42 protein-coding genes (1 of these 42 running past the window's edge) are annotated in these 57,671 nt (G+C 32.9%); 11 read left to right on the top strand and 31 right to left on the bottom strand.

All coding sequences use genetic code 11. The annotated features are described in order from the left end of the window. Positions 1-6,268 (bottom strand): choice-of-anchor L domain-containing protein (locus SHI72_RS20375; RefSeq protein ID WP_323491208.1); only part of this gene is annotated, 6,268 nt, incomplete at its 3' end. Between the two features lie 381 nt (positions 6,269-6,649). On the opposite strand from SHI72_RS20375, the gene SHI72_RS20380 reads away from it, so the two are divergent. Beyond that, entirely contained in the window at positions 6,650-9,598 is a 2,949-nt protein-coding gene (locus SHI72_RS20380; RefSeq protein WP_323491209.1) for a ligand-binding sensor domain-containing protein, read from the top strand. 2 nt (positions 9,599-9,600) lie between these two features. Here SHI72_RS20380 and SHI72_RS20385 read toward each other — a convergent pair whose 3' ends face one another. The 4 genes from SHI72_RS20385 to SHI72_RS20400 all read right to left on the bottom strand — a co-directional run bounded on the left by SHI72_RS20385 (position 9,601) and on the right by SHI72_RS20400 (position 12,172). Beyond that, positions 9,601-10,233, bottom strand: coding sequence for a response regulator transcription factor (locus SHI72_RS20385; protein WP_086895904.1), 633 nt, complete (start codon positions 10,231-10,233; stop codon positions 9,601-9,603). A gap of 129 nt (positions 10,234-10,362) precedes the next feature. Beyond that, positions 10,363-11,466, bottom strand: coding sequence for a lipase family protein (locus tag SHI72_RS20390; protein ID WP_039115589.1), 1,104 nt, complete (start codon positions 11,464-11,466; stop codon positions 10,363-10,365). Between the two features lie 305 nt (positions 11,467-11,771). Continuing rightward, entirely contained in the window at positions 11,772-11,948 is a 177-nt protein-coding gene (locus SHI72_RS20395; protein WP_165572124.1) for a hypothetical protein, read from the bottom strand. An 8-nt stretch (positions 11,949-11,956) separates the two neighbouring features. Beyond that, complete coding sequence (locus tag SHI72_RS20400) at positions 11,957-12,172, bottom strand: hypothetical protein (protein WP_039115590.1); 216 nt, start codon at positions 12,170-12,172, stop codon at positions 11,957-11,959. A gap of 177 nt (positions 12,173-12,349) precedes the next feature. Between SHI72_RS20400 and SHI72_RS20405 the strand changes: the two genes are divergently transcribed. Beyond that, a complete protein-coding gene (locus SHI72_RS20405; protein WP_323491210.1) occupies positions 12,350-12,856 on the top strand; it encodes a GNAT family N-acetyltransferase in 507 nt (168 codons plus the stop codon). 20 nt (positions 12,857-12,876) lie between these two features. Here SHI72_RS20405 and SHI72_RS20410 read toward each other — a convergent pair whose 3' ends face one another. Then, on the bottom strand, positions 12,877-13,266 hold the full coding sequence (locus SHI72_RS20410; RefSeq protein ID WP_039115592.1) for a hypothetical protein: 390 nt from the start codon (positions 13,264-13,266) through the stop codon (positions 12,877-12,879). Between the two features lie 215 nt (positions 13,267-13,481). After that, the gene (locus SHI72_RS20415; protein ID WP_039115593.1) at positions 13,482-13,829 is read right to left on the bottom strand and encodes a winged helix-turn-helix transcriptional regulator; all 348 of its coding nucleotides are present in this window, start codon (positions 13,827-13,829) and stop codon (positions 13,482-13,484) included. Between the two features lie 152 nt (positions 13,830-13,981). Between SHI72_RS20415 and SHI72_RS20420 the strand changes: the two genes are divergently transcribed. The 3 genes from SHI72_RS20420 to SHI72_RS20430 all read left to right on the top strand — a co-directional run bounded on the left by SHI72_RS20420 (position 13,982) and on the right by SHI72_RS20430 (position 16,020). Continuing rightward, a complete protein-coding gene (locus SHI72_RS20420) occupies positions 13,982-14,785 on the top strand; it encodes a DNA alkylation repair protein (RefSeq protein ID WP_323491211.1) in 804 nt (267 codons plus the stop codon). A gap of 218 nt (positions 14,786-15,003) precedes the next feature. After that, positions 15,004-15,384 carry a hypothetical protein gene (locus SHI72_RS20425; RefSeq protein WP_052250127.1) on the top strand — a complete coding sequence of 127 codons (381 nt, stop codon included), beginning with the start codon at positions 15,004-15,006 and terminating at the stop codon, positions 15,382-15,384. Between the two features lie 33 nt (positions 15,385-15,417). After that, positions 15,418-16,020: a hypothetical protein gene (locus tag SHI72_RS20430; protein ID WP_323491212.1), complete on the top strand. Its 603-nt coding sequence runs from the start codon at positions 15,418-15,420 to the stop codon at positions 16,018-16,020. A gap of 642 nt (positions 16,021-16,662) precedes the next feature. Here the strand turns inward: SHI72_RS20430 and SHI72_RS20435 are convergent. Then, the gene (locus SHI72_RS20435) at positions 16,663-17,418 is read right to left on the bottom strand and encodes a 4-hydroxy-tetrahydrodipicolinate reductase (protein ID WP_039115599.1); all 756 of its coding nucleotides are present in this window, start codon (positions 17,416-17,418) and stop codon (positions 16,663-16,665) included. 229 nt (positions 17,419-17,647) lie between these two features. On the opposite strand from SHI72_RS20435, the gene SHI72_RS20440 reads away from it, so the two are divergent. Beyond that, positions 17,648-18,025 (top strand): hypothetical protein, encoded by a 378-nt coding sequence (locus SHI72_RS20440; protein ID WP_323491213.1) that lies wholly within the window; start codon positions 17,648-17,650, stop codon positions 18,023-18,025. Between the two features lie 78 nt (positions 18,026-18,103). Here the strand turns inward: SHI72_RS20440 and gldM are convergent, their stop codons facing one another. Then, positions 18,104-19,642 (bottom strand): gliding motility protein GldM, encoded by a 1,539-nt coding sequence (gene gldM / locus SHI72_RS20445; RefSeq protein ID WP_323491214.1) that lies wholly within the window; start codon positions 19,640-19,642, stop codon positions 18,104-18,106. A 48-nt stretch (positions 19,643-19,690) separates the two neighbouring features. Then, on the bottom strand, positions 19,691-20,344 hold the full coding sequence (gene gldL / locus SHI72_RS20450; protein ID WP_039115604.1) for a gliding motility protein GldL: 654 nt from the start codon (positions 20,342-20,344) through the stop codon (positions 19,691-19,693). Positions 20,345-20,720: 376 nt separating this feature from the next. Between gldL and SHI72_RS20455 the strand changes: the two genes are divergently transcribed. Continuing rightward, entirely contained in the window at positions 20,721-20,858 is a 138-nt protein-coding gene (locus tag SHI72_RS20455) for a hypothetical protein (protein ID WP_323491215.1), read from the top strand. A gap of 217 nt (positions 20,859-21,075) precedes the next feature. Here the strand turns inward: SHI72_RS20455 and SHI72_RS20460 are convergent, their stop codons facing one another. From SHI72_RS20460 to SHI72_RS20470, 3 genes are all read right to left on the bottom strand, one after another. After that, positions 21,076-22,128, bottom strand: a complete 1,053-nt coding sequence (locus SHI72_RS20460; RefSeq protein WP_039119541.1) for a UDP-glucose--hexose-1-phosphate uridylyltransferase — start codon at positions 22,126-22,128, stop codon at positions 21,076-21,078. 6 nt (positions 22,129-22,134) lie between these two features. Next, positions 22,135-23,301: a galactokinase gene (gene galK / locus SHI72_RS20465; RefSeq protein ID WP_323491216.1), complete on the bottom strand. Its 1,167-nt coding sequence runs from the start codon at positions 23,299-23,301 to the stop codon at positions 22,135-22,137. Between the two features lie 406 nt (positions 23,302-23,707). Continuing rightward, the gene (locus SHI72_RS20470) at positions 23,708-24,184 is read right to left on the bottom strand and encodes an MEKHLA domain-containing protein (RefSeq protein WP_086896419.1); all 477 of its coding nucleotides are present in this window, start codon (positions 24,182-24,184) and stop codon (positions 23,708-23,710) included. 446 nt (positions 24,185-24,630) lie between these two features. Between SHI72_RS20470 and SHI72_RS20475 the strand changes: the two genes are divergently transcribed. After that, on the top strand, positions 24,631-26,409 hold the full coding sequence (locus SHI72_RS20475; protein ID WP_323491217.1) for an ABC transporter ATP-binding protein: 1,779 nt from the start codon (positions 24,631-24,633) through the stop codon (positions 26,407-26,409). A 95-nt stretch (positions 26,410-26,504) separates the two neighbouring features. Here the strand turns inward: SHI72_RS20475 and SHI72_RS20480 are convergent, their stop codons facing one another. Then, positions 26,505-26,900, bottom strand: coding sequence for a DoxX family protein (locus tag SHI72_RS20480; RefSeq protein ID WP_039115611.1), 396 nt, complete (start codon positions 26,898-26,900; stop codon positions 26,505-26,507). A 248-nt stretch (positions 26,901-27,148) separates the two neighbouring features. Further along, positions 27,149-27,601, bottom strand: coding sequence for an Hsp20/alpha crystallin family protein (locus SHI72_RS20485; RefSeq protein WP_039115613.1), 453 nt, complete (start codon positions 27,599-27,601; stop codon positions 27,149-27,151). A gap of 319 nt (positions 27,602-27,920) precedes the next feature. Between SHI72_RS20485 and SHI72_RS20490 the strand changes: the two genes are divergently transcribed. Beyond that, positions 27,921-28,325 carry a hypothetical protein gene (locus SHI72_RS20490; RefSeq protein ID WP_323491218.1) on the top strand — a complete coding sequence of 135 codons (405 nt, stop codon included), beginning with the start codon at positions 27,921-27,923 and terminating at the stop codon, positions 28,323-28,325. Between the two features lie 5 nt (positions 28,326-28,330). Next, positions 28,331-29,017: a VIT family protein gene (locus SHI72_RS20495; RefSeq protein ID WP_323491219.1), complete on the top strand. Its 687-nt coding sequence runs from the start codon at positions 28,331-28,333 to the stop codon at positions 29,015-29,017. Here the strand turns inward: SHI72_RS20495 and SHI72_RS20500 are convergent. The 13 genes from SHI72_RS20500 to SHI72_RS20560 form a co-directional block, all read right to left on the bottom strand. Then, positions 29,014-29,760, bottom strand: coding sequence for a rhamnogalacturonan acetylesterase (locus SHI72_RS20500; protein ID WP_323491220.1), 747 nt, complete (start codon positions 29,758-29,760; stop codon positions 29,014-29,016). The two genes, SHI72_RS20495 and SHI72_RS20500, sit on opposite strands and share 4 nt — an antisense overlap. A gap of 456 nt (positions 29,761-30,216) precedes the next feature. Continuing rightward, entirely contained in the window at positions 30,217-31,590 is a 1,374-nt protein-coding gene (locus tag SHI72_RS20505; protein ID WP_323491221.1) for a glycoside hydrolase family 28 protein, read from the bottom strand. Between the two features lie 176 nt (positions 31,591-31,766). Then, positions 31,767-33,767, bottom strand: a complete 2,001-nt coding sequence (gene pelA / locus SHI72_RS20510; protein WP_323491222.1) for a pectate lyase — start codon at positions 33,765-33,767, stop codon at positions 31,767-31,769. 6 nt (positions 33,768-33,773) lie between these two features. Then, entirely contained in the window at positions 33,774-34,997 is a 1,224-nt protein-coding gene (locus tag SHI72_RS20515) for a glycoside hydrolase family 88 protein (RefSeq protein ID WP_323491223.1), read from the bottom strand. A gap of 21 nt (positions 34,998-35,018) precedes the next feature. Next, positions 35,019-36,203, bottom strand: coding sequence for a glycoside hydrolase family 88 protein (locus tag SHI72_RS20520; RefSeq protein ID WP_323491224.1), 1,185 nt, complete (start codon positions 36,201-36,203; stop codon positions 35,019-35,021). 257 nt (positions 36,204-36,460) lie between these two features. Beyond that, positions 36,461-37,429, bottom strand: coding sequence for a DUF4861 family protein (locus tag SHI72_RS20525; RefSeq protein WP_323491225.1), 969 nt, complete (start codon positions 37,427-37,429; stop codon positions 36,461-36,463). An 11-nt stretch (positions 37,430-37,440) separates the two neighbouring features. Further along, positions 37,441-38,376: an alpha/beta hydrolase gene (locus SHI72_RS20530; protein WP_323491226.1), complete on the bottom strand. Its 936-nt coding sequence runs from the start codon at positions 38,374-38,376 to the stop codon at positions 37,441-37,443. Between the two features lie 118 nt (positions 38,377-38,494). After that, a complete protein-coding gene (locus SHI72_RS20535) occupies positions 38,495-40,198 on the bottom strand; it encodes a RagB/SusD family nutrient uptake outer membrane protein (protein WP_323491227.1) in 1,704 nt (567 codons plus the stop codon). 11 nt (positions 40,199-40,209) lie between these two features. After that, positions 40,210-43,383: a SusC/RagA family TonB-linked outer membrane protein gene (locus tag SHI72_RS20540; protein ID WP_323491228.1), complete on the bottom strand. Its 3,174-nt coding sequence runs from the start codon at positions 43,381-43,383 to the stop codon at positions 40,210-40,212. Between the two features lie 949 nt (positions 43,384-44,332). Continuing rightward, the gene (locus SHI72_RS20545) at positions 44,333-45,889 is read right to left on the bottom strand and encodes a DUF4957 domain-containing protein (RefSeq protein WP_323491229.1); all 1,557 of its coding nucleotides are present in this window, start codon (positions 45,887-45,889) and stop codon (positions 44,333-44,335) included. 242 nt (positions 45,890-46,131) lie between these two features. Beyond that, a complete protein-coding gene (locus tag SHI72_RS20550; protein ID WP_323491230.1) occupies positions 46,132-47,943 on the bottom strand; it encodes a RagB/SusD family nutrient uptake outer membrane protein in 1,812 nt (603 codons plus the stop codon). A gap of 18 nt (positions 47,944-47,961) precedes the next feature. Then, positions 47,962-51,171 carry a TonB-dependent receptor gene (locus SHI72_RS20555; protein WP_323491231.1) on the bottom strand — a complete coding sequence of 1,070 codons (3,210 nt, stop codon included), beginning with the start codon at positions 51,169-51,171 and terminating at the stop codon, positions 47,962-47,964. Between the two features lie 41 nt (positions 51,172-51,212). After that, a complete protein-coding gene (locus SHI72_RS20560; protein WP_039119509.1) occupies positions 51,213-52,646 on the bottom strand; it encodes a glycoside hydrolase family 28 protein in 1,434 nt (477 codons plus the stop codon). A gap of 291 nt (positions 52,647-52,937) precedes the next feature. On the opposite strand from SHI72_RS20560, the gene SHI72_RS20565 reads away from it, so the two are divergent. Then, positions 52,938-53,966, top strand: coding sequence for a LacI family DNA-binding transcriptional regulator (locus tag SHI72_RS20565; RefSeq protein ID WP_086894317.1), 1,029 nt, complete (start codon positions 52,938-52,940; stop codon positions 53,964-53,966). A 99-nt stretch (positions 53,967-54,065) separates the two neighbouring features. Here SHI72_RS20565 and SHI72_RS20570 read toward each other — a convergent pair whose 3' ends face one another. The 3 genes from SHI72_RS20570 to SHI72_RS20580 form a co-directional block, all read right to left on the bottom strand. Continuing rightward, positions 54,066-55,688 (bottom strand): altronate dehydratase family protein, encoded by a 1,623-nt coding sequence (locus SHI72_RS20570; protein WP_323491232.1) that lies wholly within the window; start codon positions 55,686-55,688, stop codon positions 54,066-54,068. A 2-nt stretch (positions 55,689-55,690) separates the two neighbouring features. Further along, complete coding sequence (locus tag SHI72_RS20575) at positions 55,691-57,157, bottom strand: tagaturonate reductase (protein ID WP_086894319.1); 1,467 nt, start codon at positions 57,155-57,157, stop codon at positions 55,691-55,693. A 196-nt stretch (positions 57,158-57,353) separates the two neighbouring features. After that, positions 57,354-57,671, bottom strand: the 3' portion of a protein-coding gene (locus tag SHI72_RS20580; protein WP_323491233.1) for a bifunctional 4-hydroxy-2-oxoglutarate aldolase/2-dehydro-3-deoxy-phosphogluconate aldolase. It continues 351 nt past the right edge of the window; only the last 318 of its 669 coding nucleotides appear in the window; the start codon falls outside the window, past its right edge — the gene reads right to left on this strand; the stop codon is at positions 57,354-57,356.

A 57,671-nucleotide genomic window follows, 5' to 3' on the forward strand; every position in this document is an offset into this window, starting at 1 on the left:
TGGCACTGGTTCCAAATGCGGTGGCCTGGTTGCTTATTTTTCCTGCATTGATGTCGGATTGTTTGATTACATATACGCCTATAAAAGTGTGTTCATCGGTTTCATTTACGCCTAATGTGATTGGGCTTCCTGTCATAACTAGTCCTGGAAGTGGGTCGCTAACTGTTACGTTTGTCAGCGGGGTGTTTCCGGTATTGGTTATCTTGAAGGTATAGGTTATAGTTTCTCCTGCATTGGCATAACCGCTTTTGTTTTCGTCATTGAATGTAGCTGTTTTTATTACGGCTATCGATGGTACGGCTACAAAAATGGTCACTTTGGCACTTACGCAATTTGTTTTGTTTATCACATCACAAATTTGGTAGTTTAGGGTATAGGTACCTCCTGGTGTATTTGGCGCTACATCTATTGTTCCGTCTTCGTTTAATGTAATTCCTGATAATACGGTTAGGCTTTTTATAGTTACAACGGCTGGGTTGTTTATTCTGCTTCCGTTTAATTTATCATTGTCTAATACATTGATTGCTTCTAGTGTTCCGTTTATTCCGTCTGCAAAGAGTACGTTATCATCTGTTGCATCTATCACCGCTGCTCCTACTACAACTACTGAAGTTACTTCATCACAGTTTGTCGGATTGGTCACTTCGCATATTTTGTAGGTTACATCATAGTTTCCTGCTGGTGTATTTGGAGATACGGTTACTGTTCCATCTGGATTTAGTGTGAGTCCTGTTGGTACAGTTACTGGCGTTAGTTTTACTTCGCCTGGATTGGTTCCAATTACTACATCTACTCCGTTTAATTTATCGTTTAATGTTAATGGTGGCGTTTTTCCTCCTGTGTTTCCATTGATTGGAGAAGTCGTTTCTGTAATTGCTTCGATTAATGGCTGACTTACTACAATTACTGAAGTTACTTCATCACAATTTGTCGGATTGGTTACTTCACATATTTTGTAGGTTACATCATAGTTTCCTGCTGGTGTATTTGGAGATACGGTTACTGTTCCATCTGGATTTAGTGTGAGTCCTGTTGGTACAGTTACTGGCGTTAGTTTTACTTCGCCTGGATTGGTTCCAATTACTACATCTACTCCGTTTAATTTATCGTTTAATGTTAATGGTGGCGTTTTTCCTCCTGTGTTTCCATTGATTGGAGAAGTCGTTTCTGTAATTGCTTCGATTAATGGCTGACTTACTACAATTACTGAAGTTACTTCATCACAATTTGTCGGATTGGTTACTTCACATATTTTGTACGTTACATCGTAGTTTCCTGCTGGTGTATTTGGAGATACGGTTACAGTTCCGTCAGGATTTAATGTGAGTCCTGTTGGTACTATTACTGGCGTTAATTTTACTTCGCCTGGGTTGGTTCCGATAACTACATCTACTCCATTTAATTTATCATTAACTGTTAATGGTGGCGTTTTGCCTCCTGTATTTCCGTTAATTGGTGAAGTCGTTTCTGTAATAGCTTCGATTAATGGTGGACTTACCACAACTACTGAAGTTACTTCATCACAATTTGTCGGATTAGTTACTTCGCATATTTTGTACGTTACATCATAGTTTCCTGCTGGTGTATTTGGAGATACGGTTACAGTTCCGTCAGGATTTAATGTGAGTCCTGTTGGCACAGTTACTGGCGTTAGTTTTACTTCGCCTGCGTTGGTTCCGATAACTACATCTACTCCGTTTAATTTATCGTTTGATGTTAATGGTGGTGTTTTTCCTCCTGTGTTTCCGTTGATTGGAGAAGTCGTTTCTGTAATTGCTTCGATTAATGGTTGACTTACTACAACTACTGAGGTTACTTCTGCACAGTTTGTCGGATTGGTTACTTCGCATATTTTGTACGTTACATCATAGTTTCCTGCTGGTGTATTTGGAGATACGGTTACAGTTCCGTCAGGATTTAGTGTGAGTCCTGTTGGTACTGTTACTGGCGTTAGTTTTACTTCGCCTGGATTGGTTCCGATAACTACATCTACTCCATTTAATTTATCATTAGCTGTTAATGGTGGCGTTTTGCCTCCTGTATTTCCGTTAATTGGTGAAGTCGTTTCTGTAATAGCTTCGATTAATGGTGGACTTACCACAACTACTGAAGTTACTTCATCACAATTTGTCGGATTGGTCACTTCGCATATTTTGTACGTTACATCGTAGTTTCCTGCTGGTGTATTTGGAGATACGGTTACGGTTCCGTCAGGATTTAATGTAAGTCCTGTTGGCACAGTTACTGGCGTTAGTTTTACTTCACCTGGGTTGGTTCCGATAACTACATCTACTCCATTTAATTTATCGTTAGCTGTTAATGGTGGCGTTTTTCCTCCTGTATTTCCGTTAATTGGAGAAGTTGTTTCTGTGATAGCTTCGATTAATGGCTGACTTACTACAACTACTGAAGTTACTTCATCACAATTTGTCGGATTGGTTACTTCGCATATTTTGTACGTTACATCATAGTTTCCTGCTGGTGTATTTGGCGCTATTGTTACAGTTCCGTCAGGATTTAATGTTAATCCTGTTGGTACAGTTACTGGCGTTAGTTTTACTTCGCCTGGGTTGGTTCCAATTACTACATCTACTCCATTTAATTTATCGTTTGATGTTAATGGTGGCGTTTTTCCTCCTGTGTTTCCGTTAATTGGAGAAGTCGTTTCAGTCATCGCACAAATAACATAATCAATAGTAATATTACTAGATGGAAGAGAAATACATCCTGCATCACTTGTTACGGTGAAACTATAACTACTTCCTTGTACTAAACCTGTTACAGTCGTAGTTGTTGTATTTCCAGAAATATTTCCAGGATTTATAGTCCAATTACCTGATGGTAAGCCATTCAAAACTATACTACCTGTTGAAATTGAACAAGTTGGTTTTGTTAAAGTTCCTAATCTTGGCTGTGCTGGAGTGGTGTTTACATTTACCACTACAGCAGTTCTTGCACTTTCGCAGCCATCAATTGTTTGACTTGCATAATACGTTCCTGATGCTAAAACATCTGTTACTGAATATAATGTTCCGTTTGTGCTTGCCGAATACCATTGAATAGCCGTTCCTGTAGCTTGTAAATCGCCTACTTTTTTAGCTTCTGCTGAACAAAATGTTTGCGTTGTTGCTGTTGGTTCTGCTGGTGTAGGACTTATTTTTACCACTACGGCAGTTCTTGCACTTTCACATCCGTCAATGGTTTGGCTTGCATAATACGTTCCTGATGCTAAAACATCTGTTACTGAATATAACGTTCCGTTTGTTGCTGCGGAATACCATTCGATAGCTGTTCCTGTAGCTTGTAAATCGCCTACTTTTTTAGCTTCTGCTGAACAAAATGTTTGCGTTGTTGCTGTTGGTTTCGCTGGTGTAGGAGTTATTTTTACCACTACGGCAGTTCTTGCACTTTCGCATCCATCAATTGTCTGACTTGCATAATACGTTCCTGATGCTAAAACATCTGTTACTGAATATAATGTTCCGTTTGTTGCTGCGGAATACCATTGAATAGCTGTTCCTGTAGCTTGTAAATCGCCTACTTTTTTAGCTTCTGCAGAACAAAATGTTTGCGTTGTAGCTGCTGGTTCTGCTGGTGTAGGAGTAATTTTTACTACTACGGCAGTTCTGGCACTTTCGCATCCGTCAATGGTTTGGCTTGCATAATAAGTTCCTGATGCTAAAACATCTGTTACTGAATATAATGTTCCGTTTGTTGCTGCAGAATACCATTGAATAGCTGTTCCTGTAGCTTGTAAATCGCCTACTTTTTTAGCTTCTGCTGAACAAAATGTTTGCGTTGTAGCTGTTGGCTCTGCTGGTGTAGGAGTTATTTTTACCACTACAGCAGTTCTTGCGCTTTCGCATCCGTCAATTGTTTGGCTTGCATAATACGTTCCTGATACTAAAACATCTGTTACTGAATATAAAGTTCCGTTTGTTGCTGCGGAATACCATTGAATAGCTGTTCCTGTAGCTTGTAAATCGCCTACTTTTTTAGCTTCTGCTGAACAAAATGTTTGCGTTGTAGCTGTTGGTTCTGCTGGTGTAGGAGTTATTTTTACCACTACGGCAATTCTTGCACTTTCACATCCGTCAATTGTCTGGCTTGCATAATATGTTCCTGATGCTAAAACATCTGTTACTGAATATAATGTTCCGTTTGTTGCTGCGGAATACCATTGAATTGCTGTTCCTGTAGCTTGTAAATCGCCTACTTTTTTAGCTTCTGCTGAACAGAAAGTTTGCGTTGTAGCGACTGGTTCTGCTGGTGCTGTTTTTGGAGCAGCAATTCCACTACCCGAATTGGTACATCCATTTACAGTAGTCGTAACAGTATAAGTTCCTGCTGTACTTACTATAATACTAGATGTTGTTTCGCCATTACTCCACAATAAAGTACCAGCAGCCGTAGTCGATAATTTTGATGTACCATCACAATTATCTTCAACTTTTACAACTGGTGCTACTGGAGCAGAATTAATCGTTACAGTCACCGCTGTTCTCGTACTTTCATTTCCGTTTATAGTCTGACTTGCATAATAGGTTCTTGTTCCTAATACATGAGTTGCATCATATAGAATCCCACCTGTTAAACTATCGTACCATTTTATTTCACTACCTGTAGCAGGTAAATCAGTTATTTTTTTTAGGTCAGCAGAACAAAATGTTTGTGCACTAGCTGTTGGTGGTTTCGTTTTTACAGTAACAGTAATTGTAGCTTCATTAGATGTAAAACCATCATTATCATTTACAACATAATTCAAACTAGCTACTCCACTAAAAGTTGTCAAAGGTGTAAATGTTACAATTCCTGAAGCATCAACTGTATATGTTCCTTCATCTGCTACTGTAAACGTGGCCTGAATACCTGGCGTAAGAGGATCCAGATCTACTGTTGCAACATTTATAGTTCCATCAGGATCAGTATCATTTGTTGTTACGGCAATAGTAACTGCTGTGCCACCAATAGTATTTCCTGAATCATTATTAGCTACTGGTGGTTTTACTGGCTCACTAGAGCTTTCGTTATTTAAAGGATCTGGATCTTCTTCATTTCCTGTAATTTTAGCAATATTATTATAATCTCCCTTGGCTTTAAGAATTCCCTTTACGGTAAGTGTAGCATTTCCTCTATTGGCAAGTACACCAATATTCCAAATTCCAGTAACTGGATCATAAGTTCCTGCCGATGGAGTTGCGCTTACAAAAGTATATCCCGAAGGCAATAAATCGTTTACCTTAACTCCTGTTGCACCATATGGTCCCGCATTACTAGCTGTAATAAGAAAAGTAGCTTCATCGCCTACTTTTTTAGGAGTACCTACTACTTCTTTTTTTACCGATAAATCGGCACCATAACTAGCCGTAATTACATCCACAAATACACCTGAATCATATTGAGAATCTCCAACATCTGCAATTGCTATTTTAAAATTATAGGTTGCTCCTGGAGTTAGTTGTGTAAGATCATAAGATATTCTTTTTGTCAATCCATTATATTCTACAAATACGGGCCTAGGTCCAATTCCATTATTAAGAGCGCCAGTATTACTATGTCCATTATTTATGTAATAATCAGTCTGAAATCTATCGGTTATAGGTGTGCCTGTATTATCCTTAGAAGCTCCAAGTACTCCTCCATTTACCGAATTAACAGAAATTTCTCTGTTGCTCGATGGCAGTTTTGCGATATTTTGTGTCCCTGTAACTCCAGGTCCTGAAATAAAAAATCCAAAAACATCATTATATCTACTTCCAACATAATCAGGATACTCTTCTGATCCGAACTGAAAAAAGATACGAATAGCAGTCATTTTAGGATCTAGAGTTACCTTGAAGGTATATACAACTGCATCATTATTTGCTGAGGCATCAAGAGTTGCTAAATCCGGATCAATCGTTGAAGATCCCATTGCATTATTACTCACCCCTAAAGCTGTATTTCTAGTACTTAAATCCGCAGTAGCAAGTCCTGTAGAAAATAAAATACCTTTATCAATTCCTAAACCAGCAGGTGTACCTCCCGAGAAAATAGCAATTTGCTTAGCTCTATCTCCTTTTACTAATGTGGGAACGCTCAAAATAACACCACTACCATTTAATCTGTTTAATATTGTTGTATCATTAGGGCCTGCACTATGTGTGGTCTGGACTTGTGAGTAGCCTGTGTTTCCAAATATAAACAGAAACAAGAAACAGACTAGAAATCGATTCAGAGCCCCCTCTTTATTTGGCATTAATAATTTAAAATAAGTAAAGTTCCTCATATAATAATTGTTATTAAAATTCTAAAAAATAGTATTCAGAGATATTTATTAATCTCTAAATATTGTAACTATTGAAATCAAACTATTTGGTATTCTATTCTGGTGGTTGCTTTAATCGAAATTTGCAGTTTTTAATCAATGCTTTTAATTGATAAACAACTACTTCCATATTAGAGTAATCCAGATGCGAATTTCTTTCTAATCATTAAGAAGCCATGTAGAGAATACAGAATTGTACTGTAGAATTAATTCTACAGATAAAGGCTCCTGCTTTTTCGTAATATTGAACGGTAAATTTTCAAGGTATTTAAATGCCTTTCTCTAAGAAATATCCCAATAATCATTAAAGATTTTAATAATTTAATAGCATTATTTCTGACATTGTTTTTTGTCAATTTTCTTTATTCTCAGATAGATAATAAAGACTATACTCTTATTTGGTATTCTGCAGACAATAATATACTTCCTCAAAACAGTGTAAAATCCATAATAAAAGATAATAATGGTTTTATATGGATGGCTACCGAAAATGGATTAGTAAGATATGATGGAAATCAATTTAAGACATTTAATACCGAAAATGTAGCAGGAATGACTACTAACAGGATGAGTCTTTTTCGAGGAAATGCACTTAAAGACAATATCTATTTACTCAATGATCTTGCCGACTATATCCGGATAAAAAACAATACTGCTTCTATAATTCCTAAAAATAAAATTCCTAAGCAATTTAAAATCAGTAATGCTCTTTATAAAAAAAGACGGTTTTATAACAACAAAATTCATAGAACTGATAACAAATATTTTACACTCTCAAAAAAGTATATTGGTCTGTATCAAGATGAAAACAAACTATTGTGGCAGGTTAAATATGCTTATGATGAGTATCAAAACTTTTTCATACTAAACAATATTATTTACAACTATGATGGAGAAAAATTCATAAAATTCGAGAATGGAAAAATTGATCCTATAAAGATAGATGGGCTAAAAACAAATAATTTTTCTATTATCATAAACAATGTTTCTCAACAAACATTTTTTATCGTTGAAGGTAATTTTTACATCCTTGAAAAAAAACATAAAAAACTTGTACTTCGTTTGTTGTTAAAGAATTATGACCTTTCAAAAAGAAATATAGTATCTGCATATTATGACCTAGATGATCGAATTTTATATATCGGAAGTAGTACTGATGGATTGCTTGTAGTTAAGGAAAAACTTTTTTTGGCCATTCCTGGAAAAAATAAGGATGGAGTATATTACGCGCAGGTTCCATATCAGGATAATCAATTCTTAGCCACATCGGGAGAAATTTTCACAACAGATGGGCAATCATTAAGTAATCCTTTATTTAAAGTTCTAAATGATAATTATAGCCTGATGTTTGATAAAATGGGAAATATCTGGACTAAGGCAAATAATATTGTATACTGTTTTCATAAAAAAAGCAATTTTATTACCTATAACAAATGGAGTTTTGAGGATAGGGTTACACAAATTTTCCAGATGAATAATGGGGAAATAATAGTAGGAATGAGCGTTGGAGGTTCTCCAAATGGAAAATTATACACATTAGGAGGTACAAAAGATAAACCTCATTTTAATTTTTATATGAATGTTCCTTTTAATGTAACCTATATGCTTCAGATAAAAGATAATATTATCTGGACAGGATCACATTTGGGATTTCATCAAATTCATTTTAAAGAGAAAAAAATTGAAAATGTAAAGGAGACAGAAAACAATTATGTGAGAAGTGTATATATTGGTAAACCCGATGAAATATGGATAACAACTTATGGAAATGGTTTTTATCTATACAATCAATTTACTAAAAAAACCACTTCTTTTCCGGTAGATAAAAACAAGTATCTACTCACTTCTCATTGCATTATAGAAGATAAAAACGGATATTTTTGGATTACTACCAATAAAGGATTGTTTCAGGTTTCTAAAAAAAATCTACTGGATTATTCCAACAAAAAAATAAAAAATATTTATTATCAATATTATGATAAGTCCGATGGATTTGCAACCAATGAATTTAATGGCGGATGCCAGCCATGCGGATTATTATTAAAGAATAATTACGTGACATTCCCATCAATGAAAGGAAATGTGGTATTTGATTCTAAAAAAGTAAAAAGACTTTTACCTAAAGGAGATATTTATTTTGAGCAAGCAGAAGTCAACAACTCAAATGTTACTATTAAAAATGATACTCTTAACTTAAATCATGATTTTGAACGACTTAGACTTTTTATAAATAGTCCTTATTATGGAAATTCAAATAACTTAAATATAGAAACCAAAGTTGAAGGTCCGATATCTCAAAAATGGGAATCGATAATCGATAATAATATTTACTTTACGACTTTACCACACGGAACTTATCATCTGACAGCCAGAAAAATGACTGGACATGATTCTGAATACCGATACAAAACACTAACTATAATAATCGCTCCGGCATTTTATCAAACCATTTGGTTTAACGTATTGATTTTTATTTTAGCATTTACTACTCTATATTATGTTGTAAAATTAAGACTGAAATATGTTCGATTGAAAAACATTCATTTAGAAAAAAAAATAGCCGAACAAACTTTTCAACTCCGTAATACAATTACAACATTAAAAGATACAACCGAAAATTTGCGTGAACAAATCACAAATCACAAAAAACTTATAGGAACAATTACACACGATATAAAAAGCCCATTGCGTTTTTTGGCAATGACTGCAAAACACGTTTATCAAAACCCAAACGATTCAGAAGCAGTTCAGGATGGTATAAAATCATTACATACTTCATCTTTCCAACTCTATAATTTTGTAAATAATATATTAGAATATACCAAAGTATCTAAACAAGAAAATTTATCCACTACATATTGTTTATATGATCTGATCGAAGAAAAAATAAAAATTTTCCTGACCATTGCCTCTTCCAAAAAAATCGTAATTGAAAACCTTATTGATGCGAACCAAACCATCAGCAATAATCGATTATTATTTTCAATCGTTGTACATAATCTTCTAGACAATGCTATAAAAAATACTCCATCAGGAAAAATTACTTTAGTCTCAGGAATAATGGATAACAAGCTATTCTTTGCTATTAAAGATACTGGAAGCGGAATGTCTGGCGATATTGTAAACCTTTACAATAAACAGGATATAAAATTAACGCAAACCCAAGAAAAACCTGGAATGGGGCTACAAATTGTGACCGAACTTTTGGAGATTATGAAAGCTAAAATGAAGATTGAGAGTACTATAAATATCGGTACAAAAATTACAATTCTGTTTTTAAATACCAAATAAATCTAGTTTTTATAGATTTTTAGAATTTCGACTAGTCTAACAACATTGTTGATCCCTAGTTTTTCAAAGATTCTATTTTTAAAAGTACTTACAGTTGTCATCTGGATATTCAACTTATTCGATATCTCGAGATTCCCTTCTCCATTAACAAGAAGTTCGGCAACTTCAATCTCTCTATCCGAAAGGATTTCTAATGGATTTATTGGAGTTTTATTTAGGGCGTTTTGAAGAATTTTCTCTTTTACAACATCACTAATATATTTTCCGGTTTCGATAACAGAGCGAACAGCTTTAATAATTTCCTCGTCACTGCTGTCTTTATTTAAAAAACCATTGGCACCAGCATGAATATAACGTAAAGCATATTGCGTTTCATCATATGCAGAAAACATCAAGATCAATAAATTAGGGTGATTTTGCTTAATTTTTTCAACCATTTTGGTACTATTCCCTCCAGGAAGGTTAATATCTAAAAAAATCAAGTCTTGTTTCTGGCGTAGTTTGCTTATAACTTCTTCAAAACTATCTGCATGAGTAATGTTAATACTTCGGAAAGCTTCTTTTAATAACAAAGAAATTCCGTGCCGTACTACACTATGGTCATCTGCTAATAATATATTGAAGTCTTTTTTCATAGAAAATTTTACAGCTCAAAATTACAATTATTTGCCTGAACTAAAAACATTTATGATAAATCAATGCTGTTAAATCACAATTTTAACACCTATAAAAGTTATTTTTATAATAAGATAAGACCAAATACTCTATTCCAACTGATCCAGAAGGTATAAGTAAGGCGGAAAAGAATGATGAATCATTAAATCCTTACTATTATTTGGGAATTTTTCATAATACACCGCATCATCTTGTTTAGGATAAAGTACAATAGTAGTACTTGTACGTACATAATTATTACTGTTATAAAAAGGTGGTGGTACAAACTCAGGCAAAAACTCTTTTACTCTCTTAGCCATTTCTTTACCTAACAACTTTTGATACGTTTTTACCGTTTTGCGTGATGGACTTGTTGCTTTATCATAAACCATATTTAAAAGCATTCTTTTAAAGAAGTTTTGCTTCTTTATGGTTTCTTCTACCAAGGCAATTGGACTTACTATAGGTAAATCTTCAGGCATTTCTACAGAAAATGGTGTTTGAGGAACCCAATCTGCAGCACTTACAACATTATATGCCCAACCGTTTTGAGTTTTACGCTCATAATCATATGCAAAATATAAATTACCGGGTTTAGGAGCTGCACTACAATAGGTTTTAAAACGAATATCGGCTGGTATAACACCTTTGCTTTGTAAATTATAAAAATGTGCTGTAAGCAAATAGCTAATTCCTCCACCTTGACTGTGTCCCATGATTATGAAATTCTTAATCCCTTGTTTGTAACAAGAATCTATCTTTGGGAGCATTTCTTTAGAAAGAAAAGCAGTACTTAAAAGATAACCCGTATGAACAGCTGCATCTTTATTAGTAGATAATTCATATTTAAAAGTATCTGTATTAGAAATTTTTAATTCTCCCTTTGCCGGAGTCATTGCTGCATAAAGATTTGCAAGCCAACTTTCTCCTTTTTCGGTAGTTCCTCTTGTACACAATACAGCAGTTTTACCATCTTTAAGCCATAACTCCCACTGATTGTCCAGCCCTATTGATTTGCTTTGATACACCAATTTTGAATGTTCTGGCAGCGGAATATCCTTTGCTTTCTCTGGAGATTCTGTCGATCGAGTGGCGATATAAACTAACTCACGATATTCTGCCTTATCAAATCCAGGTTTTAAATCTTGCGCAATACTATGTGTAAAAGAAAACAAAAAGCAGAAAACAACTAAAGGTGATTTTAAAAATTTCATAAAGACCAAGGTGCTAATTTATTAGTAATAATGATTTTGATTAGAAATTGAAAATTAGCATAATTACCTCTGTTAATCTAAACTAAGACTTTATATAAAACATTCGATATAATTATGACTACTTATTTATTTGAGAACTAATCTTACAATAAATATAGACATTATTTTGGTAGTACTTCCTGATTTTTGTTCCCATAAGTATCAAAAATACACTTGTTGCATACGGAGTAAAGAGAATAATTACAGATCAAATCTATCTTTTAGACGATAATCTTTTGCTCTTTAAATCTATATTTGTTTTTATATTAATGATATAAAAACTTGTACAATCGGTACGAGAATAAAAGCATTCCTATGACAACAAAAAACCACCAGTATTTTTTCATCGAAGTATAACTCTCATTCTTTGAGTTCTTAATTGCAAATCCCATAACAATACTGATTAAAGGAATTATTAGCCTAACTATTTCTTCTATACCCATTTTTAATTTTAATTAATTGACTTAAATAAACATACTATTGCCCCTATTACAAAACCTATAATAATTACCCAACTATTAAAATTTTGAAGGTTTGTTTGTGGTTTTGAATACAAATCAGGATTTTTATTTCCGTCTCTGCCTTCTAATGACCATTTGTTTAACTTATAATAGGCAATAGCACCAATTATAAATAAAAAGCAATACACTAAAAATCTATAATTCATAAATCATAATACTGTCTTTCTTTATTGAATTTTGCGAATATATGTATTTTAATTTTATCGAATAAAGCTAGCTGGAATGTTGCTGAAAAAGTAAAACTAAGCTAAAACAATTATATTAACATTTCATCCATCTAAATAATATGTTTTTTTTACTTTTGATACATACAAAAAAATAATATGTCAAATTTATATCAAACTCCTAGAATAATTATTCGTGAATTCTTGCCAGAAGAGCAACAAACCTTTTTAGATCTGTTTAAAGACGACGAAGTGACCCAATATTTACCTCAAGTTTCCCCTGAGAGATATGAGGAAATGTTTAGTGAACTTCTTGAAAATTATGAGAAAGGTAACCTAAGCCGATGGGCAATTTTTGATACTACAAATAATAATTTTATAGGTATGTGTGTTGCCCGCGTTTTTGTACACAACACTAATCAAATAGAAATTGGATATGTACTTAGCAAAGAATACTGGGGAAAAGGAATTGCTACAGAAGTATGTAAAGGCTTAACTCAATATTGCTTTACAAATACTGATATAAATGAGATAGTTGCTATAACAGATCTTAACAATAGCGGATCCCAAAATGTATTACAGAAAGTAGGATTTGAGCGATTAGATAACATAATAAGAGATGACGAAGAAATAGCATATTTTGTAACAAAAAAACCTTTGGTTTAATTAAAAACACTACTTGCACGCTAGTAAATAGAGATTTTGCGTAAAATACTAGTAGAACATTTTAAGCTTTTCAGTAGCATTTTTTGGTGTATCGCCAGCATAATATCCCTATTGATGTGAATCGTAGGGCTATTTTTATCACTTATTGGTATTTGAGAAACTGTAAAGTAAAAATACTTTTCTAAATTAGTTTTTAGATAAGCAAACAATTTAGGTTGCTCATTATCAAATTCAAGAATAAAAGACCGCTCATTAATTGCCAGAATATCCAAAACTTTGGTATTAACCAATACGCATAGTAAATATTCTTTGGCCTCAGCATAATCTGTAAAATCATTTTCGCAATCGATGGTATCAAATGAGAAATGATATAGTTGTCTTTTGTGTATGGAGTCCTTTATTTTTGCCATGAGCGATTTTATCAAATTGTTCATTTGAAAGCAATAAAATGCGATTCTTTTTAATATTAATAAAATGATATAAACAAAACATAAAAAACCAAAATGAATAGTCGTTTATATTAAATTTATTCTCGAATTTAACTATGCTTAAAATTAAATCTACTTTTTTAAAGCCTAGTACTTTTTGCATCAAGAAATGTTTCATTTTAAAATTTGGAACACGTTTACTCAATATGAAACTCTTCTTCAGGAATCATTAATTTACCCCAATCGTTTAACATCCACAGAATATCCACCAACTTCACCCCTAGTTCGGTGAGCGAATACTCTACTCTTGGCGGGAGCTCATTAAATGAAACTTTGGTTAAGATACCATCTTGTTCCATTTCTTTTAACTGTTGGTTCAAAACTCTTCTATCGACCTTGGCAATTCCACGCAAAAATTCACTTGGGCGCTTTTTACCTTCATTAATTTGCCAAACAATCGGAATTTTCCATTTACCACTGATAGAATTAACTGCTACTTCCAACGGACAAATTTTGTTTTCTATGCTTCTTTCCTTTGTTTTCATAATAGTGACTTTTTTACCCCTATGTGACAATAATATGCGTTATTGCACATATGAACTTTCTTTTAAACCTTTGTAAAATTAATAAACATTTTAGCAAAGCAAATGAGAAACCGTGCAAATGCATGTTTATTTAAACAATAGATAAAATCAGTATGACAGATATAAAACGAAAAGGCTCACGCTCAACAAAAGACATACCCAAAGATATTTTGGAGAAATTAAATAAAGGAGAAATCGAAACCGCTAATTTAGTCGAATGGCTAGCAATTAATCAAAAACTACTCCTTAAGAACTTTCTTGAGCAGAATAATCGTTTAAGGTATTTAGAGCCAATCAATACTACAATTGATGCGTTAAAGAAACAAACTGTCAATACTATTAATGAAGCCATTGGAACAAGTCTTTTTAAATTAGCAAAATCAGAAGATGATACTGAATTGTTTTCAATACTATCGAAGCATAAATCAGATTTAATTAGATGTTGGGCAACTTATACAATTGGAAAAAATACCGAGCTATCAATTGAAGAAATGTTAGAACAGATTCAGTTTTTTTCTGCCGATAAACATTTTGGCGTTAGAGAGATTTGCTGGTTAGCCGTAAGACAAACAATTGCCCAGAATCTAACCGAAAGTTTGGGAATCCTAGCTAAATGGACAAAACACGCAGACGAAAACGTAAGACGATTTGCTAGCGAAGCCACAAGACCAAGAGGAGTTTGGTGTGAACACATCGAAGAATTAAAGCAAAACCCCGATTTGGGATTAATCATTTTGGAATCTCTAAAATCGGATAAATCAAAATACGTACAAGATAGTGTTGGCAACTGGCTAAATGATGCTAGCAAAACCAAACCAGAATTTGTAATTAGTATTTGCGAAAATTGGAAGAACATAAGTCCCACAAAAGAAACTGTTTATATAATAAAAAAGGCACTTCGTACAATCGAAAAGTGATCTATGCCAGAAAAAGTATTCAGTCTCAGTTTCGGTTTTCAGTCTCTGTTTTCAGTCTCTGTTTTCAGTCACAATTTCTTAGTCTCTTAGTACCTCAGAACCTTTGTCCCTTTGCCCCTTTGAACCTCAGAACCTTTGCGCCTTTGAACCTTTGCGCCTTTGAACCTTTAAAAAAAACACTTATATTAGCATTAAACAAACCAAGTAATTTATAAATAATGCTAGATGTTATCAAGAAACTAAAATTTAAGGATAAAGGAACAGTTATTAATGCTCCAAAAGTAATAGAAGATGAGTTTATTCAGCTTGGTATGAAAACTACTTTTGATAAAAAAACAAAAAGTACAAACACCCTAATTTTCATCAATAATAACGAAGAGTTTTTAAATTACCTTAAAAATGATTTAGAAAACGTAGAATCTGATAGTGTCTTATGGTTTGCGTACCCGAAAGGAACTTCTAAAATTAAAACTGACATAAATAGAGATACGATTCATGTTACTGGTAAAGAATTTGGATTAAAGACAGTAACGGCTATTTCTATAAACGATACTTGGAGCGCATTACGTTTTAGACCCGTCGATAAAGTTGGTACCTAATATTTCTTATTTTCTAAATTTAATACCTCAACAATGTCACATCCCTATATATCACATCTTTCGAAAGATTCTGCATTCCAAAAAATTCTTGAAAATGCAGAACATCGTGAACTTAAAACAAACACTAATCTTGCTCAGTTTTTATATACATCAATTATTAATCAGCAATTATCTGCCAAAGTTGGTGATGTTTTTTTAAAACGTTTTCTGGATATATACGGCGGACTAGAGCCTAATTCATCTCAAATTCTTGAAACTCCAGATGAAATATTGCAAGCAATAGGTTTATCAAAACCCAAAGTTAGCTATATAAAAAATGTAGCACAATTTGATGCCGATTTTGGATTAGAATACAACAAATTTATCGAAATGACCGATCAGGAAATTATCGATTTGGTAACTTCTATTAAAGGTATAGGCAAATGGTCAGCCCAAAACTTACTTATGTTTGCCTTAGGACGCGAAGATGTTTTTTCGGCCGATGATTTAATTATTCGTAATAAAATGGCAATCTTGTTTAATCTCGATAAAACCGATAAGAAAAAATTTAATGAAGACATTATTCGTCTCTCGAAACCATGGAGCCCGTACAGAACATTTGCATGCCTACATTTATGGAGGTGGAAAGATTTTTGAGGAACATTTTAAGGAAAAGAGATTCATAGATGCAAAGGGACAAAGGTTCTGAGAAACTGATAATAACACAATCTTGTCACCCTGAGGGACGAAGGGTCTTATTAAGTAGCTCGCCAAAGATTATGGAGTTTCTTGATGAGATTGCTTCGCCAGTTCGCTATCGCTCGTGTCTTCATACCTCAGAATGACAATATTGGAGAGATACTTTGCGTATCCCGTCCCGACGCTTCGGGATCGGGATTACATCCTTAATCGTTATTTTTTGCCACAGATTAAAAGGATTAAACGGATTTTTTTTAACTTTGCTCCCGACGCTTCGGGCAATGTCATTAAGTTAAGATAAAAATATTTTTGATTTTTGATTAACGATTTTTGATTTCAGATGTGTGAAACAGCGTAAAATATAAAATCTCTTAACTTAATGACATTGAGCTTCGGGACTAGAGAAAATCCGTGTTTAATCCGTGTTTTCGCTTTAGCGAATCAGTGTCATCCGCGTTCCCTTTTAGACAATCTTTGTCGAAAATACATGGCTTAAAAATCACAATACAACCACAATATTGGGGAGAAACTTTGCGTAGCCCTTTGCGCCCTTTGCGGTTAATTCCAGTAAATTAAAACCTTTACAATTATTCTTTAACCCTACTTATCCAGTTGAAAATAAGGCGCTAAAATATCCTCAAAATTATACAATCCGATACCTTTATTTTCTATGTTTTCGGCAACAAAAATAACTCCAGTTCCAAATGCTTCCCTCGAAATCGATTCGTGAATAAGTCGAACTGTTTGGTAAGGAAAACCGAATATTACTTCATGCTTTCCAACGATACCTCCTGCCCTAACTGAATTTATGCTTTCTTTCTCGACATCTAGAGCTTCTGCAATTTTTATAGCAGTACCTGATGTTCCTTCTTTTAACTTAAAATGTTCTTCATTAACCTCAATATCAACCCAAGGTGCAATTTTCTTCAAAAATTTAGCTGCAAATAACAAATAGTTAACTCCAAGAGTAATATTTGGAGACCAAAACACCGTTGTTTTAATCGCTAATTCTTTTAAAAATTTTAATTCTTTATCTTTATAATGAGATATCGCCGATATAATTTTAATGCCTCTTTGGGCAGCAGCTTCACCATAAGTATGAATTCCTAAACTTGAAGAAAAATCAATTATAATATCGACAGGATGTTTGTCTAAAAGCTCTTTAATTGTTGTTTTGGAACTAGAATATATTAATCCTGGTTCATCTGAAGGAACACCAAAAAACTCAGGTACTGATCGATGTTCTAAAACTGTACTTTGTCTTAATACCCATTCTAAACAAAAATTTTTATTTTCAAGTAATACTGAAGCAACTGACTTTCCTGTTTTTCCAAATCCTATTAATCCTATTTTCATATTTTTTAATTTAAATGGTTTCCAACTTATTTCAAGTTTAAAATTTTAATTTTACAAGTAAACAAATTGATTATTAATACTATTTAAGTAAAAATAGGTTAAAAAAAATTAATCGAAATTATACGATAACAGCAATATATTACAATATACCAATATGATAATTCATACAAACTGCTGACATACTGCTGTCATAAGATCTTTTTAACTTTGTTAATAGAAATCATAAATTATGGAAACTAAAGATGGAAAACTAGCAATCTATGCTATTACAAGAGCTGAATGGCGAAATTGGCTGAAAGAAAATAGTCAAGTCGAAAAATCTGTTTGGTTAATTTTATACCACAAAAAAAGCACTACACAAAGTGTTAATCTTAATGATGCAACCGAAGAAGCATTATGTTATGGTTGGATAGATAGTTTATGCAAAAAACGGGATTCCGAAAGTTTTTACTTGACATTCTCCCCTCGAAACCCCAAAAAAAGCAAATGGAGTAAACCCAATAGAGAACGAGCAGAACGACTGATAGAACAGGGCTTAATGACCGAACACGGACAAAAGCTAATTGATATTGCAAAAGATAACGGTAAATGGGATGAAGCTTTATAACATTACAACTTTAGCAAAAAAAACCTGCTCAATTAAATGAACAGGTTTAAATCTATTTTAAAAAAGTAAATACTTTATTTATTGTATTTCAAAAATTACTGGAGCGGTTCTAGATACTTGATAGTTTCCTCCTCCAACAAGTCTAGTTTTAATTTCCGAAATCGTAGCTTGATCTCCTCTACCTGCTTTAGATAGTGCAGCTTTACATTGCGCATTTAATTTATCACCAGAAACTACAACTGTAGCTTGTCCCGGAATTTTAAAATTAAATCCAACAACATCTAATCCTACTTCAAAATCAAAGTCTACCAATTTAGCTCCAATTGTAACTACTTCCAGATTCGATTTAGGCCCTTTTACAATACCCATTTCTCCTCTAATAGTTCCAACTGGTGCAGGAATACCTTTAATTCTAAAAGTTCTCTTATCAGAAACTGTAGAACCGTTTGGTAATGTACCTGTAACAGTAATTGTAGTTTCTGTACCTGTACCCGGACTCATATTATATTTTCCTGGTCTACCCGCAGAAGATAATCCTGGAGCACTTGCTACAACTTTATTATCAGCAACTCCTGCAAATGATACAGATATTGGATTAACAACACCTCTGTAAACTACATTCATTTTATCTGCAGATATTGTAGCTGAGTTTGGCTTAGGTACTACAACATATTTTCCTTCAAATTTAAGTGGAATAGTTTTTCCATCTTCTAAGAAAGTAAATTGCCCGTTAATACTTTGTTCTCCTACTCCACCAGCAGTCATAGAAATAACAGCTTGTCCGTTTACAATTTTTCCTGGACCAGAGAATGAAGTTGGTATTGTATTTTCGTCATAACGACCTAAAACAACTTTACCTGTAACCGTTTCTCCCTGAAAGTAAGCGTTTTTATCAAGAACTACAATTGCTTTATAATTGTTATAGGAGTTAGTCGTCATTGCTGCCTCTCCTAAAGCTGCACTGTAAACATCAGATTCTGCTTTTTGAACATCACTTTGCCAAGCAGATAATTTTGCAACCGATGCAACTGCAGGGAAATTTTTAAAATGGTACGATAAAAATTTATCTTTTAAACCTTCTTTATTTTTAACGTCTGATGTATCAAATTTGCTATCAATCTCAGCTACAATTGCTTTGTATTTTTTGTCACTTAGTACCGCTTTCATATCAGCTTTGTACTTATTAATTTTTGCAACAATCTCGTTTCCTTTTGCAGTATAACCTTCTCCAATAAACCAATTATCAGTATTATCACCTTTCTCCATATCCTCGTAAGGTAATTTTCCTGTTGCTGCATCTTTATCAAATCCTTTTACAACATCTGTCTTTAATGTATTTATATAATTGTAAAAATCTTTAGATATAGCTTCCACTTTATGAGCTGTTTGAGCCGCCAGAGCAAATTCTCCTTTTGCCTCTTCTGCTTTAGTATCTAATGAAGCTAACTTTTGTGCATTGCTCGTATTTGAAGATGCATTGGCGCTTTCAAATTTTTCATTCATTAAGCCAAAAGCAGATAATACTTCTTTTGACATATTCATTGCTAACATTGCGATAAAAACCAAATACATTAGGTTTATCATCTTCTGTCTAGGGGTTAATTTTCCTCCTGCCATATTTTCTAAATAATTAGTTCGTATTAATAATAATTGTTTTTTAACTAATTATCCTTTGTTACCCATAGCCGAAAGCATACCGCCATATACATTGTTTAAAGAAGCAATATTTGCAGTCATCGATTGCATTTGCTCTTTTAGTTTAGTTGCGTTTTCAGCGATTTCTTTATTCGCTTCTGCATTTCTTGAAGCACTTTGTAATTGAACTTTATATAGACTGTTTAATGATTCCATTTGAGAAGCCGCAATAGATAACTCATCGCTGTATTTTTTAGTAGAAGCGATTGAATCAACAGTTGGAGCAATTCCTTTAGCAGCAGATTCAAAATTCTTAATACTGTTTCCTAAGCTTGACATTAACTCACCGTCAATTTTAGCTTCTTTAAGCATAATATCTAATTTTTGAGATAATAGCCCTTGTGCTTCAGTTGGAGTCTCCACTTTAGCCATTTTTGTTTCCTTTCTAGCTTTACCATCTCCTAATTCTGGATATACAATAGTCCAATCCAATTCCTTTTCTACAGGTTCAAAAGCAGAAAGAGCAAAGATTAATGCTTCTGTTACTAGCCCGATTGAAAGCATCAAGGTTCCTGTTAACGGTCCGATTTCAAAGTGAGTAATTTTGAATAAAGCTCCAATAATTACTACTGCTGCTCCCATACCATAAGCGAAATTCATTGCTTTTTTACTTAATAATGCCATAATTTTTTTGTTTTAAATTTTATTTTAAGTTTTAAATAAGAACTTGTTTTTATTTTTAATTTGCTCTAAATAATTAATCATCTTAATTCTCTGTCGCTTAAGTTTTCATATAAAATGATCAGATTTTTTATCTAATAAAAACATGCAAATGTCTTTATAAATCACTATCCCCTATAAACAACAAAAGCCTTTAAATAAACAGATTAAGACATTTCTTTGTTGCTTTATAATTTTAACAGAAATAATCTGTCAAACAAACTCCTTAAATATTTTAAAAAAAGAATATTAGACAAAAAGGATGTAATAAAGGAATTTGAGTTTCATATAAATGCTAAAATAATACGACTCCAGAAATACAAGTCATGTCTTAAAAGCTATGGGAATAGATAATGAAACGGCTCAATCGACAATACGATTTTCAATAGGAAAATACACAACCAAAGACGATATTGATTTTGCGATTAATAAAGTAGAAGAAGTTCTAACCACATTACGCCCTGTAAAATTGAAATAAGCAAGCTGGCAAAGTTGGATTAACTAATAAGTATTCTAAAAAAAAATAAGGAAGCCGAAGCTTCCTTAATCTTGAAAAGAACTTATTTAAAAAATTACTTGTCTCATGGAGTAAGACAAATGAAAAATCTAAAGCAAATATCTCCTTATTCTAGAAGTAATTCTGCCTCAAAACGTTTTTAAAAACATATAATAAGACAAAAAAACAACTTTAAAATTTATGATTCTAGTTTATAATGTATATCCGACTGCTCTCTTAAAGTTGCAGCACTTTTCTCTGGAGTAATATCTCTTTGGGACTCACCTAACATTTCATAACCTACCATAAATTTCTTAACCGATGCTGATCGCAATAAAGGTGGATAAAAATGCATATGGAAATGCCATTCCGGATGTGCATTACCATCTGTTGGAGCCTGATGGATTCCTGATGAGTATGGAAAAGATGTTTTAAAAAGATTATCGTATTTTGTTGTCAACTGTTTTAAAATTTTAGCGAAAGCAGTTGCTTCTTCTTCAGTAAAATCAGTAATTCTTCCAAAATGTCTTTTGCTTATAATCATCGTTTCATAAGGCCATATTGCCCAAAACGGAACCAAAGCTACAAAGTGATCATTTTCTATAACGATACGTTCATCCTTTTTTAATTCGGCTTGAAGGTAATCTTGTAAAAGAGTAGCCTTATATTTATCAAAATAATTTTTTAAACTATTTTGTGTTTTTTCAACCTGAGTTGGCAACGACGATTGTGCCCAAATTTGTCCATGAGGATGCGGATTGCTACACCCCATAACGCTTCCTTTGTTTTCAAAAATCTGAACGTGATTTATATATTTAATTGCACCTAAATCTGTATATTCTTTTTGCCATGTTTTTACAATATTTTCAATATCCTTTACTTCCATTTCTGGTAATGTAAGGTCATGTCTTGGCGAAAAACAAACTACTCTTGAGATTCCTCTTTCTGGTTTAGCCAGAAAAAAAGTGTATTTAATATCTTCTTCATAAATGATTTCATCCTGTTTCATGGCAGCAAAATCATTTTCGAAAACAAAGCTTCCTTCATATTTAGGATTATTCATTCCGTTTGCCCTTACATTATCTGGACACAAATAGCAAGTTGGGTCATATTTAGGTAAAGGTTCGGTAATAACTAACTCATTTTGTCCTTGCCAAGGGCGTTTTGCTCTATGAGGTGAAACTAAAACCCATTCGTTAAGTAATGGATTATAACGTCTGTGTGGGTCTTCGCTAATATTAAAATTTCTCATTTAATTTTATAAGTTGTAAAGTGATGTTCCATTTGCTATTTTTACGTCGTAAAATTTTAATTCAATCCCAAATATATCTAAATAAAGGGACGAAAACTTATTTTTTACTTCATTTTCTTCTCCTTTTTTAATTAAATTAATGGTGCAGCCTCCAAAACCGCCACCCATCAATCGAGAACCTATTATAGAATCATCATCTTTTGCAGTAGCAACAAGCATATCTAGTTCTAGACAACTCACTTCATATTCATTAGACAAACCATCATGAGTATCAAAAAGCAATTGTCCTAAAAGCTCAATGTTGCCTTTATCAAGAGCGTTACAAGCCTGTGCAACACGATTAATTTCTTTTACAACATAGTGTACTCTTTTAAAAACTGTTGCATTCATTTTATCCTGAATACTTAATAACTGATCTTCTGTACAATCTCTAAAACTTTTTATTTCAGGAAAATGATTTTTAATTATCGATAAACCTTCCCCACATTCTTTACGACGCGTATTATATTCAGATGTAAATAATGAATGTTTTACATTACTATCAAACAAAACCAAAACATAATCACTAAAATTAGCATCGTGATATTCAAATTCCAACGTTTTGCAATCTAATTTGATTACTTTATTTTCTTGCCCATGTACGCTGGAAAACTGATCCATTATACCGCAATTAATTCCCACCCAATGTTCGGCCTTTTGTCCTAATAAGGCAATATCTACTTTATTAATAGTAAGATTAAAAAGTGCAGCAATTCCAAAAATCATCCCACATTCTAATGCTGCCGAAGATGATAAACCTGAACCAACGGGAATATTACTGCTAAAAACGCAATTAAATCCTTCAAAAGAAAAACCATTATCCTGAAGTTGCTTTATAACTCCCAGAATATAATTTGTCCATACAACATTACTTAACTGAATCTCTTTTGTTAAATCAACTTCAAATTCGTCATTTAAATCTATTGCATAAATTTTTGATTTTTTTGAATTACTCTTCTCAAAGGCAAAACAAATAATTTTATCTATAGCTGCTGGCAAAACATAACCATCATTATAATCTATATGTTCACCTATAATATTAATTCTTCCTGGAGAGAGGACTACTTTTTGTGGTTGGTTACCAAATTTTTCTTTAAAAAAATGGGTCGTATTTTGGATTAAAATATCATTCATTATTATTTACTAATTAATATGGTTGATGGGTTAATTTATTTAAACTTTTAAAATTCTTATAAAATTCAATTAAAAGAAACTCATAAGATAAAGAAAAACTAATTTCATTAAATTATTTACAATTAATAGAAAACCAAAAATAAATACTTACACAAAACAATCCTACTAGTCCCTACTGGTTTTGAGAATATAAAAATGAAATCCTCAAAAATTGCAACTTTATCAAAATAATATTCAATAATATTTTTTTAGAATATATCATCTTCAACTCCCATAAACACAGCTATATTTTATAAAAAGCATCAAAAATAAAAACATAAAAAAAACCATTTCTTTAAAATGGCTTTAAGTTAATTTTACTTTTTATAACAACAAACTGGTATAGTTTTATACTGATATTTTTTAATTAAAGATCAAAATACCAATCTGGTCGTAGTTTTTCATCTCGCCAAAATAACGCTCCTTGTCCCCATACATTGCCATTTGTATTTTGTAATTGCCAAACTATAGTATCATGAATGGTAAAACTATTCTCGTACTTATCAACTCGTTCTCCTTTGTAATTATATACAATACCCTCTTGTTCGACTTTATCAAATAATAATTTACGTTCGTATCTATTCTCAATTGCAGCACTAAAACTGGATGGTATCGCTAGAATTTCCTCATTTGAGTATTTAAAACAAGACAAAGCATATTTATTGGCATAAATAAAATAAGAATTAGTATTGGCATTTTGAGCCAATATGCTATAAGGTGCATTTTCATGTAACCATTGGTAACGGTCGGAAATATTGGGTGGAGATGGAAGTTTTTTTCCATTTAGAGCCAAGAAACAATCATCAATTTGTTTCAGCAGAATGTGTTCATTTTTTAAAGACATAGCAAATTATTTTTGGGGTTTCTATGCGTTGAATGGTGTCTTAGAATACAATCAAATTATGAAGTAATTTTAGTATTTCCAGAAATTAAGCTCTGTAATATCTCTTTGTGAATTATAGAATTAACAAATGAAGAAGTGTAATTTGATTTATTACTAAAAAGAAGTTTTTGGAAGACTAAAGATACAAATATACTTTGAAAAAAGATTGCATAAATGCAGAAAACTAAATCACAAATACCTGAATTACAAATTATTACAACAAAACAAAAATGATTCAATTATATGCAATTTTTATAATTTAAAAATACGATATCACAAAATATATCACTTAAAACAATTGAATTTTCAAATCCAAAATCAATACTACTAGTATTCATTTCTTTATTTAATATCTTTATAATTCTTTTGCTAGTTATAGCTGTGTATTCATTTCAATTAAGATTCATATGATTTTATTCTGGAAATACCTTAAACCGTATAGTTGGCTTATTGTACTTGTTTTATTTTTTGCTGGGATATCGCAAATACTCTCACTTTATGATCCAATTATTTTTGGAAAAATCATCGATGATTATGCCTTAAACAATAAACAAGGCAGCAGTAGCAAAGAAGAAGGTGTTATAAAATTATTAATAATAGCTGTTATCGTAGCCCTTGCGGCACGTTTGTTCCTTTCGCTCAAGGATTATGTATTACGAATGATTGTGCAAAAATTTGGAATGCAAATTTTTAATGATGGCTTGAGACAAACACTAAGATTACCTTTTCAGGAATTTGAAGACCAAAGCAGCGGAGAAATTTTATCGGTATTACAAAAAGTACGTACGGATACCGAGAAATTTATTTCGTCTTTTATAAACATCCTATTTACATCGGTAGTAGGCATCGGTTTTTTAATGTGGTATGCTATTACGAAACATTGGGCACTTATTCCTGTATTTTTTATTGGTGTAGTTGTCCTTGGCGGATTGACAAGTATTTTAAGCCGTTCGATAAAAACATTACAACGTTCGCTTATTCGACAAAACCGACAAATGAGTGGTACTATAACCGAAAGTTTGCGTAACATCGAACTTGTAAAAAGTCTAGGTCTTACTTATCCTGAAATTAGACGTTTAAAAGTTCATACTCAGGAAATATATGATCTAGAAATGGAAAAGGTCAAGAAAATGCGAACTCTGACTTTTCTTCAGGGCAGTATTCTGATATTTCTAAAACAGTCTATTCTATTTATACTGCTATGGCTTATTTTTAAAAACGTTTTATCTCCTGGCGAACTTATTTCTATGCAGTTTATATCCTCTGGAATTATAAGTCCGTTACAAGATCTTGGTAGCATTATAATATCCTACCGTGAAGCCGAAACTGCTTTATTTCTTTTTAATGAACTAATGCAAAAGCAACCAGAATATAGTCCCGAAGATCCTGTAGAAGTTGGCGCAATTAGCCAATTACATTTTAATGATGTCGTTTTCAGACATAAAAATGCAAGTTATAACGCCATTCAGAATATTACCTTTAAAGCAAAACTAGGCGATAATATTGCATTTGTAGGACCGTCTGGCTCAGGAAAATCAACTCTTGTAAAACTATTGGTAGGTTTATACCGTCCTGTAGAAGGGGATATTCTTTATGATGATATATCTATTAAAGATTTGCGATACAATCGTGTTCGCAGACAAATGGGGTTTGTAACACAAGATACCCAACTATTCTCTGGATCTATTCGTGAGAATCTACTATTTGTTAAACCCGATGCTACAGATGAAGAAATGCTTTCGGCAATAAAGAAAGCATCTGCAACTCCTATTATAATTAATTCTGGGAAAGGTCTTGATACTGTTCTTGGCGAAGGAGGAAAAAAACTTTCGGGTGGCGAGAAACAACGACTCTCTATAGCCAGAGCTTTATTACGTAAACCAAAGATATTAATATTTGATGAAGCAACTTCGGCGTTAGATTCTCTTACTGAATCTCAAATTACACAAACTGTTAGAGAAATATCTGCAGACAAACAGCAAATTACCATTCTCATTGCACACCGATTATCGACCATAATGCATGCCGATACTATATTTGTACTCGAACGTGGTAAAATTATTGAACAAGGAAATCATGATGAACTTGTAGAAAGAAAAGGATTGTATTATGCTATGTGGAGACAGCAAATAGGTGAACGTAAAGACGATTTAGCTCCATCAAAAAAACAGAATAAAACCAATTGAAAAAATATTTTAACCATATAAGTAATCTAAGAAAACATAAGCGTAAAACTTAAATGAACTTACATTACTTATATAGTTAACTTTTAAGTACAATCTTATTTCCTAGCTTTATATTCATCAAAACTATAAGGCCCAGCTCCAAAAAAAGAAATCATTAATGCTGCCCCAATAATAGAAAGGTTTCTCATAAAAGTCATAAGAACCAATTGATGATGAACTGGATCTTCAATATTCCAGAAATCATGCATTACAAATGTTACTGGTAACAGAATAAGAATTATCAACCATGAACCCCATTTGGCCATGAACCCCGTTAAAATACTTAATCCTCCCAATAATTCAAAAATTCCCACTAAAGGAACCAAAATATAAGAACATGGTATTCCTTTTGCCGTAGCTTCATAAACAAAATAATCTGAAAAATTTGCGATAGAAGAATACATGAAAATTGTACTAAATAAGATTCTGCCGATTAAAGGGATATAATTCATAATAAAAAGTATTAATTAGGTTAATAATAGTTTTATTTTGGAATAAATCTTTGAATAAATTAAAGAACACTTAAATTTAGTGAATTAAAATCAAAGGACAAGGGCTTACTGAAATTCTTACAAGTCTAAGAGGAATACTTTCCTTAAAATCTCATTATTTCATATAATAAATAAGGGCCGTCTCATATTGAGACGACCCCTATTAAAAAAAACTAAATGTAATTGTTTTTGAGTTATCAAATTTAGTATTAACTAATTTCAATTACTCGTGGAGATTTACTTTCCTTTGCTTCTTCTTTTTTAGGAATAACAAGATGTAAAAGTCCGTTATCGTAATGTGCTTTTATTTTTTCTTCGTCAACTATATTGTTTGGTAATTCAAAACTTCTTTGGAATGATTGATAACTAAATTCTTTTCGAGTATAATTATCTTCAACTGTTTCTTTCTCGTTCTGTTTAACAGAAGATATCGTTAATAAATTATCGTTAAGAGTAACATTAAAATCCTTTTTATCCATTCCTGGTGCAGCAACTTCTACTTCAAAATTTTCATCAGTTTCTTTAATATTTATTGATGGTATAGTTGTACTTGTAGATGAAAAATTGCTGTTTTCCCAGTTAAAAAGTTCACGTCCGAAAAAATCGTCTAATAGTGATGGAAATGATTGTGTATTGTTTCCGTTATTTCTGATACTTAACATGATGATTTACTTTTAATAGTTATACAAATAATTTAATAATCATTAAAAATGTTGATCAACATCATGCATATAACAAAATAAATACCAAACCATAAAACCTGTCATTTTTTCATAAATAAATGAAGTATTGACATAAAAAATCCTAACATAAACTATTAACACTAACAAAATGACAGTATCTATCTATTTACCCCAATCATACCGACCTAAAGCTCTTAAAATAATCCCTTTCTAAAATTTAGAACCAGTCTAACCGACTAACAAAGATCTTTGCCAATTTTTAATACTAATTTTATCCTTTAATTATAAAATTATTACCATGAGTGCTATTGAAAATGAAACCTTGCTGAGTAAGGAACTCTCTGTAATAGACAAAAAATTAAATAAGCTTAATGATGAAAAAATAAAGCTTCTTTTTAATGCATTAGGTCTTACCTCACGCGAAGATATCCCGAAAGATTATCTAGAATGGGAAACAATACTCATCATTGTACCAAACCGTCAAGTATCGCATGAACTAAAATCTTATAAATATTCAATATCCAGAATTACCTTTGCTACAAATGTTTATGCAAAAGAGATACATATTTATGACTTAAATGATTGGAAAAAAGCATTTAGTAACAAAACACATTTGCAAATTAAAAATGCTTTAAAAGAAAGTTTTGGTGGTGTTCAAAGAACACAGGAAGAATATATCAAAACTATCCCGAAAGGCAACTAAATAGCATGGAAGCAGAACATCATTATATAAACAGAAGTGGATGGTTACGAGCAGCAGTTCTTGGTGCCAATGATGGTATTTTATCAACCACAAGTTTAGCTATTGGTATTGCTGCTGCCAGTACAACTCGTGAACCTATTATTCTGGCTACCATAGCTGGTTTAGTAGCAGGTGCTTTGTCTATGGCTGCAGGTGAGTATGTTTCAGTAAGTTCCCAATCTGATATTGAAACTGCAGATTTAGAAAGAGAGCAAATTGCATTAAAAACAATGCCTGAAATAGAATTAGAAGAACTTGCTGACATCTATGAAAAAAGAGGATTAACTCCTGATCTTGCCAAAGAGGTTGCCAAACAATTAACTGCTTATGACGCTCTGGAAACTCATGCCAGAGACGAATTAGGAATTAACGAAATTACTCAGGCAAGACCTCTACAAGCTGCTCTTGCATCGGCAGCATCATTTATTGCTGGAGGTGTTTTACCGCTCTTTGTTTCAATTTTTGCTCCTCTTAAAGAAATTGTACTATATCAATATGTTTTTGCCATAATCTTTCTAGCACTTTCTGGAGCATTGGCCGCCAAAGCTGGTGGTTCTGATACTACTAAAGCAATATTACGAATTACTATTTGGGGAACTTTTGCAATGGGAATATCAGCATTAGTTGGTTATCTTTTTGGAGTAAATATTTAATTCTTAATTCCTTTTTTGAGATTTTTAAGCAACGGATTATCCGAAAGCTTAATTTGTTCCATCGCTAATTTTGCAATTTCGGTTGCGCCCAATAAAGAAAGATGCGTATCATCATCTTTGCCTTCTGGATAAAATCCAATCTCTCCTGCCTTGTAATGCAAATGTAATTTCTTCGATTTTTCAGGACCATAAGATTGTTCTAATAATTCCGTGTAATATTCTAAGTCGATAAAAGGCACATTTAATTCCTTAGCAACCAATCTGGCTTCTAAAGGGTAATCTCCATGTGTACCAATTAGAACACCTTGCTCATTAAAATTTCTTCTGGCGATAGACGAAAACAAAATCGGAATTGCTCCTTTTTCTCTACTTTCTGTCACAAAACGAATTAGATTGTGTCGATACGCCGTGTGTGGATTAGTATATCTAAGAGAATCAGCTATTTTTTCATCGTTATGTCCAAACTGAATAAAAATATAATCTCCTTTCTTAAGTGATTTATATACTGTTTCCCATAGTTTTTCATCAATAAAACTTTTTGTACTTCGTCCGTTTACGGCTTTATTCTCAACAATAATACTCTCATTAAAAAATGGCTGCAATACCTGGCACCAACCATGCTCTGGATTTTTATCTGGATTCTTTTTATTCGCCATTGTAGAATCTCCAATACAGTACAAAGTTGTTTTTTGTGCAGAGACATTAAGCGTAATTAGCAATATGATTAATAGGTAATATTTCATTTTTTAGACTTCTTTATTTTTAGACTTCTTAGAATGTTAGATTCTAGACTTCTTAGATTTTTATTTTTTTTATACATTATATATCTGCAACAAAATATGATCGCATTATGGTAAGCCTATATTATGTAGACGCACTGCGGTGCGTCTCTACAGAAAAACTTTGTTCCTTTCTTTCCTCAATCTTGTCACCCTGAGGAACCTGTGTTATGTAGACGCACTGCGGTGCGCCTCTACAGAAAATCTTTGTGACTTAGAACCTTTGTTCCTTTGCACCTTTCTTTCCCCAATCTTGTCTCCCTGAGGAACGAAGGGTCTCCACAAGAAACTAACATAAGCTTGTCTTAAATTGTCGAGCTACTCGCGGAGATTCTTCCTGCGTCAGAAAGACAAGTTTGGGGTTACATTATGGATAAACCTGCGGTGCGCCTCTACAGAAAACCTTTGCGCCTTTGAACCTTAGTTCCTCAGAACCTCCAAAACCTTAGAAACCGCCGTAGGCACAGTTGCTTTCTCTCCGATAAAAACCTCGTTCATCGTTACATTTTCGGCATTACTATTCGAAATTGCATTCTTAGCCGATTTGATTTCGATGTTATCCAATGTGATGTTTTTAACTTTTTTCTCTGGGAATCCCTGAATTACAATTCCTGTTCCCGTAACTTTATTACACGAAATATTAGAGAATGAAATATCTGAAATTTCAGATGGGAAACCGCTTCCCTCTCCATGATAATTAGCGGTAATATACAAGCAATCTTCGACTTCATCTAATTGGATATTTCGAACAAAAACATTTTTTATATAGCCACCTCTATCCGCATTTGTTTTTAAATAAATCCCTCTTTTTAAGTAACCAACAGTTTTGCAATTCTCAACAAATACGTTTTTAATTCCTGCCGACATTTCACTTCCTAAAACTACACCATGAAGTCCTTTAAAATTACAATTCCTGATTACAATATTCTCACTTGGTGTATCCGAATTTGCTCTTCCCTCATGGTCTCTACCTGCTTTAATAGCAATATTATCATCGCCATTATTAAATGTAATTCGTTCTATCAAAACATCTTTGGCATATTCAGGATCGATTCCGTCATTGTTATGATTTAAAGATTTATAGCTTACATCTCTAACAGTTATACTTTCGGATTTTAATAAATGTAAACACCAAAATGGTGAATTTTCTATTCTGATTTTCTCAACCAAAATATTTTTACAATTGAAAAACTGAATCATCTGCGGTCTTAAAAAATATCCGTCACCGAATTTTCTATCTTTTAACGGAACATTATTATGATTCATTTCGCGGCTTAATTTTTTACCTGCTCCTTCTTTGGCTTTAAAACTACGCCACGTATTTCCTCCTTCGCCATCAATTGTTCCTTCCCCTGTTATAGCAATATCCGTACAGCCATAGGCATATATTAATGGACTATAATTATAAAGCATTGTTCCTTCCCAACTTGTAAGTACCAATGGTAAATAATGATTAGGATTGTCACTAAATTTAATTTTAGCATCTTTTTCTATCACTAACCTTACATTACTCACAAAATGTATTGGTCCATTGAGTTTATAAATTCCTTTCGGAACTATAATAGTTCCACCTTTATTTTTCTTGCACAATGCCATCGCTTTATCAAAAGCGGGTTTGCTATCACTCACAGAATCTCCTTTCGCGCCAAGCGTAACAACATTTATTTGATACGAAGGAATTACTGGCAACTTGATTCTGCTAACGATCGAATCGACTTTGCTTGTTGGAAAATTAACCGTTTGTGCAAAACAATTCAATGATAATATTAGAAAGAGAAGAAAACTGTATTTCATAAATTAGACTTCTTAAATTTTTAGACTTCTTAGAATGTTAGACTTCTTAGATTATTAGACTTCTTAGAATGTTAGACTTCTTAGATTATTAGATTTGAACCTTTATTGCGTAGACACACTGCGGTGCGTCTCTACAGAAAACCTTTGAACCTTTGTTTCTCAGAACCTTTGAACCTTTAAAAAAACCTTTGAACCTTAGAAAAAACATTCTCAACTGTATATTTCTTAGCCTCTTTTTTACTTAACTGATACGACCATTTAACTCTTTCTTTTGGTTTAAATCCTTCACCACTACAATTGTATTCAGCATAAAAAGCTGTTTTTTCGGCTTCGGGTTTAGACCAGTTTTCCCAACCTTGTGGCACTATATGATTTCCCATTTTGCATTCTATAAAAACGGTTTTAGCATAAATACGCCATGGTCTCCCTAGATATACTTGTGTTGCATTTTTATCGGCTGTAAGGGTACAGTTTTTAAAGACAAACCCAAATGCTGTACCTTCGGGTGTTGATGCTGCTGTTATATATGAATTCTTGAGACTATGAATTTGGCAATTCTCGAATAATACGGTGGCTTTCCCAAAAATAAAATCGGTTGTTCCTTCGATATAACAATCTTTAAAATACTGCCTGGAGTTGTTTCCCGAGGCATATAATGTATCTTGGTTTCCTAATATATTACAATTAAAAACATAGGCATTATCTCCCATAATTGATAAAGCCACTGCTTGCCCAATATCTCCTGATGAATTTTGAATCGTTAAATTTGATGCAGAAAAATCATTTCCTTCTACCAACATTGTGTAGGTATAAAAAGTACTATTTCTGCCTAAATTCATCTTACCAAAATAATCATCGTAGGTAATGATCGTCTTTTCTTTACTCTCACCAATTAACGAAATATTGTTATTGAATTCTGGGATTCGTATTTTTTCATAATACGTTCCGTTTTTAATATGAATCGTTACATTCTCATACGGAAAAGCTTTAGTTGCATTTATCGCATCCTGAATTAACTTAAAATCTCCTGATCCATCTTGCGCAACAGTAATTACGTTTTCGGATTCAGCTTTTTTTTTTTCGCTTTTTTCAAAAGCGTATTTTTTCTCCCAACTTGGGTATTTTTTTAAAGGTTCTTTTGGTTCATCTGTGTACCAAGCGTAGCCATTTTTGCGTTCTCCTCCTATTTCGTCCAGAGATTTCTTTTTCACTCCATCTCTATCACTAAAAAATGGTTCGTTGTTGTCTAGCTCCATAAACCTTGCCCAAATTGGTGAAGCATTTGTTGCAGGAATCATTTTTTTATCAATAATTTTTCCTGCATCATTTAGGATTCGTTTTTCTTCGAGATTGGTGATTTTAGTTTTTTCAAACCATGTACAGGCACTTTTTACTGCTGTAATTACTTCTGGTGACGGATTATTTATAGACATTAATAACAATACTATTTTAGCCGATTCTTTTCCGCTTAAAGACGGTAATTCGTAAGCTCTTGCTTTGGCTGGAGCCAAAGTATTTTCGTCATGTTGTGCACACCAAGCTGTTAAGACTCCGTTTTGTTTGTACTGTGTTTTTATAATACAAGTTATTCCTTTATCAAAAGCAACTTTAGCTTTAGCAACATAATCTTGTGAAATAGGAATACCGTTATAATCTGAAGTTTCTGCGATTTGTTTTAATATTGATAAGATATGAAACATCGAATCATCGTTGTAGGTAATATGGGTATAATATCCTTTTTTTAAGGGATAAAATTGTGGCCATCCTCCATTATCATATTGTGCTTCTAGCAAATAATCAAGTCCTAAAAGAAATGCTTTTTTATAACGTTCATCTGGTTTTTGCTTGTACATTTTTGCCAGAAAAAGCATTTCCTGACACGTTGCTCCATTATCGGTCGTGATATCGTGTAAGTCACTTTTTAATGCAATTAAACTTTGCTTTTCAGCTTCTGAAAGTGGTTTCTGCATTTCGATATTCTTTGGCCAACCACCAATGTTACGTTGGTATAGCAACACATTCTCGGCAATGGTTTGAGCTTCGGGCGTTGCAAACCAAGCCGCATCGCTCTTTCTAATAATATCACTCCAATTTTTATAATTATTTTGTGCTTGCAGCATTATGCTACAACCTAATAATGCAATTAGATTTAATACTATGATTTTAATATGTTTCATTTCAAATTATCTGTTTAATTCTAATGCTGCCAAGATAAATGGACCTGTTGCTTTAGGATCGTTGTCTTTTTTTCTTTCGTTTATATAATATTCATAAGAACCGTCTCTGTATGGTTTCCCTCCTAATCCTGCAACTGCGCAAGCATTAGTAATTGTAATTTCACCATCGGCATCAACTTTTATCAATTCTTTGGTTAATCCATCAAAAGATTTGTTTGCGATATCTTTATATTTTTTTGGCAAATATCCTTTGTTTGCTCCTTTCGCGAAAGCATAAATAAACATTGATGATCCTGATGATTCTAAATAATTTCCTTTTTTATCTCCCATATCGGTTACCTGATACCAAAGTCCTGTTTTTTTATCTTGAAATTTCACCAAAGCCGCTGCTAATTGATTTAAATACGTAACCAATTCTTTTTGTTTCGGGTGGTCTTTTGGGAAATAATCCAATACATCGACTAATGCCATTGCGTACCAACCTAATGAACGTGACCAAAAATTAGGTGATGTTCCTGTTTCTGGATTTGCCCAAGGCATTTTTTTACTTTCGTCCCAAGCATGAAAAAGCAATCCTGTTTTTTTATCCAAATCGTTTTTCTGAATTAATTCAAACTGTTTGGCGATATCATTAAGTTCTGCTCCTTTTTCAAACTGGGTTGTATATTGTGCGTAAAATGGTTCCCCCATATACAATCCGTCTAACCACATTTGGTCTGGATAGATTTTTTTATGCCAGAATCCACCACTTGCTGTTCTTGGTTGTTCTTTTATTTGTTTCCTTAAAAGCTCTAATGCTTTTAAATATTTTTGATCTTTTGTTGTGTCATACAAATTAAATAATAAACGACCAGCCGTAACCATGTCTATATTATAGGTTTCAAATTTATAGCTTTTAATACTACCATCTTCTTGAACTAAATCATCAACATACTTTTTTATGTAATTGTAATATTTAACATCTCCTGTCTTTTTATACAATTCTTCAAATGATGTTAATACTAATCCGTGCACATAATCCCATTTCGGTTCTTTTAAATCATCAATCATATAGGCTTCGGGATGGCGTTTCATGATAGATGAAGCCATTCTTTCAGACCATTTTAAATCTTTAGAAATTGCTATAGTAGTTTTTGCAGGTTCTTGAGAAATAGTTTTACAACTCATTAATGTCATTACACAAACCAATGCTATTGACCCAAAATAATTTCGTTTTATAATATTCTTCATTTTAAAATATGCTTTATATTTTTATTTATCCAACTCTATTGCGCTCAACAAAAATGCTGTTAAAGCTATAGAGCTGTTGTCTTTCTTTTTTCCGTTAACATAATATTCATTTGATCCATCTCTAAATGGATTTCCTCCTAAACCTACATTTGAAGAGACGTTTATTATATTCAATTCTCCGTTCTCTCCAAATCTAACAAACTCTTTTATAAATCCATCAAATGATTTTTCGGCAATCGCTTTATATTCCGAAGGTAAATATCCTTTATTTGCTCCTTTTGCAAAAGCATAAATAAACATTGCCGATCCCGATGGTTCTAGATAATTATCTTTAAGCGCTGGTTTATCTGTTACCTGAAACCATAATTCCGACTTGTCTTTATAAACAAGTAACGCTTTGGCTAATTGATTTAAATACCCAACTAATACTTTCCTCTTCGGGTGATTTTTTGGATAATAATCCAACGCATCTACCAATGCCATCATGTACCACCCCATTCCTCGTGACCAAATTGTTGGCGATGTTCCTGTTGCTGGATTCGCCCATGCAATTTGTTTGCTTTCGTCCCAAGCGTGATATAACAATCCTGTTTTTTTATCGACAAAATGATTTTGGACTATCTCAAATTGTTTGGCAATATCATCTAGCTTTTTTCCCTTTTCAAACTCAACTGTGTACCGTGCGTAAAAAGGTTCTGCCATATACAATCCATCCAACCACATTTGATTGGGATAGATTTGTTTGTGCCAAAATCCTCCACTTTCATTTCTGGGTTGATTTTCGATTTGATTCCTCAAAATAACCAATGCTTTACGATAGCGTTCTTCTTTGGTTAAATCGTATAAATCAAAAAGGATTTTCCCCGGATTGATATAATCTATATTATTCTCTTTTGCGTCATAACCCGTTATATTCCCAGAACTATCTATTAACTCATTTGCATATTCTTTTACATAATCCAGATACTTTGGATTTTTGGTCTTTTGATATAATTTTTCAAAAGATAGCAATGTAAATCCTATTTTGTAATCCCATTTTGGCTTTTCGGCTCCATCAATCTGCCATGCTTTTGGGTATTTGTTTATAATCGAAAGCGCGGTTTTATCATACCATTTGCCTTGAGCATTTGCTTTACAGCAAAACAACACCAATACGATAATTACCAGTTTATGAAGATGCAATTTGTTAGAATTAGTTTGAAACATTAAACAATTATATTTTTAATACTTTAATCTATAGTATTTTTTCTTGCACGCAGATTTTAAAAAGATTTAAGCTGATCTACGCAGATAATTATCCATAATTGATTTTCAAAATTAAATCTGCTACAATCTGCTGAATCTGCGTGAAACATTTTTTTTTAATCTGTGGCTATTAAACAAAAATTACATTTTACATTTTACATTTTACATTTTACATTTTACATTTTATATTTTATATTTTATATTTTACATTTTACATTTTACATTTTGCCTTTTTTATTCAATACTTCTAATCTTTCGTCAAGGTATTTTATAAATTCTTCTTTGTTTTTAATACCCTCTTTTTCTTGTTCCCAAGCGCCTAAGAAATAAAACGAAGTTGGTTTTGTGGTTGGTTTAAAAACCAATAAATAATCTAAATCCGTATCGGCTACATTTTCTATTGTAGTGGTTTCATAAAAAATCGCCATTCCTAATTTATCTGGAACTAATGATTGTGTTCCGTATGTAGCAAGGTATGCCCACTTTTTATTTTTACTTTCTTTTTTAAGCAATTCAGCATTTTTCTGTTTTACAATTCCAGTACAAATTCCTTGAATTTCTTTAGACGCTTTAATGGTATGCTGCGTATATAATTGGTCTGGTTTAATAGTTAACTCTGATGTAAAATCAATTTTATCTGATGCTGTTTTCCATCCAAAGTAATTCACTTTTACTTTAGATTCATTTACCTTATTTTGTACATACGCCAATGTTGAATCGACTTCATAAAAATGTAGTTTTTTATTATCAAGATAACGATCTATAGAACCTATTCCGATTCCTTTTCCTGCTTTTAAAATATCTGCTCCCCAATCGCTCATTTCGTGATAGGAGTCAAAATTGTCTTGACCAACTATTGGTAAGATCATTTCTGATGTTTTTTTGCCAAAAATATCAATGGCGTTTCTCCAGTCTAAGTACAAACGATATCCTATTCTGTTACTTTCCCATCCTGGACCTTCATAACGAATATCAAATGAATGATCGGTATGTTCCGGAGCTAATTTTAGTTTATCTACATTCTTAAAAACTGTTCCTCCTATATACTTACGTCCTTCCCATTTTCCATCTGTTTTTACTGATATTTCGGCGTAGGTTTTTGCTGTTTTTATATCGTATTTGCTTTGTGCTTTACAACTAGAAAGTCCTAAAAATAATGCTGCCGATACTGTTATTATTGTTTTCATTTTATTCTAATTTATTTAAATATTGTAGCTAAAAATTGTGTTGTGTATTGTACTGTTTCGTCAAACCATGGATTAAAAAACCAAAATGAATGCGGCGAATTCTCTATTGTTTTTACTTCGTTATATATCTTATTTTGTTTCAAAATGGCTATCATGTCGTCTCTTCCTGCGTGAAATCTGTCCAAACTACTATTGATAAACAGTATTGGTGGTGTATTTTTATTTGTATGGGTTAATGCTGAAGCATTTTTCCAATTCTTGGGATTTTCTTCATAAGAACCATTTAACCACAAAGCTGCCATTTCTCCCTCTTCAGATTCTGGATGTTTAAAAGCTAAAATTCCATCTATATCAATAATTGCGTTTACTGCTGCCGATGATTTACTTTTATACAAAGTATCTTCATAAACTTCATCTCCATTTGTTGTACCAATCAAAGCAGCCATTTGACCTCCCGAAGAACATCCTAAAATAGCTATTTTGTTTGGATCCACTCGGAATCTTTTGGCATTATCTTTTATAAACTTAATCGCATTTTTTACATTATAAATTGCCTGAGGATATTTCGCTTCAAGCGATAATCTGTATTCTATTGCAAAACAAGAATATCCTTTTAATGCTATTTCTTGTCCTAGAACCTGCATTTGTTTTTTATTTCCTGATTTCCAACCTCCGGCATGTATCATGATTACGGCTGGATTTAATTTTTGTTTTTTATTGATAAAAGCATCAAGATGTAATTCTCTGCTTTTTTCCTGATTATAAACTATATCATAAACTGCGTTAACATCTTGATTCTTTTGTGCCTGAGCAATTGTTATAGATGGATATCGCTTAATTAATTTTGTATAGGTGCTTTTTACGGTGTACGATGTATCGATGCTATACTGACTTTGTACATCAATAGCTTTGAAAAAAAGCAACAAAAAAAGCAATATTCTTATCATCTATAAAAAAATAATTTTTAGTTAAGAAAGGAGTTCGACATATAATCAAACTCCTTTTTAACTAACTCAAAAAACAATAATTTTAAAAAATTATGGAATTACTAATTACTAACACTTCTTAATATGCTGGATTTTGAGGGAAATCGTTATTTCTGTTCAAATCTAATGCTGCTTGTGGGATTGGTCTTAAAACTTTAAGATTTCCATTTTGTCCATTAAAAGCATTTGCACTTGTTACTTTAGGATTAAATAAAACGGTTCTTTGTACTAATGTTCCTGTTCGTTTTAAGTCGAACCAACGGTGATATTCACCTAATAATTCTCTTCCTCTTTCGTCTAATATTGTATTAATATCTATTGTTGTTAGCACAGGTATTACTCCTGCTACTCCTCCTCCAGCTCTTTTTCTTACTTCGTTTAAACGTGCTAAAGCTGTTGGTGAGTCTCCTGCTTTAAAATAAGCTTCGGCAGCAATTAAGTATGTTTCCCCAAGTCTGGCTATGATAAAATCACGTGTACTGCTTCTGTTTGTCGCAACTGTATATGGCGTTGTATTAAAGTTTACACTTGTTGCGCCACTATATGGTGCTTTTGGATCATCAAATTTACGAACCGGAATAAGGTTATAATCTCCTCCTGCTGCTGCAGCTGAAGAATAAGATCCCCAGATATGGTATCCTGTAGGTGTTGTTGCTGGTGCAACTACTTTTCCTAAATCTTTATGTGCTGCTATATATGCATCTCTATCTGCTTGGGTAAACCATTTTGGCTCATAAAAATGAGCAATTTTTAATGCTGTTTTATCGGCTACATCATAATAATCGTAATATCTGCTATAGATTTCGGTCATGAATGTTCCTTCCCAACGTTTGTCTCCTTTTTCAAATAATGATAAAGCGTAAACTGTAGGACAAAGTGTGTAACTTCTGTTAGGATATGGGTTTCCTGTTGCTGCTGCTCCTAAATAAGAACTAAACCAATAGTTTTGTGAACTTCCTAATGATGTTGTTCCTGTAGCATTGGAAGCGATTGAGAATTGAACCGAGAAGATTGTTTCGGCATTCATTTCGTTTCCTGGTTTTACTACGTTATCAAATGACACGGCTAATGCCTGGCCATTAATTACTTTATCTGCCAAGGCTGCCGCTGTTGCAAAATCCGTTGCGTTTCCGAATGTTTCGTATCCTCTTGTAAGATATACTTTTGCTAATAAATTCTGAACGGCTCTTTTATTTACTCTTCCTGTATATGCTCCGTCAGCTACTAGCGGAAGTGCTTCATCAAGATCTTTTATAATTTGAGTATATACTTGTTCTGCTGTATTTCTGTCAAATGAGGTAACTGCTGTATTGATATTTTCTAATACTACCGGAACTCCTCCATACGTTTGAACTAATAAGAAATATGCATTTGCTCTTAAAAATTTAAGCTCTCCTATTCTTGTATCTAATGTGCTTGATTTTTCGGTTATTCCTGAATAATACAATCCTTTATTGGCTTGCTGAATAGATGAATAACACGTTCTATACAATTGATCGACTCCTTGCGAAGAAGAAGAAAGGGTTAAATATTTAGCTAATCCTTCTGGTTCTTGATTTCTTCCTTCAGAGTACATATCTGTTCCTGCCTCAAACAACCATGGATCTCCTCCATAAACATCTTTTAAGGCTGCGTAGTTTGTATTTACCAATGATTCAAAACCTGGGGCAGTAATAAAATATTGCTCTGCCGAACCATAGGAACGATTATCTTCATCGATATAATCCGAGCAAGAGTTTAGTGTCGTTACTAGTATTCCTATAATTACTATTATTTTTTTCATCTTTCTTTAATTTAAAATTTTAAACTTAATCCCATTTGTACTGTCATTGTAGACACTCGATTAACTCCTAATGAGGCAGTTGCCCATTCTGGGTCATACCCTTCGTAATTTGTAAATACAAACGGATTCAAGACGTTTACATAAAGGCGTAAGCTTTTAAGTTTTAATTTATTTAGTAATTCATCATTAAAACTATACCCTAAAGCAATATTCTGAATTTTAACAAATGAAGCGTCTTTATAAAATGCAACATTATTAGTATCATAATAAACTCCTGCTCCACGTGGTAATGGGTTTGTGTTTGAGTATTGTGCAGGTAAACCAGCTCCATTTGCAGGAACATACCAATCTCCTAAATCTAACTTCTGGCGACCTCTATCGGTTACGTCGGCAAAGTTGTCGTGAAAACTACTAAATACTGTCATTCCCTGATTGGTTATCAAAGACATCGATAAATCAAATTGTTTTACTTTTAATGTTGTAGAGAAACTACCTGACCATTTTGGGTCATAATTCCCTAAGATGGCTCTATCATTATTAGCATCGATTTTACCATCATTATTTAAATCTTTTACTTTTGCTTCTCCCGGTTTTTGACCATAAGAAAGTGCCTGAGCTGCTTCGCTTTCTTGCCAAACTCCATCAAAAACATAATTGTAATAAGAATGAATGTTTTCTCCAATAAATAAGTTATTCCCAACATCATCTACTTTATCTTGTCCATAAATAGATTCTAATTTATTCACGTTTTTAGTAAATGTAAAACTGGTTTCCCAAGTCACATTTTCAGTTTGAATATTCTTGGTTACCAAGGCAACCTCAATTCCTTTGTTACTTACTGAACCTACGTTTGAAGTAATTGTAGGAACTCCAATCTCTAATGGTAATGCTTGCTGGAACAATAAATCTTTAGACAAACGATCATAAACATCTACACTACCAGAGATTCTGTTACGTACAAATCCAAAATCTAAACCTAAGTTTACCTCTTTTGTTTTCTCCCAGGTAAGGTCTGTATTTCCTAAACTTGCAGATGTATATCCGTTTGCAACTGTACCATTAAAATCATAATATGTTGGCACTTTTAAAACGCTTAAACTTGAGTATGGACTTACGTTGTCATTTCCTGTATAACCGATACTTCCTCTTAATTTAAAGTTTGAAACAAATTTTAAATTTTTCATGAATGATTCTTCGTGAACATTCCATCCTAAAGCTACAGATGGGAAAGCTGTCCATTTATTTTCTTCGGATAAAACCGATGATCCATCGTATCGTACTGAAGCTGTTAATAAATAACGCCCTTTGTAAGCATAGTTTAAACGAGCTGCATAAGACTCTAATGTATTTTTGGAATACGGAATAAATATACCTGAAGGAATTAAAGCAATATTACCAGATGGTGTTAATGAATAAGTTGCTTGTGCTCCTGAAGGAAGATTATAAAAACTGGTCTCGAAAGGATTTTCTCTTGAAGAAGAAAAATAAGTTTCGGTTGTATTTGAATAAAAACTCTGAAGTCCTAAAAAGCTAAATACGTGAGCATCTTTTATAGTATAATTGATATTAAACTGATTATCCCAAGTGTAATTAAAGTTGTCTACATTGGTTACATCTCCAGATGTTAAACTTTTGTTTTTAAGTCCAAAATCTGTTTGCGCTCCTAATGATCTACCTTCTCTGGCATCCATTTTTCCTGCTGAAAAAGTTGATTTAAATGATAACCAACTTGTAGCTTTGTACTCTGCAAATACGCTACCTATTGTAGTAAATCTTCTTATTTCGTCGCTAGAATTAGCAATTTCTAAAAGCGGGTTATATGAACCTGTTTTATTTATTCCGAGTGCTCCATTTGGATATTTTAAAGTACCTGGTTGTTGTGCATACGTACCTACTATTTCGTTACCCGATGCATCTATCGCCCATGGTGATGTATATGGATTTTGTCTGAAAGCTTCTTGCATTGCAGTTCCACTTCCTAATTGTTCATCAGTTTTAGACATTGTTAGGTTTACCCCAAATGAGATTTTATCATTTATCTTATGATTCAAACCTGCCTTAAAAGTATATTTATCGATTCCTTCATTATCAATAACTCCAGTTTCTTTTTGCGCTCCTAAACCTATGTTGTAAGCCAATCCATTATCGGCACGACCCGAAACTGTAAAGTAATTATTTTGTGTCATTCCACCTTTAAGCACAGTATCTTGCCAATTGTAACTTTGATTATTTGCTACTCTTTGAAACAAAACTGCATTGGTTCCGCCTTGACCTACAGCAGCATTTAACTCTGTTGGGTCTATATCCATATAAGTAGGATTGCTTGCAGAAATAGAAGTTGCCAAAAATGCTGATTGATGATAATACCACCATTTTTCAGGACTCATTAATTTAGGTAATCTCACAGCTTGTTTATTACCATAAGAAGTATCAAAAGTAACCGTAACACCCGCTTTGGCATTTGTTCCGTTTTTTGTAGTTACAATAATAACTCCACTTCCTCCTCTTGAACCATAAATTGCAGCCGAAGATGCATCTTTAAGTACGTCCATTCTGGCAATGTCTTGCGGATTCAAGAAGTCGATATTATCTGTAGGCACTCCATCTACTACAAAAAGAGGTTTTGATCCATCTTTATTAATAGAGTTTGCTCCTCTTATAATAACATTAAATCCGTCGCCAATTCGTCCTGAGTTTGAAGTCACCTGAACCCCCGCAATACTTCCCTGAATTGCTTCCATAGGATTGGTAACATTTCTTTCGGTTATTTTGGCAGATGATAAAGTATTGACTGCTCCCGTAAGATCTGCTTTCTTAACAGTTCCATATCCTACAACAACTACCTCTTTTAGAGAATTTGTGTCTTCGATAAGGCTTATATTAATTTTTGATTTTCCAGCAACACTCACTTCTTGAGTCTGGAAACCTAAATAGCTTAATACTAAGATTGCTTTACTGCTTGTTACATTTATTTTAAAACTTCCTTCAAAATCTGTCGAAGTTCCGTTTTTAGTTCCTTTTTCTAGAATATTCACTCCTGGCAGAGATAATCCAGCCGCATCGGTAATTTTTCCTTCTATTACAGTAGATTGAGCATTTATGGTATTGCTCAACAGAAAATTCAGGAAAAATAAAAATACAAGATTGTATTTTATTTTTTTCTTTAATAATGATTTAATGTTCATAGTTTGGTTTTAATGGTTTGGTTAATTGATAGTATTTTAATTCATAATTGATTCTATTTTTTTATCATTTATATAGATAGGTAGTGATAAAATTTATGCTTTTAATATTCTTTAGTAAATAAACCTAATCTGCTTTTTTTGCGATTAATCCCTCTTTTTCCATGGATTGGATTCAGAAATATTATGAACTTGTTTCTCTGTATCAAAAACCAACAGTATAATCACATTAAAAACTGCAACTATTTGTGACGTTATAAACTTATTTACAATCATCTATATCGATTATTAATACCTTTTCTGAATAAAAAACAACAATTATGTAATCGATTACACGAAAGTATAAAATTAGTTTGAATGAGCCAAATTAAATTAAATAAAAATTACGTATTTAATTTATATACAGGAATAAAATTATAATAAGTGTAAAAAAACTGATAATTTGTTATTATAATAATTTAAATAAGATTCAAATGTTACATTAAAGTAATCGATTGCTTTAAATGTTCAGTTTCGGCTTGCAGTACTAGTTTACAGTTTCAGTTTACAGTTTCAGTTTACAGTACCAGTTGTGGCGATTGAGAGATGTGAAATATAAATTGTATAATATTTTAATCATAGCTCTCTGTTTCAACCCTGTGATACAGGTTGTGATGATGTATTGTGCTCCAATGGTTGAAACCGTTGGCAATGTTTATAAGATGATATGCAGTGATAGTCTTCGGTTACGGTGATTGAAAATATGAAATGTAAAAAATTGGAATGGAATTACTTGCGGAGATCCCTCCTCCGTCGGGAAGACAAGTTTGTGGAGAAAGATTACCTGTAAGAAGCTACATACTGAGACTGGTACTGTAAACTGACACTAAACACTGTGCCCAAAAAACGAACAAAAAAAAAGAGATATGCAAAAAATTGCATACCTCTTTTTAAACTAATTTATAAGATAACGCTATTTAAACCAACGCGGATCTCCTACATTATTCTCTTTTAATGTCTGATTTCCAACTGTAAAATCACCATTTAAAGCATTTGTGAATTTAGGATCTAATGTTGTGTAATTTCCAGAATTATCAAATTTTATAGGAGTTGCAGCTGTAGTAAAAAGTGCAGCCGAATTATAATAATTATTATTTACAAATGTTGGAGCTGCTGTAACAGCTTGATTTGCAAAGATTGCAGCTGTTTGCGCAAACAATGTATTACGAATTGTCGTTGCATTAGATACAAAACGTATGTACAAAATTCTATTTGAAGCAGTCATTCCATTATTAAATATCGTACAACCATCAATTAATATATTAGTGATTAAACCTGTCCCTGTTAAATCTTTGGCATTATCTATACGGATAAAATCACGTCCTAATGCACAATTATTAAACGTACTGTTTTTTAATGTAAGCTGTCCTAAATGAGTAATCCTAAAATCAATAAAATCACCATTATTAGTCAATACATTTGTTACAACAGTGTTCTCTACTATAGCCGAACCAACTCTTGTATTGGCTTGACTTGAAGATATTAACGATTTTCCGAAATCATGAATATTACATCCACTTATTAAAAGCGGACCATACGTTACATTTGCTTCATTGTATTTAACAGCATCAGTAAGAGTTTTATCTCCGTTTAAATCTAAATCTATCAAATTAAGAATTGTAGATCCATTATTAAGGGAGAAGTTTACATGTAATAATGGTTTCTTATAACTATATAATCCTCTAATAGTGATTGATTTATTTAAACTGATTGTGCCTTTAAAAACAGTATAATCACCAGGCATCAATACTAATACGGCTCCTGGCGCAGCATCGGCAATTTTAGCACTTAAATCATCTTCTGGTTTAACCAAAATCCCTGTTCCTATATCAATTCCTGTTGTAAAATCTAAAAAACCTCTTTTTTTAGTACCATTAAATAAGTCTGCTCTATAAGGTGTTTCTCCTTTTAATCCTGTTATTATCGCAATTCCGTTTGCTTTTTCTTCTGCAGTTACAACATGTTTAATGGTGCCAGGATTAACAACTATTTCTGTTACATTACTATTAGCAACCCATCTCAAGGTAACTTTATTCGACTCTATGTCGCCATCTTGGCTAGCTAAGAAAATTTGCTCTGATGATGTGGTTGCCTTAGTAACAGACCATTTAGAATCTTCTAATCCTGTTGAACTCACTGCTTTTATTCGAATTGAATACGTTGTTTCTCCTTCTAATTGTATACGAACCGGCAATTCTTGTGGATTAACATTAACTGTTTTATAAATAGTCTTAAAGTCTACATCATCTGCGCTAAACTCTACAACATAATGATCTGCATCTTGATTTACAGTCCAATTTAAATCAACTGCTGTTTGATTTCTAACTACTGCAGTCAGGTCTATAGGCGAAAACTCTCTGGTCGCTCCTATTCCGTCTAGTAATCCTTCATTATAAGTTTCGCAGCTAGAAAAAGCAAACATGAACAATAATGTGGCTATTAATCCTTTTAGTATATATTTTATTTTCATAAACTTAATAATTTATAATTAGTTTTAAGTTAAGCTGCTGGATGCAAAACGCTAAATTTTATTTAACACATAGAAACATAGATTTTACGTACAATATGTATAAAAAGAACACAAAAAGAAATACATTTCTTTCGCATAACTAACTATATGCATTTAAAACAAATGAAATGCCTTTTTTAACATACAAAACCAATGTTTCTATGTGTTAAAATTAATTACTCCAACAGGTTTTAAGTTAGATATTAATAGCCATAATCGTTAAACAATTTTCCATTGCTTCCTTCAATAAGCTTTTGCCATATTGGCCAAAACTGTCTTGTATCTGGATCAACCCCAATCTTGTAAATCGAATTTATCTTACTATCCGTAAGTGTACTCCAAGCAAAAGAGGTATAATCTGGTCCTGGATTTACATTCTCACCGCGATTTAATCCATAAATATCAAGAGTTACATTATCAGCTTTGTACTTATAATACAAAGTAGTTGGTACATCGGCATAATCTCCTATGTGTTTTTGTAAATCGAACATTTTTTGCTTGGCTTCGTCTAATTTTACTTTAAGTAAATTCCAACGAATAAGTGCTTGTTTACGTTCCATTTCTCCAGTAAATTCATATTTATTTTCATCTACAATAGCATTGAACATTGCTGTTTTACTACTTAAGCCATTTACATAATTATCTACTTTTTGACTCTGATCTCCAGCAGCAAAAGCTCTTCTGCGTATTTCTTTTAAGTAAGGCGCAGCAGCTGCAGGGCCTTCTAATTCATTAGCAGCTTCGGCAGCAATTAAAAGCACTTCGGCATAACGCATATAAATTTTATTTACTCCATCATCATTTGTAGAAGTCACAAAACGAGTCATCCATTCGTAACGGTATTTACCAAAATACCATTTATTTAATGCTCCTAATTCTTGCTTGGCGATTCCATTTACAGGTTTACCATATAAGTAAGGCACACAGGTAACATCTCTACGACTATCTGATTTATCGTAATCATAAAAAATAGTAGGTAGTGGCCCTGCCGAACCTCCGCGGTTAGGTCCATTTGCATGAAATTGATCTACATCTGTATGCTTTACAGCAAAACTGTACAACATTCTTCCTCTACCATCTGCAAAAGGAATTTCCCAAAGAGATTCCCCTCCTGCCGTAATATTTTCTTGGTTATATTTTCTCCAGAATGTTTCAAATGAAGGTTCCAAATTAGCTTTTCCACTCTGAATAACTGAACGAGATTCATCCAATGCCAATTTATACATTTTATCTACCGAAAGTTCTGTATCATTACTTCTGTGAACACCGTCTGGATATTGCTGAAATCCACTAGCAACCAATGCTAAACGAGCACGTAATCCTTTAACAAAAGCTTTATTAATGCGTTCTACACTTGCAGTAGCAGCACTTTCATTAGGCCACGGAACTAGTGTAGCAGCTTCTCCTAAATCCTGAATAATTTGCTTATAAATTACATCACGACTTGATTTTGGCAAATAAATGGTTTCTGTATTAACTGGCTCAAAACGAGCGGGTAAATCACCATGTGCTTTAACCAAATCTGCGTAAAACACAGCACGCAATGTTAAAGCCTCTCCTAATAAATATCCAAATTCAGTTCCCGGTTTTGGATTACCATATTTACGAATACCGTTGATACAAATATTAGCTCGCTCGATTCCTGTATACATAGATGTCCAAGGGTTACCTCCACCACCTTCTGTTACCTCCAGATTCATCTGGCTATTGGTAGGCTTTGCATCGTAAATACTTAAACCTGCTTTATCATCAGAAGTAGATTCTGAAGCATTATACCACTCAGTATCTGTATTAAATCCGTAAAAAGGAAGAAAACGCCCTCTGTGTCCATTAGTTTCAGCAAATGCTATTTTAATTCCATCAACTGCACCTTTGGTTAATCCCTCATTAGAAAAAATTTCTTGTTCTTCTAATGTTGATTTTCCGGGAGCATCCAAATAATCTTCTGAAAACTCTTGACAAGCACTAAAAAGACTTGTTAAAATTAGTCCTGCTATTATTATTTTATGTTTCATTTTTTGATACGTGTTAAATTAAAAAGCTAGATTTAAACCAAAAACCATTTGCCTGCTACGCGGATATGCAGAGTAATCTACTCCCGGAGTTAGCGGTGTTTTTCTTCTTGTAGAAACCTCAGGATCTGGTCCAGAATAATTCGTAAGAAGGAAAACATTAGTAGCTGTTAGGTAAAATCTTAATTTAGAAACTCCCAATGCCGAAATAAGAGAATTTGGAGATGTATATCCTAATGTAAGCGTATTAAGTCTTAAAAAAGAACCATCTTCGACCGCCCAATCATTAAAAACAAAACGATTCATATATGGCGACCACATTGTTGTATTAGCGTTAAGAGCTGCTAATTGAGTAGGATCTGTTACTAATTGTCCAGAAGCCGGATCAAGATTTGTCCATCTGTTACCATCGGCCATATCTGTACTTAAATTTCTATATTGCCCATTTGGCGTAGAAGTCGTAAATTCAACTTTATTGGCATTATAAACATCATTACCAATACTATAATTAAAAGAAGCTGAAAGATCAAATCCATAAGCGTTACCGTTAATTACAAAACCTCCACTATATTTTGGGTTAGAATTACCAATTATTGTGCGATCATCTACCGTTACCACTCCATCACCGTTTAAATCTTTTAACTTCATACTTCCTGGTTGCACAGCACCAACAATACCTGAGCTGTTTGCAATTCCTGGTTTTAAAGTATATTTCGTTCCATCATAATCAAAATCAGATACTTCATAACGACCATCATTCTTAAAGCCATACATCATACCTATTGGCTGACCTACTTTTACCTGATAATCTCCATCTATCGCCGAATTCCAAGTACTTGAAGGATTAAAACTATCCATAACTCCAAGAGAGTTAATGCGATTTTTATTTATACCTACGTTAAAAGAAAAATTCAAACCATAATTCTGTTTTTGTAATGCCACAACATTTAGAGTAGCTTCAAAACCTGTATTTTGAGTTTCTCCCATGTTTCGATATTGGCTCGAATAACCTGATCCTGCTATAAGGAAATTTATCAAAAGATCTTTAGTTACATTTTTATACATTTCAAAAGATCCATTTACACGGCTTCTAAAAAAATCAAAATCTAATCCTAGGTTTTGTGTTACTGTAGTTTCCCATTTTAAGTCTGGGTTATATAAAATATTTGGTGCAGCCCAATAATTTTCGGTACCATCTATCCAAGAAGATGGGGTTGATTCTAACGTTTTTACAGTTTGTCCGGTCGGGATATTATTATTCCCAGCCTCTCCATAACTCAATCTTACTTTAAGTGAGTTTATCCAGGAAACCTCTTTTAAGAAACTTTCTTCAGATATTTTCCAAGCCGCAGCTGCTGCTGGGAAATATCCCCATTTATTACCATCGGCAAACTTACTCGAACCATCGGCACGGTAGGTTGCTGTAAAAATGTAACGGTCTTTATAATCGTAGTTTATACGCCCAAAAAATGAAAGTAATTTATCATCTGCAAAATAATAATTATCTACAGAGATAGGTTTTCCTTGTGATGTCAATTTTTTTGCTTGTTCAAAATCAAAAAATACTGGAAAACCTTGTAAAGTAGTATTCACATCATTTCTTTGAGAATTGATAGATTCTTCTCCTACAAGAACTTTTAAATTATGGTTGTCTCCCAATGATTTTTTAAAGTCATAATTAAGAGTATTTGCGTTTCTAAAACGAACTTCTGTACGATCACTCATTATAAGTGCAGGCATTCCTTGTAGTGTAGCAGCAGGTTTATTGGCCACATAATAAGTAGAACGTCCGTAAAAACGAGAATCTAAATAACTATAATTATCAAGTCCTAAATCTGTTTTAAAAACCAGTTTATCCGTAATTTTCCATGAAAAACTACCTAACATATTAAAGTTTTTTCTAAGCTGCTGACGATCATTATCGGCTACAGCCACAAAAGGATTTACAAGATAACCTGATACTGCCTCATCTGTATCATCTGTAGTTAAGCCTGGCATTGGTAATGGCGAATATCCCACAGCGTGTTTTAAACGAGAATCATTTGATGAAACCTCATTTTGCTCATTAGCTCCTCCTCCATTTATTTCTGAATTAGAGTAACGCATCGTAAAGGTAAGATCAACTTTTTCACTCGCTTTACTTTTTAGCGCAAGCGATAAGTTATCTCTTTTAAAATCTGAACCTTGCATAATAGCAGTTTCATCATAATGCGCATAATTAAAATTGAAATTAATTTTATCCGAACCACCACGTATAGCTAAATCACGGCTTTGTACTTCTCCAGTACGACCATAAATTTGTTTTTGCCAGTTATCCCCCTTTAAACCTTTGTAAATATCATAATCTTGCCATGATCCAAAATATTTTTCATACGAATCTGCATTTCCTTTTGCGAGCAAAGCATACTCATATTGCCACTTTACAAAATCATCTGGCGCAAGAACATCAATTTCATTAGCCATCTTTTTCATTCCGTAGAACATATTAAAGTTCACTGCAATTTTACCATCTTTACCACTTTTGGTAGTAATAATAATAACTCCATTAGCGCCTCTAGAACCATAAATTGCTGTAGATGCAGCATCTTTTAAGGTGGTAATAGTATCAATATCAGATGGAGAAATATCGTTCATGCTATTTACAGGAAATCCATCTACTATTATTAATGGTGAACTATCTTGCGTTAAAGATCCTCCACCACGAATTCTAATTTTAACTTCTGAATCTGGCGAACCTTCTGAAGATATTACCTGAACTCCAGCTATACGCCCTGTTAGAGCTTCGGCTACGTTTGCAATAGGTGTCTTTCTTACATCGTTACCCGATAAAGTAGAAACAGCGCCAGTTAAATCCCCTTTTTTTACTGATCCGTATCCAATAACAACAACTTCGTTTAATGTATTGGCATCTTCATTTAATACAATATCTATTTTGTTTTTTCCTGTTAGAGCAACTTCTTTAGTTTTAAACCCTATAAACGAAAAAGTTAATATCGCTTTCGGATTGGTAAGTTTGATTTTATAATGTCCGTCAAAGTCGGTCGAAACACCATTCTTTGATCCTTTTTCTAATACATTTACACCCGGTAAAGTTAAACCTGCGGCATCTTTAACGGTACCTTCTATTGTTACATCCTGAGCAAAAATTTGATTGCTCATGAAAAATATCAGAAAAAAGGCCCAGACAAAATAACTTCTTGTCCCTTTTTTTAATAAATGGTTATTATTCATAAATTTGGTTTTAATAGTTAAGGTTTGTTTGTTTTGGTAGTTTATTTTATGCTTTTCATTTTAACACCATTGATGTAGGTATTATTAAACTTTAAATTCTTTACATGTTTAAGCGAATATGGTTTTTCTACTTTATCGATTCTAACATTGGTAAACGTGATATTTTCTATAGGAGATTGCTCATATCCATCGGCAAGAATACCAAACTTTCCTCCATTTTTTACTTTAATATTTTCTAGATTAATGTTTCGTATTGCTGGAATAAAATCACCTACTTGGCTACCATAGATATCATAAAACATGGTAACTCTCAAAACACTTTCGGCAACGGTTCCAACTTCAATATTCCTTACATAAACATTCTCTGTAAGTCCACCTCTTTTTGAGTTCGTTTTGATTCTAATAGCTCTATCTAGATTAGGGCTATCCATGATGCAATTTTCTACAAAAACATTGCTTACACCAGCAGATATCTCACTTCCCATTACAACACCGCCATGACCATCTATCATTTTGCAGTTTTGAACAATGATATTTTTACTTGGAATTCCAACTCTTCTGCCATCCCCATCTCTACCAGATTTTATAGCAATACAATCATCACCAGTATTAAAAGTGCAGTTTCTGATAATTACATTTTGTGAATATTCCGGATCGCAACCGTCATTATTAGGTCCATGACTTATTATAGTTACACCATCGACGATTACATCTCTGGATTTCATAGGATGGATAACCCATGAAGGCACATCGATGATTTTTACATCTTTTACCAAAACAGTATTACACTCGAAGAACTCTAAGAAGTTTGGGCGTATATAATGGCCTTCTCCAAAAACTCTTTCGGCTACCGGAGTTCCTATTTCTCCCATTTCTACCAAAGCTGGACGATTAAGTGCATCATTCTGGCTTGGCATTCCTTTTTCCCAACCATACCCCTTACCAGCCCAAGTCCACCAGTTTTTAGTACTAGATTGACCGTTAAGCGTTCCTTTTCCGGTTACTGCAACATTTGTTTTTTTGTAAGCATATATGAAAGGAGAATAATTCATCATTTCTGTTCCCTCAAAAGAGGTATGAACTATAGGATAATCTTTAGGATTTGTACTAAATAAAATCTCTGCATTATCATCCAGAAACAAATTCACATTATTGTCTAAATGTATTGCTCCTGTAAAATATTTTCCGTTTGGCACTACTACCTTACCACCACCACTTGCAACACAAGCTTCAATAGCTTTTTTAAACGCTAGCGTATTATCTGTAACACCATCAGATATTGCTCCATACTCATTTATGTTAAAATTTTTATCTGGAAATTTTGTAGTAGGAATTTTTTTAATTATTTCTTCCATTTCCTTCCATGGATTTTTTTGAGCTTGTAATTTAGAAGAAGTAATACACGATAAAAATAAAGCTGTAATTACTATATAAATATATTTAGTATTCGCAAGTATTGGTTTATTTATAAGCATTGTGGTATAGTTTTTAGAATTCGTTTTCAACAATTAAATATTTTAATGTAATCGATTACACGAAAATATATAATTACTTTGAATGCGCCAAATATATTTAGATAAAAATTAGATATTTAATTTTTAATCACAAATAAAATTATATTTAGTTCAAAAAAACTAATAAATTATTACTATAATACACTTTTAAAAGCCTTACTAAAGAAATAAAGTAATCGATAACAACTACCAGCCATTAATGTTAAAAAAATTCTTATTTTTGTAACTTACTAATAAAAAGACTACTGCTGCATGAGCGAAAAAATAACTATTTATGATATTGCCGAAAGATTAAATATCACTGCTGCTACTGTATCTAGAGCATTAAATAATAATCCTAAGATCAAAGAAAGTACGCGTAAGTTAGTTATAGAAACAGCTGCTGCGATGAACTACAAACAAAACAGACTTGCTCTTGCTCTACAGAGTGGAAGAAGCAATAATGTAGGTGTTATTGTTCCTCGTATAGATAGTAACTTTTTTGCCTCGGTAATTAGAGGTATTGAAGAAGAATTACACCCTCATGGTTTTCATGTTATTATTTGTCAAACTCATGAAAATCCAAAAAGAGAAAATGAAAACTTACATACATTACTTGATGCTCAGGTAGATGGGATTTTAATGTCGGTTACCGATGTTACAAATGAAAACGATACAGCATTTATGAATATCGTTAACAATAACGTTCCGCTAATATTTTTTGATAGAAAAAAAGACATCAACGGGGTAAGTTCTGTAACAATCGATGACTTTAAAGGTGGATACGAAACCACCAAACATCTTATTAATCAGGGATGTAAATCTATTGCACATTTTTCTGGAGATCAGTCGCTGGAAATTTTCAAAAACAGGTTTCTTGGTTACAAACAGGCTTTATTAGATTCTGGATTAACATTTGACGAAAAATATGTTATCCAATCCAAAAGTAGCGTTGATGCAGGAAAAGAAGCATTAGATATTTTGATGCAATACGATACGCCACCAGATGCTATATTTTCTTCGAGTGATTTTGCAGCTTTGGGAGCAATTCAGGAATTGAGAGCCAGAGATATTAATATTCCAGCCGATTTTTGTGTTGCTGGTTTTAGTAACGAACCTTTTACTAAATTCATGGAATTATCTATAACTTCTGTAGATCAGTCTCCATTAGAAATGGGTAAAATGTCGGCTCGTGTTTTCTTAGAACAAATGGAGAAAACAGATAAAATCATGATCGAAAAAAAGGTAGTCCTGAAGCCTGAATTACACATCCGTAAATCATCTGCAAGAACTACCTCTTAGTTTTTTATTTTAACCATATAAGTTATGTAAGTTCATTTAAGCGAAATGTTTATAAAACTTATATTTCCTTACACAACTTATATGGTTGGTAATTTTATCTTAAAGCGAAACCCCACGTTTCCAAGGAATAAAATCGTTTTGGTTTAAAATCGCAGCCTTCGTTTTGATCTTACCACTTGCTACATTTATTATAAATTCTAACATTTCATCACCCATTTCTTCAATAGATTTTTCTCCTGTGATGATTCCGCCAGTATCAATATCTATAATATCCGACATTTTTGCAGCCAACTCAGAGTTTGATGAAATTTTTACAACTGGTGCAATTGGGTTTCCTGTTGGAGTTCCTAAACCTGTTGTAAACAAAACCATATTTGCTCCAGAACCAACCATTGCCGTAGTACATTCTACATCATTCCCTGGAGTACAAAGCAAGTTTAAACCTGGTTTTGTAATATATTCTCCATAATCCGAAACACCTACAATTGGCGAAGTTCCTCCTTTTTTGGCAGCACCAGCCGATTTCATTGCATCGGTAATTAAACCATCTTTTATATTTCCTGGTGAAGGGTTCATATCAAATCCAGAACCTGCATCGACAACCGTTTTTTCATACCATTTCATCAATTCCAAGAAACGTTTTCCGCTCTCGTCCTCTACACAACGGTTTACCAACTCCTGCTCTACTCCACATAATTCTGGAAACTCCGAAAGAATTGTAGTTCCTCCTAAAGCAGCCAATAAATCAGAAGTTATACCTAATGTTGGGTTCGCCGAAATTCCTGAAAATCCATCAGAACCACCACATTCCAATCCAATTTTTAATTTAGACAATGGAGCTGGCGTTCTTTGTATTTCATTCGCTTTTTTAATAGCTTCAAATGTATCTTTTACAACGCTACTAAGCATTGCCTCGATAGTTCCTATTTGTTGCTGGTCATAAATTAAAACAGGCTTTTTACTGTTAGGATTTATCTCGTCCAGAGCATCTTTAAAAATCTGAATTTGAAGATTCTGACATCCTAAACTCAATACGGTTGCCCCTGCCACGTTAGGATTGTTTACATAACCAGCCAACAATTTGGCTAAACTATGCGAATCCTGACGAATACCACCACATCCACCTTGATGGGTGATGAATTTTACTTCGATATTATTGAATAAATTAGAATCATTAGAAGCTGCTTCATTACTAGCACCACCACTTTCTGACTTTACCAAAGAACGAAGCAATAACTGGTAATCATTCTCTTTAGGCTTCATTAATTCCTTCTCGAAAATATCTTTTAAGATTTCGATATTTCTGTTTTCACAAAAAACCAAAGGGAAAAACAACCAAACATTTTCAGTTCCTACTTGCCCATCTTCTCTATGATATCCGTCAAAAGTTCTGTCTTTCCATTTATCTATATTTGGAACAGTCCATCCTATAGATTCTGTTTTTTCGAATACTTTAGCACTTTCATGTTTTACATTACTTATCGTAAGTACATCTCCTTTTACAATCGTTTGACTTGCTCTTCCGACCAAAACACCATACATAATAATTTTTTCGCCTGACGCAAAATCAGACAAAGCAATTTTATGTTTCATTTTCACATCAGTCTTAATAATGATGTCTTCACCTTCAAAATTGATGACCTCACCAGCTGAAAGATTTACCAAAGCTACCGCTACATTATCGGTAGGATGAACTTTTATTAATTTTTTTTGAGTTGCCATGATTAAACGTTCTGAGTTGTTGTATTTAATTGTTTTTGGAAATTAGCAAAACCATTCTCAATTCCGTTTGCATCAATTTCCTCTAATGCTATTGTAATTGCTTTTGTCAAGCCCAGAATCAGCGTTAAATCTTCATCCCAGAAACTTTTATTCTGCAAAGTAAGTCGTGCAATTTTCTCATAATCATCGGATTTCCAAAGTCCATCAAAGAAAATAACAATATCCTCACTATCATTAATTGGTAAAGCTTGATTTTGCCAAGTGCCTTTATAAAAACGAATCAAACAAGCAAAAGCAAACGTTAAATGAATTGGAAGCTTGTTGTGAATTGCAACATATTCGACTAAACTTGGCAAAACACGAACTTTAAATTTCGAAATAGAGTTCAATGCAATACTGGATAGTAAATGCTTTATAAATGGATTTCTAAAACGATCCAAGACTTCATCAGAGAAGCTTATTAGCTCGTCTTTGTCCATGTTTAATGTTTCGTTTATTTCATCAAAAACGGCTTTATTTACAAAGTCACCTGTAAATGGATTATCTACTGTTTCTTTTACCGTTTCATTTCCATAAAGAAGAGAAAACGGAACCATTGCAGTATGTGCACCATTTAAAATTCTAACTTTACGAGTTCTATACGGTTGCATATCGGCAACAATTTTCACATCCAGATTGGTTTTCTCAAACGGAAGTTTTACCTTCAATTTATCATCCCCTTCTATAACCCACAAAAAGAATGTTTCGGCACTTACAATCAAATTATCTGAGTAATCCAACTGTTTGTTGTATTCTTCAATTTGATCTTTTGGATAACCCGGAACAATACGGTCTACCAATGTATTATGAAAAGTACAATGATTTAAAAGCCATAATGTAAAATCTACTTCAAGGCTCCAATCTGCACAATATTTTAATATAATTTCTTTTAAAGTATCAGAGTTATAATTGATTAATTCGCAAGGAATAATCGTTAATCCTTTAGACTTATCCCCATTAAAATGTTTGAATCTTTCGTGTAAAAGCACCGTTAATTTAGCAGGAAATGAAACTGGCGGTTGCATTGTAGGCTTATCACTAGCAATATATTCTATACCTGCTTCGGTAGTATTAGAAATGATAAAAGCTAATTCTTCTTCTTTGGCTAAAGCCAAAAACTCATTAAAAGAAGCATAAGGATCAACTGCTTTTACAATATTTGTAATCAATTCTTTTTCCTGAATTTCTTCTCCTTTTTTTATCCCTTTCATGAATAATGTGTACAAACCATCCTGGTCGTTAATCATATTAACCAAGCCTTTATCAATAGGTTGTACAACAGCAATTCCTGCATTAAAATTGGCATCTTGATTCAGTTTCTGAAAAGCAAATTCTACAAATGCTCTCAAAAAATTTCCTTCTCCAAATTGAACAATTTTTATTGGAAGTTTATCGGATAATCCTATATTTTCTCTATTTAGTTTTTTCATTATTATAACTTAAAGTGTTGTATATAATTGAATTAAAAAATTTAAACCTTCAGTTGTAAAAGAAACATTATACTTACTGTCAACAAAACTTGTTGTGAGGACTGGCAGGTTTTATTCTGCAAGAATAATGCTCTATTACAACTTAAAAATCAAAAAAACATTTAAAAACAATCTTTAGGAATAGCTATTCCGTATTTTATTTTCTAATTTTTTTAATAATCTCAAGAACTTCGCTGACTTTGTTTTTTAGTCCTTCAAAATCATTGTTTTCTATTATTTCTTTTGAGATTAATTGCGAACCAATTCCCACGCAAGTTGCACCAGCATTAAGCCAGGATGACAAACTTTCTTCGGTTGGAAAAACTCCGCCCGTAGGCATAATACTTGTCCAGGGAGATGGTCCTTTTATTCCTTTTATAAATTCTGGTCCATAAGTATCTGCTGGAAATAATTTTACAATTTCGCAGCCTAATTCTTCGGCTTTGGCAATCTCAGTAAGTGTGCCACAACCTGG

Origin of the sequence: Flavobacterium sp. PL02 (assembly GCF_035013205.1) — a bacterium.
GTDB lineage: Bacteria > Bacteroidota > Bacteroidia > Flavobacteriales > Flavobacteriaceae > Flavobacterium.

Coding starts and splice junctions, on each gene's coding strand:
- SHI72_RS20385 (WP_086895904.1), bottom strand. CDS start 10,233: ATGAAAAAAGACTTCAATATATTATTAGCAGATGACCATAGTGTAGTA.
- SHI72_RS20390 (WP_039115589.1), bottom strand. CDS start 11,466: ATGAAATTTTTAAAATCACCTTTAGTTGTTTTCTGCTTTTTGTTTTCT.
- SHI72_RS20395 (WP_165572124.1), bottom strand. CDS start 11,948: ATGGGTATAGAAGAAATAGTTAGGCTAATAATTCCTTTAATCAGTATT.
- SHI72_RS20400 (WP_039115590.1), bottom strand. CDS start 12,172: ATGAATTATAGATTTTTAGTGTATTGCTTTTTATTTATAATTGGTGCT.
- SHI72_RS20405 (WP_323491210.1), top strand. CDS start 12,350: ATGTCAAATTTATATCAAACTCCTAGAATAATTATTCGTGAATTCTTG.
- SHI72_RS20410 (WP_039115592.1), bottom strand. CDS start 13,266: ATGGCAAAAATAAAGGACTCCATACACAAAAGACAACTATATCATTTC.
- SHI72_RS20415 (WP_039115593.1), bottom strand. CDS start 13,829: ATGAAAACAAAGGAAAGAAGCATAGAAAACAAAATTTGTCCGTTGGAA.
- SHI72_RS20420 (WP_323491211.1), top strand. CDS start 13,982: ATGACAGATATAAAACGAAAAGGCTCACGCTCAACAAAAGACATACCC.
- SHI72_RS20425 (WP_052250127.1), top strand. CDS start 15,004: ATGCTAGATGTTATCAAGAAACTAAAATTTAAGGATAAAGGAACAGTT.
- SHI72_RS20430 (WP_323491212.1), top strand. CDS start 15,418: ATGTCACATCCCTATATATCACATCTTTCGAAAGATTCTGCATTCCAA.
- SHI72_RS20435 (WP_039115599.1), bottom strand. CDS start 17,418: ATGAAAATAGGATTAATAGGATTTGGAAAAACAGGAAAGTCAGTTGCT.
- SHI72_RS20440 (WP_323491213.1), top strand. CDS start 17,648: ATGGAAACTAAAGATGGAAAACTAGCAATCTATGCTATTACAAGAGCT.
- gldM (WP_323491214.1), bottom strand. CDS start 19,642: ATGGCAGGAGGAAAATTAACCCCTAGACAGAAGATGATAAACCTAATG.
- gldL (WP_039115604.1), bottom strand. CDS start 20,344: ATGGCATTATTAAGTAAAAAAGCAATGAATTTCGCTTATGGTATGGGA.
- SHI72_RS20455 (WP_323491215.1), top strand. CDS start 20,721: ATGGGAATAGATAATGAAACGGCTCAATCGACAATACGATTTTCAATA.
- SHI72_RS20460 (WP_039119541.1), bottom strand. CDS start 22,128: ATGAGAAATTTTAATATTAGCGAAGACCCACACAGACGTTATAATCCA.
- galK (WP_323491216.1), bottom strand. CDS start 23,301: ATGAATGATATTTTAATCCAAAATACGACCCATTTTTTTAAAGAAAAA.
- SHI72_RS20470 (WP_086896419.1), bottom strand. CDS start 24,184: ATGTCTTTAAAAAATGAACACATTCTGCTGAAACAAATTGATGATTGT.
- SHI72_RS20475 (WP_323491217.1), top strand. CDS start 24,631: ATGATTTTATTCTGGAAATACCTTAAACCGTATAGTTGGCTTATTGTA.
- SHI72_RS20480 (WP_039115611.1), bottom strand. CDS start 26,900: ATGAATTATATCCCTTTAATCGGCAGAATCTTATTTAGTACAATTTTC.
- SHI72_RS20485 (WP_039115613.1), bottom strand. CDS start 27,601: ATGTTAAGTATCAGAAATAACGGAAACAATACACAATCATTTCCATCA.
- SHI72_RS20490 (WP_323491218.1), top strand. CDS start 27,921: ATGAGTGCTATTGAAAATGAAACCTTGCTGAGTAAGGAACTCTCTGTA.
- SHI72_RS20495 (WP_323491219.1), top strand. CDS start 28,331: ATGGAAGCAGAACATCATTATATAAACAGAAGTGGATGGTTACGAGCA.
- SHI72_RS20500 (WP_323491220.1), bottom strand. CDS start 29,760: ATGAAATATTACCTATTAATCATATTGCTAATTACGCTTAATGTCTCT.
- SHI72_RS20505 (WP_323491221.1), bottom strand. CDS start 31,590: ATGAAATACAGTTTTCTTCTCTTTCTAATATTATCATTGAATTGTTTT.
- pelA (WP_323491222.1), bottom strand. CDS start 33,767: ATGAAACATATTAAAATCATAGTATTAAATCTAATTGCATTATTAGGT.
- SHI72_RS20515 (WP_323491223.1), bottom strand. CDS start 34,997: ATGAAGAATATTATAAAACGAAATTATTTTGGGTCAATAGCATTGGTT.
- SHI72_RS20520 (WP_323491224.1), bottom strand. CDS start 36,203: ATGTTTCAAACTAATTCTAACAAATTGCATCTTCATAAACTGGTAATT.
- SHI72_RS20525 (WP_323491225.1), bottom strand. CDS start 37,429: ATGAAAACAATAATAACAGTATCGGCAGCATTATTTTTAGGACTTTCT.
- SHI72_RS20530 (WP_323491226.1), bottom strand. CDS start 38,376: ATGATAAGAATATTGCTTTTTTTGTTGCTTTTTTTCAAAGCTATTGAT.
- SHI72_RS20535 (WP_323491227.1), bottom strand. CDS start 40,198: ATGAAAAAAATAATAGTAATTATAGGAATACTAGTAACGACACTAAAC.
- SHI72_RS20540 (WP_323491228.1), bottom strand. CDS start 43,383: ATGAACATTAAATCATTATTAAAGAAAAAAATAAAATACAATCTTGTA.
- SHI72_RS20545 (WP_323491229.1), bottom strand. CDS start 45,889: ATGAAAATAAAATATATACTAAAAGGATTAATAGCCACATTATTGTTC.
- SHI72_RS20550 (WP_323491230.1), bottom strand. CDS start 47,943: ATGAAACATAAAATAATAATAGCAGGACTAATTTTAACAAGTCTTTTT.
- SHI72_RS20555 (WP_323491231.1), bottom strand. CDS start 51,171: ATGAATAATAACCATTTATTAAAAAAAGGGACAAGAAGTTATTTTGTC.
- SHI72_RS20560 (WP_039119509.1), bottom strand. CDS start 52,646: ATGCTTATAAATAAACCAATACTTGCGAATACTAAATATATTTATATA.
- SHI72_RS20565 (WP_086894317.1), top strand. CDS start 52,938: ATGAGCGAAAAAATAACTATTTATGATATTGCCGAAAGATTAAATATC.
- SHI72_RS20570 (WP_323491232.1), bottom strand. CDS start 55,688: ATGGCAACTCAAAAAAAATTAATAAAAGTTCATCCTACCGATAATGTA.
- SHI72_RS20575 (WP_086894319.1), bottom strand. CDS start 57,157: ATGAAAAAACTAAATAGAGAAAATATAGGATTATCCGATAAACTTCCA.